Genomic DNA, 57,671 nt, shown 5'->3' with positions numbered 1-57,671 from the left:
CGTCCTGCCGTCCTCTACAACAGGGAGGGCAGCCATGAATTTAACGACGTCCGACAGTAAGGGATGATCTGCATCCGACAGATCCTCGATCATCATGCGGGCAGTGTCCCGGGCGATGTCCGTATCGATGTAGCCAAAGAGCATCAGGCCGATTGCCCGGATCAAGTGATCATCAAACACCATCAACTGCATGAGGCTGGTCTCCGTGTTGGCACTGTCCAAAAGCACCTTGCGGTTCGTCCGTCGTACGGCGGCCGGGCTGTCTTGACCATCGGCCACAGTCGAACGGCCCAGGAGAATGGCAACAATGTCAGGATGCAGCACATTGCGCCAGCGCATGGCAGGATTGGAAGGAAGCGACCGGCGCATGATGGGATCCAGATCCCGCTCGCAAAGCGATGCGAGGTCCTCGGCAAGGAGTTTGGCATGGGACTCCGGACTGAAATTGCGTAGGATTAGCAGGGCTTCGATCCGAATGGCCTGCTCATGGGCCTCCATGCTTTCCTGCAGTAGCTCCTGCAAAGCGAGACCAAGTGAATCGGAAATCCTTGCTGCTTCTATGCACAGCCGAACTGATTTCTGGCACACGAGCCTTTCCAGCACTTCCTCCATCTTGATGCTGACTATCCCATGAGGTGATAAAAACTCGGCGACGACGAGTTCATGAGCCGCGTCACTGATCTGCAAGCTCTGCCTCAGGACGTTGACCGTCGACTGAAAATTGGACTCCACCAAAATATCTTGGATGGACATGCCGCTCTGTATTCGATCAGCTACTAGGTTATTGATAATGCCACGATAATGGTTGAGCGATTCCGCCTTCTCCTCTTCGCTGATGTCGGCCGTATCGACCTCAGCGATGTGCGCCAGGCCCAACTCCTCGAGCAGTGCCATGTGCTCCTCTTCCGTGACGTTCATCTGTGACCGGAAGTCCTGCAGAACTTTAAAGGAGGCTTGGCTGGCCGTGCTTCCACGACTGACAGCTTCGTCGAGAATTTTCCGGTAGGCGTCGAGTTTTTGCTGCTTTGAGAATCCAGGCAGAACCTTGGTCAGCAGATACATCTCATCCGGCTTCAGGCTTTCGAGCTTACGGCCATCGAGAAATTGACTGACATTCACCTTGAGCTTCTCCAGTTCAGCCAGGAGGTTTGACGCCATGCTTTCATGCTGGTAGCGCGTCGGGCTCTGCTGCAGGGCTTTACGCAACCACAGCGTTGTCAACGAGACGATCAAGATATCTATGAGCCGCTCGCCAAGAGCCGGCATGAGCATGATGTTCGGACGTCCACCGAAAAGATAGAACGCGTTGATGGAAGCCCATGCGCTGACACTTAAGCAGTGATGGACGACGACTTGCTCGGACATACCATCCTGATGAGCGCGGAGGCGACGGTATACCGCCTCCAGCGAGCGGCCGACGGCCAGCCCAAACGCGCAAAACAGCGCGAGGACGAGAGGGGCGGCGATGATCTTCGGAATGACGAACAGGCCTCCCAAAAGATGAACACCTTGGTCCAACAGTTTCTGCGTGATGCCGTCCTCGTGGGTCCAGATGCCCGAGAAATAATAGTTCCAGTTGCCCGCGTAGATATAATAATACCCGTAAAATCCGAGGATCAGACCGAGAAACATGTAGTAGACATTACGTCGTTGGGGTTCGAGGATTGCGTTCCAATAAGATCTTTGAAGATCGATGTCGCCGCAGTTGGCCGTGCAAGCGACGCAGGCGCTGACATCACCTTTGGGCGATGGCTTGCGGCACATCGACTGAGGAACTGCGGGACGCGAAAAATGCGGTGTGCTTTCCAGAAGGCCGCCCGGTTCGGTATAAATCTTCTGAACCACGTTTGCGGGGCAAAAATAGTTGCACCAGGTCTTGCCGCCCCACAGCAAGCCCGTCATCATCGCCATGCAAATGACGCTCAGAAGTGCGATCCCAAGCGCATGCCGGTCGGTATTAATGATCAACAGCCGAACGGTAACGCCAGTGAACAGCATGCTGAACTGTACATACCAATTGTGCCGGGCCAACCAGCCTGTGGGGCTGATGAGGGCTACTTTGCGAGTGATCAGGCCAGTGCGCCGTTCCAACTTGCTGCGATAACGCCTCAAACCCATGTATCCTGGTATCTGCGACGCAAGTGACAAAGGGCAGATCCGCCGCCACGCCTCGTGACCGAATACCATGAGGAAAAGTGGCACGAGTGGCACCACCATTGTCCAGAAGATACGCGCGCCCAGCGAATACGGCGTTGCGGTCAAGGCCTGTTCCTGCACCATAACAACGCTATCCATGATCCGGAACGGACTCAACAGATTGTCTGGACGTGTCAGCGAGGCCGAATACGGGTCCCAAAAAAGCGATGCTATCAACGTCAGCCAAGCGATGAGGAGAAGCGCCCTCACACTCAGCATCTTGCGTTCCGAGACCCTTGAAAGCATGGGAACTCCTAGTGGGGCCGCTATCGTCGGCGGCCCAGGATTTAGCAGTCGGCTCTAGATAGCGGTATCCGTCTGCCGGTGATTGCACGCTGGACGCTCCGACCGGTGGCGCTAGAATACGAACGGAAACGAGGGTGCAAACCGTCGTTTCCGTTATAACGGCATAGCAATAATGCATGATGACCACAGCCCGATCTCGTGCCACATTGGCCGTAAGCACAGTAGCATGGGCATAGGGAACGAAACCACGATGACAGTGGATATATACAGCGCGTGTCCATGCCAGGCGTTGATAGGTCTGACCGACAGTCGGATGGCGACATGTGTTCACAACATCGGCCATACCATGCGGCGAGGCGGAAGAGTTCTATTCGTTTTCCTTTTGATGACGCTGTTATCGCCGATGGCGCTTGCCGCGGATTTCGGCCTTGGAAACGCCATCGAGCCGGTTCCGCTGAATACGAACCTGGATCCGCAGAAAGTCGCCTTGGGGCGAAGCATGTTCAACGACAGCCGACTATCCGGCGGAAACGGAGTGTCTTGCGCTAGTTGTCACTTTCTCAACAGCGGGCTAACGGACCGTCTACCCGTTTCGCGCGGTCTTCCCGGATACCCCGGCGTCGTTAACACGCCTTCCTTGTTCAACGTGGGGCTCAACTCCAGATTCACATGGAGCGGGCGCCTCTGGACACTCGAGGATCATACCCGTGGCGTGATTGAGAGCAGAACGACGATGGGAGCCAAATGGGAGGACGTGATCGCAATTCTGAGCAGAGACACGGGGCTAATGGATGAGTTCGCGGCCGTATTCAAAGATGGGCTCAATCCTCAAAACGTGATTGACGTGATTGTAGCCTATGAACAATCGCTCAATACGCCCAATGCCCCGTTTGATCGCTATCTGCGGGGTGATCAAGCCGCTATCGGCGAAGATGCGAAACAAGGATTTGAGTTATTCAAGAACTATGGCTGCGTTTCCTGCCACCAGGGCGTCAATGTGGGTGGAAACATGCTGCAAGTCTTTGGAATATTTGGAAAAACAAAAGCCGCGGCCAAGGGCAGCGAAACGCCGGGCTCAGCCACGAAAACTGGAATTTCTGACGACCGGCCCGTATTCCGTGTCCCGTCGTTGCGCAATGTCGCGCATACCGCCCCCTATTTTCACGACGGATCCGCAACGACCTTGCGAAAGGCTATCGACATCATGGCCAGCAATCAGCTCGGTCGACACATCACGGATTTGGACGCGGCACGACTTGAGGCTTTCCTGAGATCGCTGACAGGTGAATATCAGGGGGTCTCTCTCGACGACCTGTGAGGGCGGATCATGCCGCGCAATTCTCGTTCCAGCGAAGATGAAAAGAGAACGATCTTGGACAAGGACACGATCAAGGACTTTACCGCATCGAAGGGGTTCAGGATTGCCTGCGTCAGCTTGATTGCGCTCCTGTCCGCCGGCCTGGGGGGCGTAGTATGGGTGATGCGCTCGCCCGACAACTCGCTGCCGGCACTACAGCAGCAGTTTGACGCTATACGCAGCCTTGAGGCGCAATGGGACACGGAGGTGCTGTCGCTGCAGCTTGGTATCGTAGCCAATTACGATGCCGTCGCCAACGGGACGCGCAACATTCAGCTCAGTCTATCGAGGCTGCGAACGACTATCGCAGCCAATCCGGCTTTTGCGCCGCTGCAGACAGATCTCCAAGTCTATCTTGAGGCAGTGGACCGCAAGAGCTGGCTGACGGAACAGGTAAAAGCCAGCTATGCGATGTTGCGCAACGCGGTGAGTGTTTTGCCAGATGCAATCGCGGAGACCTTTGAACAGCCGGCAGTCATGCAGCCGATGGCGACCACAACCAAAAGGATGTCCGACCTGATCACCGAAGTGGTGGCGGGAATGATGAGCTTTATGACGTCGCCAACACCTTTATTGCGCAACTCCGTGCAGGAGCGGATCGCTACCGTCAGGGACCAGGCGCAATTCCTCCAGCCAGAGTTGGTGGGGTCGATCGAACGGTTCCTCGCTCAGCTTGAGGTCACCATCAGGGAGCGGCAGAAAGGAAATGAGTTGATGCTGGCATTGACTTCGGTACCGACCGACGCAGCGGCCACACAAGTTCAAGCCGCGCTACGCGCAATGGAAAACACGTATGCTCAGAGATACTCGCTGTTTTGGTATCTATCCGTAATAATCTGCGCAATGATATTAATAGTATTTATAATATTCATGTTTGCACTTAAGTTAAGCTTCGCCAAACTCGATGAGGACAACCGCATGCTACAGCAAGCCAATGAAGACGTGGAGGAACGGCTCATGCAGTCTGCCAAACTGTCGAGTTTGGGACAGATGGTTGCTGGTATAACTCACGAAATCAACACGCCGCTGGCCTACGTCAAAGCGGTATTCGAGCTGATCAAGGAACGGTTGCTGGAAGAGGATAAAGCTCGCTCCAATGTAAGCCGAGGCGATTCGGACGACGGTCTGCCGCGTGGCGAGGAATTGGAAATGCTTTTGGATGACGGATTGCACGGTCTGAATGAGATCGCGACGCTTGTACGAACGATGAAGAACTTCAGTCGAATGGATAAAGGGATTATAGAAAGCTTCTCTGTGGAAGAAGGAATCGAAAGCGCGCTTCTGATCGCCAAGCCGCAGCTCAAATATGTCGCCGAGGTCAGACGCGAGTTCGATGGTGTCCCGGCCATTATGGGTTCCTCTTCTCAACTCCGCCAAGTCTTCCTCAATCTCATAGTCAATGCCGCTGAGGCGATGGCCGAAACCGGGCAACGCGGACTACTCACTGTGCGCACACGCATAACGTCATCCGATACAGTTGAAATTGACGTTTGCGACACGGGTCCGGGAATATCAGAAGAGCAGCTTAACAAGATTTTCGATCCATTCTACACGACCAAGGCGGTTGGCAAGGGAACCGGTATGGGCCTGTCCATCTGTTACCGGATCATCGAGAATCACGGCGGAACAATCGCTGTCAATTCAAGACCTGGCAAAGGGGCCATATTCACGATCACCCTTCCGAGGCAAGACGAAAAACACAGCGTGCCTATCTCCTGGGCGGACGCCGAGGACAGTCAGCAACCCACCCCGGCCATTTAAAATTCGGGTCGACATAAAGGGATTTTAGGATGAACGAAAAAGCTGTCCTTCTTTTTGTGGATGACGAAGAGCGGATCGTACGTTTGCTCAAAATGATGTTCCGAAGCGAATACGAGGTCTACACGGCGCTCAACGCGCGTGAAGCGCTTGCCATTCTCGAGACCGTCACAGTCGACGTCATCGCAAGTGACCAACGTATGCCGGAAAGCACCGGCATTCAGCTTCTGTCGCAGGTTCGCGCCCGTTGGCCGGAGACGGTTCGTATCCTCTTGACGGGATATAGCGACCTTGTCGCCATCATCGGTGCCGTGAATGAGGGCGAAGTCTATCGCTTTCTCAATAAGCCGTGGTCACAGTCAGAGCTGCGTTCGGTCATTGCCGAGGCGGTGGAAACGGCGCGCAGTTCGCGCGCCGTTCGACAAAATGTCGCCCCCATATGGGAGGAAAGCAAAGCTGAACCGCAGTTCAGCATAGCGTCCCAGCTGCTAACCATTGAAGGCTGTGACAGCGATCGTCAGGAAGTGGTGGAGATGTTCACCTATGACTACAGGGTTCATGCCGCGTCCACTGTGAAGGAAGCAATCGATATCATCATTCAGGAGCAGATCGGCGTCATCGTCACCAATGCGGAGGTGGGCGGCGTCGACATGACGGAGATGCTGGGGGAAGTGGCGCGGATTGATCCGGCAATCACCGTTGTCGTGATGACGAAAACGCCGCAGAGCGAAACCATCATAAAATTGATCAACAGCGGCAAAATCTACCGGTTTGCCATTCAGCCGCTTAGCCCGAACTTGTTTCGTCTCGCAGTAAACGCCGCCATGAGAGAGCATCATCGCAGACTGGCCGATCCGCGCGTCGTAAAGATTCGCATGCAGAGGGACATGGGTCGAGAGTCTGGAAATGATGCCATCTACGACAGTTTCGTAAGGAGCTTGAGCCGTTTCACAGAGGTAAGCTGAGCCTGAGCGATTTCACCCTCAGAAGATATAATTCCCTGTGTCCATCCGGCGTAGCCTGCAATTACCACATCTGGGTGTCGCTGCCATTTCGGTTCCGAGGAGAATGTCTGTTAGCCGGCTGAGGCCTGTATCCATACGCCGGGAACCGCGGAACTGGGTCGCGTGCGCGGGTCATTGCTGATGTATGCTGCGGAGAAGATTCAGGCGGTGATCTGAGGAGACGCTTTTTCGGCCTGGTGCAGCCTTTTCCACTCCCATGGGAGCAGTTCGTGCAAGCGGGAGACGGGCAGATCGGCGATGCGGGCGAAGACATCGGCAAGCCATGCCTTTGGGTCGACATCGTTGAGGCGACATGTGGTGATGACAGTCAGCATGACGGCGGCACGGTCCGCCCCACGCTGTGAACCAGCGAAAGTCCAGTTTCGTCTTCCTAACGCGATACCTCTCAGCGCCCGTTCTGCGGCGTTGTTCGTGAGACAAACCCTCCCGTCCTCGAGGAAAAGGGCAAAGCCCGCCCAGCGCTTGAGCATGTAGTCGATCGGCTCGATGACCTCCGACGATCTGCTGAGCGTGGCGCGTTCCTTCGTCAACCACTCGTGCATGTCATCGAACAGCGGCTTGCTCTTTTCCTGTCGCACAGCCCGTCGTTCTTCAGCGCTCAATCCGTTGATCTGGCGCTCGATTTCGAACAACTCGTCATAGCGCTTGACGGCTTCCAATGCGATCGGCGAGATCGGCTTGCCTTTCCGCTTGTGATCGCGAGCATTTTTCTGGATATCGGCCAGCGCAAAGAATTTCCGCCGCGAATGGGCATGGCAAAAGGCAAAGGTGATCGGGACCTCTTTTGTTGCGGCAACAGCGATCGGCTCGAAGCCATTGTAGCAATCGCTCTGCAGAATGCCGCCGTATCCGGCCAGGTGTTTCTGCGGATGTTCGCCGCGCCGGTCACTTGACGCATAATAGATCGCCGCCGGCGCCGCCGTTCCCCCGAACGGCTGGTCGTCCCGGATGTAAGTCCATATTCGCCCGGTTACGCATTTGCCTTTGGCCTGAATCGGGATGGTCGTGTCGTCACCATGCAATCGCTCGGCCCCGAAGACATGCTTCTCGATCAGGTCGTAGACCGGCATGAGGGCCGCCGTTCCAAACCCGACCTGATCGGCCAGCGTCGAGGTCGACAGGTCTATGCCCTCACATTTGAACCTTGTGCTCTGGCGGTTCAGCGGACTGTGCATCCCAAATTTGTCGAAGACGATCGTCGCCAGCAGATGCGGACCGATGAAGCCGCGCGGCGTGGCATGGAACGGTGCTGGCGCTTGGCTGATCGCCTCGCAATCACGGCAGGTAAATTTCTCCCGAACCGTCTCGATCACCTTGAAGCGGCGCGGTATCTCCTCCAGTGTCTCGTTGACATCCTCGCCCAGCTTCGACAGGCGCGACCCGCCGCAGCAAGCGCAAACGGTCGGGGGATCGATCACCACGCGTTCGCGCTCGGCATCCTCCGGCCAGGGTTTGCGCACCGGCCGTTTGCGTGTGAACGAACGCACGCTCGAAGTTCTGGCAGCAGCAGCCTGCGCCGCCACTTCATCCTCCGTCGCGGCCATCACGAGTTCTTCGAGCTGTAATTCCATCTGGTCGATCAGACGCGCCGTGCGCTCGGATCTCTGACCGCGCAGTTCGCGCCGGAGCTTTTCGATCGCCAGTTCCAGACTGACGATCAGCGCCTCGCTGTCCGACAGCATGGCCTGCGCATTGGCAGCTTGCGCCACCGCGATGTCCCGCTCGGCCATGACGGTGTCGCGCTCGGCGGCAACGACATCGCGTTCAGCCTGAAGGATCGCACGCTCAGAAAGCAGCGCCAGATAGGCGCTTGCAAGGTCCGCAGGGAGATCGGAAGGCTTCGATACCATGAAGCCATACCATCATATTCTCTCAATATTTTCAATGCGGTAATACTATCCGACCTTCGTCGGACGAAAGGTTTCCTGCGGATGGCGCCAATCAATTCCGGACAACAAATAAGAAAGCTGCGCAGGCGATATCGCGATCGCACCGCCCTCCGCAGACGGCCAGACGAACCGGCCGCGGTCCAACTTTTTTGTAAAAAGGCAGCTCCCCTGACCGTCACTCCAGATCACTTTTATCAGCGATCCGCTGCGACCACGGAACACAAAAAGATTGCCGTCCAGAGGGTTCAGTTTCAGCACCTCCTGCACCCGCAATGCAAGCGATGGAAACCCACACCGCATGTCGGTATGGCCCGTTGCAATCCACACCCGCACATGTTGACCGGAAGGAAGCGTGATCACCGCAACGTCTCCAGACCCCGCATGATCCGCAGCAGCGCCTCAACGTCGACGCTGCCGTCCACGATCACACGACGGCCGTTCGCCGCAACAATCTCCATGCGGCCGGAAGGAGACGCCACCGGATGCTCCATCGCAGCAGGGGGAGTGACCTGCTTCACCGGTACAAAAGCTTCCGGCATGACGAACGCCGGCACAAAACCATCGCTTTGTTTCTGGCCGTGCAAACCCTGGCGAACCGATTTGCGCCAACGGTTCAACAGGGAGCGGCTAATGCCGTACTGACGGGCCGTGGCCGACGCCCGGCCTCTCCCCGAAAAGCTTTCTGCGACAATCCGCAGCTTCTCATCCTCACTAAAGCGACGCCGCCGACCGGTGTTGATCACCTCGATACGGCTCACCCGAGACCCGCTGTCCCCTTCAAAAATCTCCATCTGTCCAACTGTCCTTATGCCTGGGAATAAGGACAGGGTCTGAACAGTTTTACTCAATATTCACAGGCGGTCCCGCGCGGACGGATACTGAGGCCTGGGGCTTAACTTCGCTTTGAAGGCTCATGTAAGATACGCGCTTGTTGCGGGCAGCGAAACGACCAATAACAAGGTCCGCCACGGGCGGATGAATGCCCTTCGCGGGCCGGAGAGCGAAGAGAGGGCGTGCGCCGGGACACGAATCCATTGCGACGACACGATGAGGACGTTGTTTAATGGGAAGGCTGACAGCCGATCGCGAAGAGAAGCGTGGCTCGCTCTCCACTGGTCTCCCGAAGGGTGCTCGGATAGGCCGAGCCGATCCTCACGACAGGACATACAGACTTCAGATAGAACGATACCGACTGCAACGCCGGGCAGCAACCTGAAAGACCGGGACGGGTGCTGTATGGCTATTGCGCATCACTCCACTTCCTGTGAAGGCAGGTAGATTTCAAGAACGCCTCGTCGACCATTGCGACGGCCGACCTGGATCACGAGATCGATGGTGCGCTTTGCATATGTGATGATGTCACTATGCGAAAGCCTGACGCCTGACCGCATCACCATCAAAGCCAGCCGGTCGAAGGCAAGAGCCGGGCTGTCCGCATGGATGGTGGTGATTGCGCCTGGATGACCGGTGTTGATTGCCTCCAAGAAATCATAGGCCTCGACGCCGCGGATCTCGCCAAGGATGATCCGATCGGGGCGCATGCGCAGGCAACTCTCCAGAAGCCTTGCCGGCATGCGAGGTGACCCTTCTTTGCGGTCGGAGACCAGGCCCACCTGATTACGGTGTGGGGGAAACAGCTCCTGCGCGTCCTCAATCGTGATCAACCGCTCGTTTACATTCATCATCTCGATCAGCGATCGAGCGAGGGTCGTCTTGCCTGAGGAGGTTCCACCTGAGACCAGTACGTTGAACTTCTCATCGACTGCGCGGCGGAAAATGCCTTGCAGATCACCTTTTTCCGCCATCTCGGCTATTGCACGATGTCGAATACGTCGTTCTTCGTCGACATGGATCTGGATACCTTCGACGAAGCCGATATCCTGGCTGGCGAGCGCGCGGGTGAGATACTTGCGAATCGACAGCGATACTCCGTGTTCGATGGCCGGTTCCACCACGACCTGGACACGCTGTGGATGGCCCCATACGTTGACCCGGCCCGATACGATCGGCGTGAGCACCCCCAGCGTGTTGCGGGTCTCGCCGGCAAGCTGGGCGCCAAGACGCTTGATGGCCTGCGGCGGCAGGACCATGTCGATCTCATGCATATGCGTCGCCCCTGTGAACTCGGCGAAGATCGAGCCGTTCGGATTAATGGCGAGTTCATTGACACGGTCGTCGACAAGATAGCTTCGGAGCGGCTCCAGATATTGTTCGACGTAGGAAATGTCCTTGTGGGAAGGATCATGATGATGATGATTATGGCTGTTATTGTGGTGCTGGTTATGATGATGATGATCGTGATGGGAGTGGTTGCTCATCTGAACACCAGGTCGCGGTTGACGAAGATGCGGATCTCTTCCCCCTGCGGAATACGGATGATTGGTCCCAGCGAAAGATATTTCCCAAGCGCCGAATTGACCTGATCACCGACATTGCCGCCGATATCGCTGGCGGCCTGACCTCCCGTATTGACATTCACCGTTGCGCCCTGAGAGCCGGAACCGCTGTTGCCGTCACGGCCTTGCGAAGCGATCAGCGTCGGTACTGCGGTGATAGCGCTGATCAGGGCTGCTGCACCGAACTTCGTGCCATAACGGTTGTCGACATTGCCCTCCGTTCCGGACCTACCAAGTTTGTCGGTTCCGATCGAACCCAGGGCGATCGATTTACCCTCGGGCGTGATGGCCCGGTTCCAGGCGATCAGCACCCGCTTCTGGGCAAAATCGACATCGTTGTTGAATTCGCCGATCAGGATCGTGCCCTGAGGCATCATCACCCGTGAGCCGTCGAAGGAATAGACCGGTTCCATCACTTGCGCTCTAAGGCTGCCGGGCAGGCTTGTGTCGATCGCGGTCTCCAGCACTGCCGAGATAATGCTCCCCTGCACGACCATCCGTGACGGATCCGGCAGCCGCTGGGAGACGGATGTCTGTACGACACTGGAGGCATTCGACTTCAGGAAGCGGCGGTTCTTGTCGGTTTCTTCGGCGAATTGGTCCGCTTTGGCGGCCTCCTCCTGGGTCAGCGAATTATCGATCAGGACGGAATCCGATTCCCGCTGCGTCTTGTCCTGCTGTTCGAGGTTTCGCTGCGCTTCGGCCTGGCGCCTCGCGGTTTCTTCGGCGCGCCGCGCGGCCTCTCTCGCCCGCTCCGCTTCCGCCTGGAGGCGGGCATTGTCCTCGGCGATAGCCTTCCGCTCGGACTCGAACTTCTGGGCGATCGTGCGGTTGTATGTTTCCAGCAGTTTTTGTATCTCGGCGCCGGACATGCCGGTCTTGCCGTTCTTTAGGCTGGCTACCTGATCCTGCAGCGCCTTGATCTGTTCGTTCAAGGCATTGTCGGTCTTGGCAGGGTTGGCCGGAACCACGAAGTCAAGTTGAGGTTTCTGCCCCGTTTCATTATCGACTCTCAGGCTGACCTGCGAGGTCTTCTGGGCGTTGCCGTCGGTAGACCCGAATATCTTCCATGCGGGACCGATAAGAAAGAAAATGCCGCCAGCGCAGGTGGCCAGAAGCCCCCCCACCAGCATCCGCTGGCCGAGGCTTATTCCCGACTGTCCTTTTTGACGCGCCCGCCGGGCTTGTACCAGCTGATCGCGCTCGGGAGAATTTTGATAACTCGGGTTTGTTGCTTCATGGTGCTCAAGCCCACGGGCATTATCGTCCTGCATTCTTGCCTCCCAATCGGCTCAAGAAGCCGCGCGGCTCCGCCACTGCGGTCTTGTTTCCTATGCAAACGGTTTCATCCCCGATCCGCAGCACCCAATAGTCGCTTTTGCCATCGACGATAATGGTATTGCCGGTCGTCCTGGAGTTGACGAGCGCCTCCTTCTTGTCGCGCCCGACCTTGAAAATAGCCGGACGCGGGGCATTGGAAGGCAGGAAGAACGTCGTCTGTCGGCCGTTGTCCTGAACCCAGGTGGGCCGGAAGCGGGCACGGCCCGATACCATATAGTCGGAATTGATCCGCCTGTTGCCCTCCGCGGGCTCCGGCGTCGTGATCTTGGCCTCCTTTTCTTCGGGATAGGTGAAGACGGTGCGCAATATCGCGGACTTCTCGCTGCCCGGCGGCAGCTCGCCCAGCGAGCGCAGATCGAAGGTGTAGACCCGTGAGTCGGTGTAAATGGTCATGTTGGTGGCGGCGGAGGGAATGATCGCCTTGACGCTGACGACGTTGCCGCTTTTCAGCTTGACGACCTCCCAGGAAGCGCTGTCGCCGATCAGGATCGACTGGACTTCCTCGCCTTCGGAAAACTGCAGGGAGGTGACCGATTTCAGATAAAGGTCCAGCCTGTAGACGTCGTTTTCGTTGTAGAGGAAGGTTTTGATGCGCGGATCCGCCGTGTTCTCTGCCGGCGCCTGAACTTGCGGCGAGGGGACGGCGGAAAAGGCGGGCGATGCGCAGCAGCAGGCAAGCAGGAATACGATTTTTCGATTTAATCTCATGATATTGTTCCCATTTTTGAAAACTATCCGGCTGTCTCCGCATCGATACGGTAGGAAAGGACCGTGAAGCCGAGGGGATTGGCCCAGACCGCGGCCAGCGTTGCGTTTTCCTTCGGCCGGAAGCTGTAGGCGACCGTCACGATGAAGCCGCGCTCGGCTGCAGGCTGTCCCTTTTCCTCGCGGATTTTCGTGATCCTCAGCCGGGCCACATCGGAAGCGTTGCCGACCGAGGGATTGAAGGAAATCGACTTCACGACCACACGTATGCGGACATCCGCGCCATACACCAACGGCGGATATTGGGTCGAACCCGAGCTCCAGAGCTGCGTGAGCGTAGTGGCGGCACTGTCCACGGAACGGGCGAGGACATCCGGGATACGCACCGGATTATCCGCCGGATCATAGGTTTCCCGGTCGACGACGTAGGAGACGAGCTCGGCCTGCCGCACCGCATCCTGCTGATCGAGCGTTGCCGGGCGAACCTGGACGATCTTTTCCGCCTGGCCCGTCGTCTTGTCCACCATGATGACATAGGGCTTCGTTTCATCGAGCGGCAGGATGGTGATCAGGCATGCCAGCGCAAGCATGGCGGCGATTATGGACCCCACCGCAACCCTTGCCCAGTTGTTGCGCTGCTGGCGCAAGGTGAAGAAAAGCTCATCTTCGAAAGCGTGATGAACCGAAGTATCAACCGCGCTCCCCGCGCTTCGCCCAACGAATATGTACTGTTTCAAAAAATGCATGTTCATGAGAAATATCCGTCACCTCTAAGGTGTGCTGCCTCTCGGATTATTTGTGCTGGAGATGCTATTCCGGTTACCCGGAGCGGTAGAACTTGGCCTGTGGGGGCCACCGATGCCGCCTGCGCCACTTGCGGCCGGGCCGCCCGAGTTGTTCGCGCCGGCACCGCTACCGCCTGGATTGTTGGAGTTCGGATTGTTGGAGCTCGCGCTATTGCCAGCCCCGCTTGGAGTATTTGCGGCCCTGTTGCTCGGGCTATTTGCTCCGGCAGCACCGCTGTTGATGCCTGGAGCATTTGGGCCGATGGGTGCACCGGTGGCCGTATAGCCGCCCAGCGTTTTTTTCCGCACCTCGGCTTGTCTTTCGGCCTCACCCCTCATCCGGCCCATCATACGATCATCGCGCCTGCTCTGACGTATTCCGGCACTTTGTCGCATGCTGCTGACCGCAGCCAACGCCATGCTGCCGACACCGCCGCCTGCCTTGCGGGCCGCATTTGCCGCTCCCATTGCGTCGCGACCGCGCTGGGCGGTGCGACCCATACGTTTTGCGCCATTCCACAGCCGCTGGCTGCTCGCCAGGCTCGCGCCGACGCTGGCCACGGAGGACGACGCCAGGTTACTAGCCATGCTGGGGACCTGAGACAGGAAGATAAGCGAACCGAATGTCACCAATACCAGCGCCAGGTAGTCATCGCCTGGGCCACCTGATACTCCTTTTTGCGCGTCTTTCAGTTCCGCGCCAGAGCTAATAAGATCTCCCATCACAACATGGGCGGTCGTTGCCTTTCCTGAGCTTGACTTGGCTTTGCTTGCCTCCTCAATTCTATCGATTGTCACACCGGCAGCGAATACCATCAGGGCCATCAACGAAGCAGTCAGTATTGGGATAATGAAGAAACCCACCAGGAACTTGACCCAGCTTTCAAAGTAACTTCTGGTTTGCTCCATCATCAACAATAAGAAAGCGAGAGGCATCAAACTCATAGCGACCGCAACACCTATCTTCGCGAAAATCAGCAAAACAATTGCTATTGCAGTAAATACGTATCCTATTAGGATAATTACTATACCTGTGAGACCAGAGACTATTATAGAGCCCGCGTCAAAAATAGATCTGCTGCGAGCATACTTAAAGTATAAGTTTGCTACATAAGTCATAGCTCGGTTAAACTGATCTACAGCTGCATTACTGTCTGATTGAGCGGTCAAATCAAATATATCTGGACGGACGTTAAGCCCCTCCGTCCCTTTAAGAGCCGCCTTTATAAGAGCATTTGAATAATCGGATTGTAGATCGGTTAAAGCGTAATATGCAAGCGCAAAGTTTTCATAAAACTTCAAAAACGCAAAAATAAATAAGAAACGAATCCACCAATGGAAATATTGTCCGTAGTTTACTGCTTTGAACTGTGCGACATGATTGATAGCCATTAACATTAATGCCGCTAGAGCAACATACTGGATAGTAATAAGCAAAGGTGTAGTGACAGTCTGGTGCACTACGAGAAAATAATCCCAAACGATCCCATCGATATTTCTAGCCACATCTACGACAATAGACATATAAAATATCCCCGAATTAACTGTTCAACGGCTCAGCGCGACGCACCTCCAAGTCGAAGCAGAGCTATTCCAGTTGCCGAAGCGACAGCTGCTTGAGTTCGTATATTCTCGTTGACCTGCTGCGTAAGCTCGATCATGACACGCGTGTTGAGATCCACGCTCGTCTTGAGATCCGCACTTGTTTCAAGTGTCTTCAGGTAATCGTTGATGCGCGCCATGCTGGCATTGGCCCGCTGATAACTTTCCTCGGCGATCGATGCCGATATAACGCCTTGTGCGGATGTTTTGGCCGACGCGACCGAGATTTCATCCGCTTCGGAAGAAAGCAGTTCATCCAGGCCGTAGGTCTTGCTGTAGTCCTCGACAAATTTCCTCACACCATCGGGCCCGTCGAATTCACCTTTGATGAACCCGTAGGCCATCGCCTTCAGGCCGGGCCCACCCTCACGAGCCGTGACCTCCGCCGGACCGTTGAACATCGGTACCTTCCTGGTGCCCACCAACGCGGTGAACAGCTGGCTGACACCTCCGCCAATCGTGCGCGACAACTCGGTGATCTTCATCAGCTGTTCGATTGAGACCTGATCATAAGCCTGCTGAGCACTCACTGGCTTGGACGGAACAGTACCGATGATTGGCTCCTCGAGTGGCGTGATCGGGCTCTGCGCCTGCGCGACTGTCACCAGCCCGCCTACCGGCTCGAAAAGCGCTATACCGCATATCAGTGTCAGCGTCAGAATGCGTCTCATGTGCTTACTCCCTTCAGGACATCGACGACGCCGTTGGGTTCCTCCCAAAGGCACGCACAATTGTTCTTTCGCTCCGCGGGCACGGACTGGCAGGCCGTGAGGCCCGCCATTGCCAGCGCGAGCACGATCCATCTCGCTCTCATTGCAGCATCTCCATCTGAAAATCGGGGCGATCGCGCCAACCGGCGGGCGCTTTTTCGCCACGTCCGCCACCCAGAATGCCAAGCCCGGTACCGAGAGCGCCGAGATCCATATCTAGCACCACGCTGTCATCGCCCGACTTCAGAAGCGCGAGATGGTTGTCGACATTGCTGATCTGCAGGAATTCGGTTTCCATCGGGGTCAGGTTCAGCGGACTGAGCTCGGCCTGTGTGTTATAGGCGCTTGGATAAACGAGGCGGGTTACGGCACTCTCCAGGATCGCGTCCCCGGCACGGCTGTTCTTGATATGCGAGACGCGCTGAGTGAGCAGGATCACCGCGACGTTCTTCTTGCGCATGGTTAGCATCCAGTCTTTGAGCCGCGCCTCGAAATAGGGATCGTCGAGCAGCTTCCAGGCTTCGTCCATGACCAACAGTGTCGGATGCTCGTCCTCGACGAGCCGTTCCACGCGGCGGAACACATAGCTCAGCCAGGCTGTGCGGACGATGTCGTTGTCGAAGATCTCCGTCAGATCGAAAGCCGTCAGGCGGCTGTCGAAGGCGAGAGGATCCTGTTTCTTGCCGCCGAACAGCCAGCCGAATTGGCCCATCTCGTCCCAACGGCCGAGACGCGCGTAGAGATCGCCGCCATCGTCCGTCGATCGGAGCTGACTGCGAAAATGTTCGAAATTCTGCAACCGGCTGTCAGCGGTCATGTTGGCCTGAACGGCGTCGATCACCGATTGAAGCTGCAGCGGCGACAGTTTCGGCCCGTCATGGTTCGCCAGCGCGGCGATCCAATCGGTAAGCCATGCCGCACCGCGTGCGTCCGCCTCGGCGCGCATCGGGTTGAACTCGGTATCTATCCCCATTCGCACCGAAGAATAACGGCCGCCCATGGCACGCACGGCCATTTCGAAGCCGTTGTCCTTGTCGAACAGGATGATACGGGCATCGAGCCGCTGCGCCTGGGCGATCAGGAAAGCGGTGCCGAGCGTCTTGCCAGATCCGGTCTGACCGAGAACAAGGGTATGGCCGACGGTTCGCTGCCCCGACTGTCCCGGTAGATGGAAATTGAAGCGGAAGGTTTCTCCGCGGGCCGTTGGAATGATTGTAACGGCTTCGCCCCAGGGGCATCTTTCGACAGGATGGCCCTTGGGCGCTCCATGCAGTGCACAGAGCTGAGCGAAATTCTGCGACGAAATCATTGCCGGACGGGTGCGGTAGGCAAAATTGCCCGGATGCTGAGCGAAAAAAACGGCGCGTGCGGCGAAATTCTCGCGCACGATGGCAGCACCGGCGTCCTGCATGGCGCGCGTCAGGAAGGTCATGGCCTCATCGAGCTCGTTCGGGCTGTCGCAAAAGACCGCGACGCTGCAATGATGATCGCCGAAGCTCATGCGGCCTGAGGCCACATCATCCTCCGCTTCCTCGAGCTGCGCCATCAGCGATACCGCCGCATCCTCCGCCGCCTGCATCTGTTTGCGGACACGCGCGATCTTGTTTTGCGCGGAAATCGGATCGATCGGCGTAAAACTCTGGGCGACGACCGTATCGTACGGCAGGTTGAGCCGATCGAGGATGCCGGGATAGGTTTCCGACGGATAATCCTTGACGGAAACGATCGTGCCGTAGCGTTGTTGCCCGGGTGCCGCGCCCTCGCACTCGAACACCCGACCATGGAACTTGACATGCGCGCTCGCCAGAAGATCGGCGACCGGTGTGAATTTCCGTCCAGGAACCAGATCGGCATTGGTGCCCGTGATGCAGCTGCGCAGCAACCCCAGCCATCGGCCACCCGATATGGCGAGGCGACGCGGCTTGGCTTCGTTGAGACTGACCATCAGGGTTTTCATCATCTGGTCGAGCCGCGTGGCGCGCAGTGCGATCTCCTCGCGGCTGTGAACATCCTTGCCAGCGATAAGGTGAAAAAACCTGGCGAACCTGCGCGGTGGTCTTACCACCAGGGTGACCATGGTAACGCGGTCCCTCAGTCCTATCGTCTGGAGATAGTTTTGCCACCGCCGGTCGATTTCGGCAATGAAAGTGCTACTTGTGATTGAGGGTAGCGCGGGATATGCATGCAGGGAAATGCGATGCACGTAATAGGCGACGTCGGAGCGCTGCTGCGCTATGAAACGTGACATCGCATTGCTCAGTTCCAGCGTCTGCCGATTGTCAATCGTGTCGGCATTGATTCCCTCGACGATGAATGACGCCATCAGATCGCCGTCGCGCAGCAGGAGCGTCGTATCGTCGACGACGCTGAGATAGGGCAAGCCGCTGACGAGCAACTGACTGGTGTCCAAGTGCCTGTCTCTGACGCTTCGCGTCGCACGGGTCATCGGGGCTTCAAGCACGATACACCACGCCTTCACCGCGAAGCAGCGATGCGCTCATGCGCGTTCTCTGCATTGTGGTCATGAAAACACGAATGATCTTGGGATCATAAGCAGCCAGGCCTCTGAGGGCTCCATAGCCGACGCAGCTCGCGATGATCAGATAAGTGAATGATTTCGTGAAAATAAATCCGAGTATGACGAAGACGACAAGACACACAAGATACATGACAGGCAGGCCAGCGAAGGTCACCTCGCGGGTCAGTCCGAGAAAGACCGGTGTGTATTTCATTGAACGTCCTTTCAAAAAATCTTGCTTGAGATTTTCGACAGCAGAGCGTCAGGCCAGGCCCGCTTGATCAATTGGTGCCGACGAGAGTACCTCCGATGGTCGGGTTACCTGCAACGCCGATGCCGTTAAGAAACGCCGCGCCGCCAAAGACGATGGCAATTCCGAGAACGACGGATACGGCAAAGGTCCAGTCCATACGCCCGGTCATGAAGGAAAAGCCGATGGCGATCACGGCTATCGCTGAGATCGAGGCGCCGATGGGACCGGTAATCGCGCCGACCAGTTTGTCCATGAAAGCATTCACGCCACTGAAATTCTGGGCAAGGCTCGGTTCGGCCCACATAAGGACCAAGACTGCGACTGCAAAGAGCAGCTTGGGAATGTTAATGTCGTGAAAGTAGTCTCGAAACAAGTTCATTTTAACCTCTGTCGTGTTAGATACGATGCGTATGGATACTCAAGTATTCATCACGTCCGGGTGGACCGGATATCGGTCTCCAGGGAACTGGCTTTCTGCGAAACGCGGCGCCCGACCGAAGGCATTCAAGATGTCTGCGACATACTGTTGTGTTTCTTCATAAGGTGGGATGCCGCCATATTTTTCGACGGCGCCCGGCCCAGCATTGTAGGCGGCGAGTGCAAGTTCCGGTGAACCGAACTTCTCAAGCATCGACGCCAGGTAACGCGCTGCGCCATCCAGGTTCTCCCTGGGGGAAAATACGTTCTCGACGCCGAGCTCTCGTGCGGTGCCGGGCATCAGCTGGCCAAGGCCGCTGGCGCCCGCCGGTGAAACCGCCTTCGGGTCGAAATCGCTCTCACGATGGATCATCGTGGTGAAAAGTGACGCGAACTGACGTGGACTGAGCCTGGCGCGAATGGCACCCGGCGATCGTCCGTGGCGGAGGCCTACTTCAACGGCAATGCTGCGGATCGCCTGCTGCTTTTCGGTCAAGTTGGCGGACATCTGCCTTGGTGGAGGCAAGCGTGAGCTTTGCGATCGAGCCTGCGAGATAGTGGGTGTCTTAGCAGCAGGCGGCTCTATCACAGCTCGCGGAGGTGGAATCGTATCGAAAAGAACCGACGCGGTCCAGGCTGGCCGCAAGCGGGACTTTTTCCGCGAAATCTCGACCAAGTAATCCGAATGAGGTTCAGGCTTGGCGATCACGGGACCAAATCGAGACTGAAAATCTACGGCAGCCGATGGCGGCGTGTCCTTAACCACGCCGCCATCCATTACAACTACGTTACCATTGTCAAATTCTTCAAATACATCTGCTTGGGCAATATCTACATTTCCAAGCAGAAGAGCTGCATAGGCGAAGGCCGAAGCCGCTCTCAAATATATTGAATAATTCTTTTTCTGTATTTCAGTTGAAGAAGACATGAAACATTCCTGCCAACGTCCCTGAGCGTTTTTTATTCACGCCTCAGCTAAAATATATTCTCTATTAATGATTTTTAGTTTGCGCATCGATAAAAATAAGTCAACGTTTACAGGCGTTGCAATTGTAATCGAGGATATATACTATCGTATAGGGATTGGTCCTATCGCGACGTGTCTGTCAGCATGAAGGAATCCACTACCATTGAACGATGGTTATCCGTCGTTAGAGCCTGTCCGGAAAAGTTAAGTGAAATCAGCCCATTGTGGCTCTTTTTGTTTGCTTGGAACGAACGGATCATTATTATTTATGTCCAAGTCCTGATACGACGATTGGCAAGGTACGGACGTTGAACCCTTTTCCAGTCAGGCGCTTACAGATGAAATAGAATTGTAGTATACTTAAGATATCGTGGTTAAGCGTCTTCTTCCTGACGTTTGGCGGCAGCTGTCGGGGTAAAATTTGCCGACGAGGTCCTACGGATGCAGGGTCTCTTTCGATATCATCAGCATATTGCGTAAACCCGCTGAACTCTACGCTGCACATCCAATTGTCAGCGTGGCGCCGAATAATGCATCAACATACCAGACGGAAAAATAGACACGCTTTAAAAATTGCCTACATATGAAATCGTCTCGATATACGTGGTGGACCTCCCGGTTCTATTCTATCCGTCTCTGAGCACAGTCCGTGGTGATCGATGCAAACGTTACGGGCGCTTGGGGGCTTCACGGGAGAAAAAGGCCGCAAGGGCTGCCGTGGCAAATTTCAGACCAAAAGCGCGCGTGCTTTCAAGCTCAAACGGATCGAAATGGGCACGGGCGATTTTCAGTAGCTTCGTCGGTATCATTCGCGACGTTTGGATAAGAATCGCAGGCCCTTCAGAGCTGTCTATCTCGTAAGAGCTTGGGGTTTCTTGAAATGTACCATCCGTCAGCATCTCCTCATAGTCGTCGAGCGCGCGGCGCAGGATCATCTGCAATGCTTTCTGCGGAGGATACTGCTTGCAAAGAATGTCGAAGACCGGCGATACTTTCGGCGCCGGTACGAATGCAGAGACGAAGACCTGGACCTTCTGGGACGGCGTGCGTGCTATGTGTACGGCAGGCATATGGACAGATTTAACTATGGGAGCCTGCTTCTTCGGGCGCGGAATCGGCGCGACAGAGAGAGGGACAGGTGGTGCGATGGTGTCGTCCGCTGGCTGCGATATCTGTTGCGAAGCAGCTGACCGCACGACCGACAAGCGCCTTGCCTCCGTTACCGACAAAGTGGGTTTACGGATCCCCATCTCAGTCCTCTAATATTTGGTGTACAAACTTAGAAAGGTTCTTGAGATCTTCCATCGCGGCATCGAGATTCCGGAGCATCAGCCGCATAGCGGGGTCATTGCTGGCATTGCGGATGCTCAGATGCAGCATGCCGCGCACCTTCATCGCGGCGAACGCATCCCGCTCGAACATCGGTTGTTCGGTAAGTGGCAAGGCGGTCAGCATGTCGGAGACAGAGCGTTGCGATGCGGTCAATTTACCGAAAGGAACTCTTTGACGCAGGATGGCGGTCGGAATTGCCAGGCTCTCGCTGAGCAGGAGTTCGATGATGTAGCGATAGGTTGCCAGTGCCTCGTCGACGTCCAGTGGAGTAAGCATGGTCGGGACGAGAAGGAAGTTCGAGCTGGCTATGATTGTATTGTTAAGCTCGCTCGATCCGCCATGGGTATCGGCCAAGGCATAATCAAAACCGCGCCCTTCCGCCACCTCATAGGCCCTCTCGAGAAGCGGCAGATCGTCTGCTGTAAACACTTCGCAATGCGGATCCCAGGTGTTGCGCTTGACCGCATTTTCCTTCCAGCGCGTGAGTGGTCGGTTTTCGTCGGCTTCGAAAAGTGCAACTGTCTTGCCTTCAGTTGCCAGTGCGGAACAAAGCCCCATCAATGCCGTCGTCTTACCCGCGCCACCCTTGAAGGAGCAGCATGTAACGAGTTTCATGAACAACCCTTTCCTCGCCACAGGACGAGTAAATTTAAATTGTAAATTTGTAATATTGTTCATTTGTACATTCGTGACCTGCTTATTTCAACAGCTATAATAATTTGTCAGCCGAAAACGACGTTTCACCTGTAACAAAATACAGCGATGCCCATCCAAACTACCGTTGACGTAAACTATATGGCTAGGACACAGTCGCGGTATTAAATTGCTCGTATTCATTCAATTTATTGAACGGCGGCATTTTTACATCCAACAGATTTCAGGTTATTGCCATGCCCTACAAACGACATGCCCTTCTGCCGGAAGAAATGGCCACGTCCCTGTCATGTACCCGAGAGCAGCGGACTGATCCGCACGGTTACAAGATTGTCAGCGTGCGGTTGCGTGAGGCGGAATTCGAAGCTTTCAGCGCTCAGGCGATGGCCTTGGGGTTCACCAACAACATGGCGCTTCGGATAGCCGCGCGTAAGATCGGCGGCTTCCTCGAGCTCGATGCCCGGACCCAGCAGGCTTTGGAAGAAATCATACAGCAGATCGGCACCATCTCCCGTGCCATCAATCAGCTCAACGTTGCGTATGCACAGAGCGGCAAGGTCGACATGCAAGAATTTCAGGCGCAACGAGCCGCATTCGGTTATGAGTTCGCCAAGCTCGACGCCACCTTGATGTCGATGCTGAACGTGTCCCAACGACGCCTCGATGGCCGGTTGAAGCTCAAGGATGCTTCGCGGTGATGGCCTCAACTCCATTGTTTTGGCTCAAAGAGGTTTAGCGATGGCATCACAGGCAATAGTTCATGTCGTGCGTGGCGGCGGAGCACGAACCGTCAGCCGCATCTGCTCGCAATTTAAGTATCTGGCGCGGAAGGGACAGGTCAAGCTTCGATTTGGAGAGCGATATGGCGGGGGCGTTGTGCCCTTCGAGGAGCTGAGGATATGGGCGGAACGCTGGGCCGCGATGGCCGGCGTTCGCGACCCCAACCAGGACATGACGACGCATATCGTTGCAAGCTTCCCCCCCGGAACTGATCATGGCGCTGCGGAACGCGCCGGCATAGCATGGGCAGCGGAAATGTTCGATGATGGCGCCGCTGGCGGCGAAAGGTCGTATATTCTTGGCTTTCACGTTGATAAGGGGCACCCGCATGTGCACGTCATCCTCAATCGGCGAGCGTTAAGCCCCGGCCATGAATGGTTGAAGCTTTCCAACCGCAACGAGCGCATCAACTACGACTTCATGCGCCAACGCTTCGCGGACCATGCACAATCCCAAGGCATTGACCTTTTGGCGGATGCAAGGGTGCCTATCCCTTGGGGTTCCCAACCTTTCACACGTGAGGAATATGAGGTATTTGCAGACGCGGCCGACGTCGGAGTCGGCCTCCACGAAGAGTGGGAAGACAGCACAGAGGTGGTCTCTCGCGAAAATGCTGCACGGCACCAACAGACCGGCGGAGGCCCTGGCTCTTCGGGCGGTGATGGTCCGGGCGCGGGAACGGATCCCGACGAGGGGCAGTCTCGCCGCAAGCGGCCGCGCGAGGAGGCGCCAGACGATGCCGCCTTGCCATCCCCCAAGCGAGTCCGGACAGGTACTCCTGCGAGCGGCTCGCATCACAGCGGCTCCGGCGATGGTTCCGGATCGCAGGATAATTCAATCGGTAATGAATCCTCACCGCAACGCTCCGGGGGCCGCACGCCTAGTCGAGCGGAACGGACCCCGTCGGAAGACCTTTACTCTGTAACACCAAGAGAAACGTCGGAGATCAGGTCAGAGGGACAACCGATCCCGGGCCACGCTGCAACGGGCGGGCCGGCAGGCGGCGGAGGATCGCAGTCGCCGGAAAATACGGTTGGCGATGGATCGGAAGGTCATTCGCCGAGGCCTGAGGCCCAGCTCCGCAAAGAAACCGCCACGCCAGTGGGCCCCGCGGCAGAAGATAACAGAGATAGCCAGGTGGCAGATGATCGGGCGGCTCGCCAAACAGAACGTAGCACTCGCGTTGAAACCGAGGAGGAAAGGGAAACACGCCTCGCGGCGGCGCGTGCTCGTCGCCGTGGCGACGACTTAGTGCGTGTCGTTCTCACCCGTGCACAGGCCGCTGAGGAAGGCCCGATTGCCGGCCGTACCCGAGGTGTGAAGCGCAAACGAGAAAATGACCGCTACGAGAAAACCCTGAGCAAAAGAGACCGTGATGGGAGAAGCTAGATACGCCCCAAACCGCGGGCTCGGCAGCCAACAGGAAGGACATCAGCCATATGCATAGAAAACGAAACACGGTGATCTATGGCTTTTTTTTATCGCTGATCGTCGGTTTGTTCTTTGCGACGCTTTATGCTGGCTTCCAGCACGGCATCAGCGTCCAGGCGATCGATAATTTCGATATCCTGTCGTTCTGGTACGAAACCCCGTTATACAAAGGCTATGTCACGCCAGTCTTCGTGCGGGGATTGATCACTATAGGGATGACCGCCGTGATCATCACTCTGGTTTTTACGATTGTTGTCTTACAACAGCGGGACGATCACGGCACGGCTCGCTGGGCCAGTTTCGGCGAGTTGGCAGCGACAGGTTATATCAGGCGCTATAACACGATCAAAGGACCGATCTTCGGCAAGACCAGCGGCCCAAGAGGGTTTGGAAAATATCTCACCAATGGCGATCAGCCCCACAGCCTAGTCGTAGCTCCCACCCGCGCAGGTAAGGGTGTCGGCATCGTCATTCCCACGCTGCTGACTTTCGACGGTTCCGTCCTGGCGCTGGATGTGAAGGGAGAACTGTTCGAGATGACGTCGCGCTCGCGTTTGGCGCGTGGCGATCAAGTGTTCAAGTTCGCGCCGTTCGATCCTTTGGGACGCACCCACAGTTACAATCCGGTGCTCGATATAATCACCATGCCGCTCGAGCGCCGTTTCAGCGAGACACGGCGCCTTGCCCACAACCTGATTGCACCGAAAGGAAAGGGGTCGGAAGGCTTTATCGACGGTGCCCGTGACCTGCTCGTTGCGGGCATTCTCGCCTGCATCGAGCGCGGCACACCGTCGATCGGCGCCGTTTACGACCTGTTTTCTCAGCCGGGCGAGAAATACAAGCTGTTCGCTCAGCTCGCCGAGGAGACACAGAACCTCGAAGCTCAACGTATCTTCGACAATATGGCGGGCAACGATACCAAGATCCTGACGTCCTACACCTCGGTTCTGGGAGATGGAGGCCTGAACCTTTGGGCCGATCCTAGGATCAAGGCGGCGACGGTTACGTCGGACTTCTCGATCTATGACCTGCGTCGTGATCCTACGTCTATCTTTATTTGTGTAAGCCCGAATGATCTGGAAGTTATCGCACCACTGGTGCGTCTATTCTTTCAACAAGTCGTCTCCATTCTGCAGCGCAGCATGCCGGGAAAGGACGAGATGTTTGAAGTGCTCTTCCTGCTCGACGAGTTCAAGCATCTCGGAAAGCTGGAAGCGATTGAGACCGCTGTAACGACGATTGCTGGCTACAAAGGCCGCTTCATGTTCGTCATTCAAAGTCTCGCGGCCCTGACCGGCGCCTATGAGGAGGCGGGCAAGGAAAATTTCCTCAGTAATACCGGAATTCAAATATTCATGGCGACCGCGGACGACGAGACGCCAAACTATATCTCAAAGGCCATCGGCGACTACAGCTATAAGGAGCGTTCGAAGTCTTACAGTATTAGCAATATGTTCGACACCAATATTCAAATATCCAATCAGGGTGCGCCGTTGATGCGGCCGGAGCAGGTGCGCATTATGGATGATCATACCCAGATCGTTCTGATCAAGGGCCAGTCACCGCTGAAGATGCGTAAGATCAAGTATTATTCAGATCGTATTCTGAAGCGCTTGTTTGATGCGCAGACTGGACCTTTGCCAGAACCTGAGCCTCTCAACGGCCATCTGATCGAGCCGGGGCCGGCGGTCCAGCAGCCTGCACCACAGTTTGGAGCACCCTTCGCTGCCGTTGCTGGAGATCAGTATTCAAGCGGCGACCAGTTTCAGCCGATGAACCCGCCAGTTTTGGCGGATCACAATGCCGATTACGAAGGGGAAACCCATCCGCCGGATACACCGGCCGGCGCTTCGGACAGCTCGGGTGGCAACAGTGCCGAATGGGAGCATTATGAAGAAGCGCAGAGGCCTGTAAATCCCGCTTACGAGGATTCCTATTCGGCCCCAAGCGGCCCGACCGAGGCGGAATTGAAGGCGCTTGCGGCGCAGCGCGTACTGCTCGAGCGCATTATTGCGTTGCAACGCAACTCTGATTCGAACAAGTCGATGGGCTTGGAATAGTCATCTTTCCAGATATAAATTACAAATGGAGCTCAATTGAAGTATACTTTAAATGCAATTCGTGGAAAAAATTGCATATATTTTGGATTTAAGGTAATGGGAGCAAACCATGATTAGCAATCGGGAAGGGAGTGCCGCAAATGCCGGCGGCAATATAAATAAGCAGAATGAACACAGCGTCGCGCTAAGAGAACCGTTATCGCCGGTGGAAGAGAACCCGCAGCCAATCCGCGAGCGGCCAAGCCGCAATGTGCGGTATGATGAACGCCCCGCCCGCTCGAGCCGCTGATGTTGAAATGAGCGGGCTGGGTCGAAGCACCGTGCCACGGACAATAAGATACCCGACAATCTCGACGACCACAAAAAGGATCTGCAACGACAACTGAAGCATGGGGCGGGATAATCAGCCTCTTTCAAAGAGTGACTTTGCGCATCAAGCGCCTTCGGGAAGCCAGACCCTTCACCCTCGTCTGCAAATCGGTGGGGGTACCTTTGGCGCTGAGCGAGTTTCGTCAGGCGCTTGCGATAGCAGGTGTCCGAAACGACGGGGCAGGAATGGCAGACAGGGAGGCGGCAATCTATTTGCAGAGAGCCATATCGTAGAGCAGGTAGCGGTAAAATGGGCAATGACGAACAACCAAACCCAATGGATAAGTTTATATTTTCCGTACAGATTGCTCGGCTGTTTTTTTGCAATCGCACGGTAAATCTGGCTGCCGATGTCCAGAGAAAAGCACAAGAAGATCTATCCGAATTGATGGTTCAAGCAAATATCGGCCTCCTGGCCCCGCTGAATTCGCACTATCACGGAACACAGCTCCAAGCCGATGTTAAATCACATTTCGACAAGATCAACGGGCAGCTTGACACGCATGTCGGTATCGGGGAATCGGCGGCCAATCGCGAGGCCATACTGTATCGCTTGACTGACATCTTGGTAGAAGAATCCAGAACGGGAGCACACCTTTCCGGAAAAGAATGTGCGGAGATCCTGAACAGACCTCTCCCCCGGTCACGCTTGCCGCAAGAAATCCGACAGGCTCGAACAGCAAAGCTGACTCTCGGGCAGTCCATTAGCGCAGGTGACGCGCTGCAGATGAGAGAGGCTTTTCTCCTTTACAATATAGAGACCTGGAATCGGGCGTTAGACTCTTTGTCTGTCTTTAGTTCGCGGTATCGATTTCGCGACGATATAGACCAACACGGAGTTGGCGTGCAAGGAGAGTTGTATTTCAGCGAGCAGATGATAAACAAGCAGTTGTGGAATAGTCTGTCAAAGACTTACCCGGTACTTTTTTCTGTATCGAAAATTCTTGAAAAGGATCACATAGGTCGCAGTTCGCGTAGACTGAAAGCGGGTTTGGCGCCCTCCCGTTTCGAGGCTCGGATACCTTGGGCGAGTCCTCCAGAAATTCCCTCGAGTCCGGCAATCTCGCTCAGATCAAGCCCACCCGTCATAAACGATATGCGGTCGCGCAAGGCTACTCCCGAAAGCGAGGTGGACGAGAATGCGGTTCCACCTTCTCGGCTCCGGAGGCTTGACAACTCGAACAGATCCGGGAACGAAGGGATCACAATCCGTCAAGATGGATCAGCGGAGATGCCGTCGCCGGCCCTGCCCGAACTAAATTCACCAACCGCGTTCAGGCGTAGCCGCGCTGAATACGAAGGTAATACAGCAGAGGATCACGCACCAACGGTTCGTCGACGGAGGCTCAAAAGTCCGGGGAGATCCGAAAAGGGCGAATTTGCAATCCATGAGGATCCAGCGGCCGAGGCGCCATCATCGGGCTCGCTGAATACCGGTTCTGCTCGCAGGAGTGCTGATGGAAGCTCGCGCCGAACGCCGCGTGGTCCGCAATCGGATCCAATGCCGCCTTTCGGAAAAGAGAGGCGCCGTAGAAATCTCAGCATACATAGTTTTCCGGTCCATGTGGACCCACCCGAAGCTTACGTTGAAGCTTTGATGGCGACATGTGGTCCAGCTGAAACCCCGTCAGCGACGTCGAATAAGGAAAACACTCCACCTGGTCCCAATCCCAATCGTCAATTTGTTCGTACGCCACGAGAAGGACCGACCCGGTGAACGTCATTGACCGGCAACGCGCTATGAGCCGTGGTCGATGGTTGTAGTGCTACCGTCGCACAGCTATCTTGGTATCGGGGGCCGGCACCAGCGCCCCACGAATGGCGACGGCTAGGTTGTGCGCGCTGATGGGCTCTCGAAGAACATGCTGTGACCTCACCGGCGGTGAAGCGCCGATTGCGCTGCAGATAACGATCCGAGGCAGATCGTTTAAAACAGCCGGCAGAACAGGCTTCGCATTCTGATCGAATGTGACAAGCAACATCGCATCAGGCCATGTCTGTGCGCGAGAGCACCAGTCGGAAAGCTGTCCGGTAGATAAAAAGCCGGCCGGCTCGTAGCCCAGCGCAGCAATCCTTTCCTCCCACATATGGCGAGATGTTTCGTCGCTGTCGACGATTGCGACGAGTTCGCCGCTTCCGGTGGGAATAGTCTCCGGTTCTCGGATGATCGGCAGCGGAGCCATTTCTGCCTCAAGATGAGGAAAGAACATGTCAAAACGCGTTCCCCGGCCCAGGATGCTGCTGACATGCATCGATCCTTTCAACGATTTGACAGTCCCGTGCACGACCGACAGACCAAGCCCCGTGCCGCCTTTATCCCCTTTCGTGGAGAAGAACGGTTCGAAGATCCGCTGCAGGTGGCCAGGTGCAATTCCAGGTCCGGTATCCGTGACACTGATCCACACATAGTGCCCAACCTTCAGATGCCCATGCGACAAAGCGCGTTCCGCAGCGAGAGCGATCGTGGTGATCTTAAGTTTGATATGGCCGTTGCCATTAATTGCCTCGGCGGCGTTCTTGCACAGGTTTACCAGTATTTGCTGGATCTCGATCGGGTGACCCAGGATGACCAGGGGGATGTCTGGAATATCCAGATGCAGTCTGACAGAGGGGCTAACGCAGATTTCGATGTCCGGCAGAATCTCGATGACTGCCGCCGTCACGTTAAAGGGAAGCGCGGGGTTACGCCGCATGCGGCCAAAGGCAAGCATTTGATCGACCACCAGCTTGGCGCGATGGCCGGCAGTCAGGATATGTTCCACATGAGCGCGCGTTGGAAGACCAGGCGTAAGCGCCGCCACGGCCATTTCCGCATATCCCATAATCGCCATAAGGATATTGTTGAATTCGTGGGCGACTCCCCCTGCAAGTGTGCCCACCGCCTCCAGACGCTGCGTCTCCTCGAGGCGTCGGTCCAACTCATCCAGTTCGGTCAACCGGTGATGTTTCTCTATCGCCAGCGCCAGAAGTTCGGTCGTCATGCGCAATATCTGGGAATCGGTGCGCATGTTCCAGTTGGCCAGCCGGCACTCGGCAACCAACATCACCACCAGTCCGTCATGGGGTTTGGCGGCCGATGCAAGCGCCAACGGCTTTCGCTTCCAAACGAGATCGCAAAATTCAGCAAACGGCGAAGCCGGCGCCCGGTGGAGCCATAGGACCGGATCCGAAAACGGTTGCGGCTTTTCGCGCAGGTCGGCAATGAAATCCTGGACCAGTGGCTCAGGCGCGCTGCATCGTCCATTCGCAGTGAAGGCGCCAGTCACATTCCACTTCTCCGGATCCAGGGTGATCAAGGAGACGGTTCCAAAGCCGAAAACCTCGGCCATTCTTTTGAGCGCTTCGTCCATGACGATCCGGAATCGCTCGGGCTCCAGCGACAGGCGGGTTATCGCATCATTGACCGACTGCTCTACATGGAGCCGCCAGCGCAGGCTGTCGGCATAGAACTTCAGACGAAATGCCAGATAGGTTGCATAGGCACAAAGGCTGAGAGAAATGCCCGATAAAATAAGCCGGGCCTTGGACATCCGCGTGCTCATCCGGCCGAACTGTTGCAGATATTCGCGCTGGAACTCCAGACTTCCATCGATGCTATCGGACGCCTGTACCCAGCTTACGATCTCATCGACGGAAGGGAGGGCGTTCAGGATGAGATACCCGTGATCCAGAAGCGGCTTTTTCAGATCGTCAATGCCAGGCAACGGGGTATCACGCAGGCGGATCAGACCTTGCCGAATCTCTTTGGCGAGGTCTGGGTCCGGCGTATTCTGGAATTGCCACATCTGTTGGCCGAGTTGCTGAACATCCATCAGGGCGACGGCGTCGGGCCCGCGCGGTCGCGCCTGCATTTCCCGCCATGTCTGGATAAAGATCTTTAGCGAATTCTGGATCAGCGCATTGCCGGATTTGAAGCGTTCGATCATAGCTTCGTTCCGATTGATCGCATTTTCCATAACCTTTATCCTGCCGCTCCGTTCGGTGGAATCGATGAACGAGAGTGAGGCAGTCAGCGCGTCGATCGTCTGTACGTCGGCACGCATGTTATCGATAGCTAATCCGAGAAAATCGTAATTCTTAAGGATGCCCGAGCGCGCCTGAAGTACGTCGCGCTGCAGAGCGGCGTAGCTGAGATCGATGGCTCTCATCGCATTTAAAATGGCTTCGTGGCCATTCCCGTCAGTCCCCCTGCTCATAGCCAGGACCATGGACACCAGACCGGCGACCAAAAGGATGGCAATTCTCATTGGACACCGTCACCGGGGGTTGAGCAGGTTTCCATCGTCGTAGATGCCAGTCAGGCTCGTCAGAAAAGCGACGATGGCTGCGATATCTTCTTCCGGCAGCTCTCTGCCAAGCTGCAGTCTACCCATCATGGAAACCGCTTGCGGCAGTTGATCGACCGAGCCATCATGGAAATATGGGCCGGTGATGGCGACATTTCTCAGGCTCGGGACGCGGAACGGCAAGGCGTCACCGTTGGGTAGAAATATGCCGAGTTTCTGGGTCATGTTGCCGCCAATATTCGAGCCTTGGTGACAAGAGACGCAGCCGTAATCCTTGAAAAGCTGATATCCCTCTATCTGTTGCACCGACAGCGCTCCGGCATCCCCGCGCATATAACGATCAAAGGGAGCATTAGGCGTGCGTAACGACATTTCGAAACTAATCAAAGCATCAAGGACGGCTTCCCGAGTTGGAGGTGAGCCATAAGCCGCCTCGAACTGGGCTCCATAAGAAGAGCCGGCAAGTTTCGGAAGCAGCCTGTCCCAGGTGACCGCCATCAAATTATAATCAAGCAGGACTTTCTCGTTCTGCACAGCGAGGGATTTGATATTCCCGCGCCAGCCAAGAGTATGGTTATTCGAGACGTTGAAGATCGTCGGCACATTAAAAAGCATTTTGCCATCGGCAAGCCCGATTGCCCGCGGCATTCGATTGGTACCGCCGGCGGCAAGATCGTGGCAACTGGCACACGAGACGGCGTCATTGCCCGACAGTATGGTGTCGGAGAACAAGGCGCGGCCAAGCTCCACCTTTCGCACGTCCCGCGGCTCGGCATCCGGTAAGGGAGCCACGGGTTCATTGCGGTTGAAACCAAATGATCGATCAATAGGAAGAACGGCCAGGAAAATCGTGATCGCATATCCTAAACGGCGGAGCGGCGGCTTCATTGTAGCCTTACCCTTGATCCTTCAACTTGAACATCGATGTCGAAAATATAACCTGCGCCACGTTCTGTTCTGATATAGCGCGGATTGGATGCGTCCTGCTCCAGCTTGCGTCTCAAGCGCAGGATCAAAACATCAACACTGCGATCGTAGATCTCCTGGTCATAAATCCGCGTGGCCAGGAGAAGCTGCTCTCGCGACAGGATTTGACGGGGCGATTTGAGGAAAGCGGTCAACAGATTGAACTCGCCCGCCGTCAACTTGGTCTCAGCACCGGCGGCATCCCGCAACCTGCGATGTCTCGTGCTGAGCCGCCAGCCGTCGAACAAATAGACCTTATTATGGTTTTCCGCCTTGCGTTCCGGCCGCTCGCGAAGGGCGACTTTGATACGTGCCAACAGCTCCGTCAGTCCGAAAGGTTTCGTGACATAGTCCGTCGCGCCAAGCTCGAACCCCATCACCTTGTCGGCCTCATCGAGCCGGTCGCCGCTGATGATGATGATGGGGATATCGGATTTCGTACTCAGATTCCGCACGATCTGCAGACCGTCTTCTTCGCCGAGATTCAGATCGACGATCACGAGGTCCGTTTCCTCGGCCGTCATGTGACGACTGACCTGACGGCTGTTTTCCACAGCGCTGGCATGGAAGGCGTGCTGGGACAGATACTCGACCAGCAAATTTCTCATCGAACTATCATCATCGACAACGAGGATATTCTTCATGGTCGTTCCTTCACCGTATGCAGTCCATGCTGCGAAGAAGATTGGCATCAACGTAAGGGCTGCTTCTCATTCCAACAACGTTCATCAGACGCATGACGCAATGCCAGAAAGTATGGGTAGACAACGTGACTCGCTTAACGGCGTAGATGACGATGGGGTGATGTCAGGTTAAGTCCCGCAGCAAGGATCAGGCGTGCCCTGGAGTGATCAGGTGCCAATTCCGGCGATGGCCTTCCAATGGGCCATCGCTGCAAGGCGATGCATATGGATGGCGAAGGCGGAATGCTGAGATCGCGCTGGACAAAGAGATTCCGACCGCGGAAAAGATGCCGACGAAACGTTGCAGTGTGCCTGGCGAGCGAAATCGCTGCATCACCCGCTCTCGTTTCCGTAGAGGCAGATGCGAGTTTTCGGCCCGGTTGTTCAGTCCCTTGTGTGACCGGTGCTCGATCATTGGCATCAACTGCCGCCGGGCGGCACCATAAGAGCGAAGCTTGTCGGTGACGATGCGTTTCGGTCGGCATCCCTGCTTTTTCATCAATCGGATCAGCAGGCGCTTGGCGGCCTTGGCGTTGCGCCGGGTCTGAATGATCTCGTCGAGTACATAGCCTCTTGATCTACCGCGCGTCAGAGCCAGTGTTTCCGGCCACCGATCATCACGACCACCTGGTCCAAATGTCAAATATCATCCGGACTTGGCGGCTTCCGACGCAGGCGTGCGGCATAGTCCGGCCCGAATTTCTTTGCCCAGCATCGGACCGTCTCATAGGAAACGACGATGCCGCGCTCCAACAGCATTTCCTCCACGAGGCGAAGGCTCAACGGGAACTGGAAATACAACCAGGCTGCAGGGGCGATCACACCGGAGGAAAACGATGGCGCTTGTAGTTGACTGGGCTCTTGCTCATCAGCGCATCAGCGCGAAATAGCGGCAAACCTTTCAGCCCCAGTTAACCTGACATCACCGGCGATGGCAACATTGATTCTTAGTCGCGTGTATTTGGCTTCCGCGCCAGCAGGCCGCGTCGCATGTCCGCTACCTTCACCGCAGCAGCTTCGTCAGCCCATCCCGCATTTGCCTTCTTCAGATCCCGGAACCCTGAAGTGAGTTGCTTCGCAAAGTCTTCCGATCCCTTGGGATATAAGCGCTCGCCTGCGCGCGGATAAAGATCGTCGGTAAAGTCGCGATATGGTGTATCCGTAGTGTCTTGAGATAATTTGGATTGAACATTATACGGCAAATTAAGCAGTTCTTTTTGGGTTCTGCTTAATTTGCGATAACCTCTTGCATATAGACCCAATTCCGAAAAGTTTCCTGTCGACTTGCCGTACGCGTTGCGGTTCAGCAACAGTGCCTGTTCCTCATAGAGAAGCTGGCCAAACTTTACACCGGCCGAGTCGAGTTTCATTTTGAGCTTTTCACCGCTGACGAACGTGTCGGCATCTGCTTGTGCGATAATCTCTGGCAACTTGAAACGGCCCCTTCCAAACGGAGCACGCGACCAATAACCGCTTGGCGTTCTCATGATGACGTTGCGGTCGCCGATGAAATAGTCGATATCTTCAGGAGCAATTGCAGTCTGGATCCGTGTCTCAACGATTTCTGTAAAACGGCGTTTACTTACAAGCGTATGCGCATCGACCTGAATAAGGCAGTCTGGAAAACCCCAGAACTGCCGCGGCGGAACATTTTTCCAAGCCCTCGCGGGGTCGTCCATTCCCGGATGGAAATCAGGCCCCAGTCGATCCTCGACAATGGCAAAGGTTTCCGGATCCAGGTGTTGCAGGCGTTCCCACCATCCCGCTGGATTCAGGTGTGGGAGGCGTTCCCGCGAGCCCGTCCGACTCGTGTGGAGCGCCTTGGGAATCTGTACTTCAATCTCTTCATGCGAGTTGTCACTCTCAGATGCTGCTGCCCTGTCCGGTGCAGACAATCCTGGGCTGACGCTGAGCCGACGCAAACGCTTCCGAGAATGCCCGTCATTTACCTTCGGCGCGTCAACCGATCGTCTTTTCAGCCTTGTTTGGTCAGCGACCCGAACAACCTGCTTCCAGAATTTATCATCGGGCACAATCAAAGAGCCTTCACTGTCGGTCGAGGATGTATCAGAACTCCCTGGCTGTCCGGGCAGGCTATGAACCATCCCAATCTCCGTCTCAAATGATGTGTAAGGATTGACCGCAATATCCAGCCAACCTCGATATTATCGGGACTCAAAAACCGAATTTGAATAATACCCTTACAGATGCAACCGTTTAGAAGATTATGAGGTGTTGTGCAGGGCAGGTTTCCATGTAATTACGTATGGAGCATGTACCGGTGCATGGCATAAATTCGAAATGTCCATTATATTAACTAAGATACGCCTGAAATATTGCCCAATTTATCGCAGACACCGGTTCTCTTTCATTATTACGATGATGCATCAATTATTACCTGGAGAAACTTTATGAAGAAAATGTATTTCCTTGCTTGGATCGCATTTAATTTAATGAGCGTGAGCTCAAACGCGACGGATCTCGTTGAAATGAGTGCTCCAGTTCCGGAACCTCCAGTTTGGAACGAGCCGCTGCCGGGCCGATTCGAAGGACATTACATTGGACTCCATGTGGGTTACGGATGGGCGAAAGGAATTTTTGACACTTGCATATGCGGCAGCGATGACGAGGAGTTTGTTGGCAAGCGAATCGGCGGATTTGCCGGCCGCAACTGGGTAGTGTCCAGTGGTTATGTCGCGGGCGTCGAGGCGGATCTCAGTTATGATTGGAACAAGGCGCCTCTCTATGGCGCTCATGTTGGGACAGGTTTTTCTGGCTCCGCCCGTATGCGCGCTGGATACGAGATTGGGAACGTCCTCTTATATGCCGCCGGTGGCCTCACGGTGGCGGATGCCTATGTCAAAAATCCCAACGACAGTGAGGTGGCGCATGGCTGGACGGTGGGTCTTGGCACCGATTGGGCCGTCACCGACGCCACATTTGTTCGCTTGGAATACCGCTATAATAAGTTCTCAACAGTTTACCTGGAAGGTGTCAAATCTGCTTTTGACCAGGATGTTGTCAGTATCGGGATCGCCAACCGTTTCTAAACATGTCCGGCGATAGCCGGATATCAGCCGAGGTTGGTGGGTGCATCGTGAAATACATTTCGATTGCAAATGTAATTGTATTGCGCTTTCATTGATAGTTTCTTGAACTTATATTCGCAAATGAATTGAGAATCCTCAATATTCGCTTTTCAGGCGGAAATCAAATGCTTGATGATCAAGTTAAAAAATATAATGCTGAAGAGCAATATGCAATCAAACAAGCCGCAATTTCCAGGAGATGGCTAACGCTGCAATTTAGGGCATTACGTAGTCAGCTGGCTGCGGCCACCTTCCCCGATGATCAGGCCGTGCGCGAGGAGGCGGAAGGTCATCGACAAGAATTCCTTTCTCTTGCCGACAGTTACATAGCTTCAGAGGTTCCGAAACGGCCCCTTAACGGAATCCCGCTGCTGAATCCTGAAACAAAAGGGCTGTGCGAAGATCTGTACCGCATTTTGGATCGGCGTATACCCTCCGGGCATGAAGGTGCGGACAAACGTCTTGCCGTACTGAAGGTCGCGCGCCTACACGCGAATGACCCTGTACGCACCCACGACACGTCAATCGTGGATTCGTTCAATGAAGCCATAGAAATTCGCAATATGCGAGCGAACGCGGCCCGGTTGTTCACTGTGGAGGACGCAAAAGGTATCATGGACAAAAGTGGCATGCTCCTTCAATCTTTCGCAGATTCGGTTTCTGCACCTCGTCGGAACATAGAGAGGGGAAATATTACGCCGCCGTCTCATCAGCCCGGAACAGACGATTGGATGAGCTTGGAAGACAGGCTTAAGAGGGCCCAGAACTTTGCTTTGGATAACCAATCCCTGGGCCAACCTCATCCAGGTAACGTGAGACTATACGAAAAGCGGATGTACGAGACGGGGTATAAATCCTCCCTCCCCAGCCCAAGCCCTTTACCGCGAGCGTCTTCCCCGTCTACCGCAAAGTCAATTTCCCAAGCCTCGGACTCGGAATCTGCCTCAATTGTCCCGGAAACTCCAAAAGGAGGCTCCCCTGCCCCGACTAGCAAAAAACATTACCTGCAGGATGATGAAGTTGAGCAAGGACCCAGCAAGCGACGTCAGTCCGACCGCCTTCGTGAGCGGTCTCACCGATCTACATATGGGGACTAAAGCGTGTCGCGATCTTTTAGATTCGCTCCTTACGCTTTAGTTCTTGTTTTCGCATGTCGTTATCGCAAAACCGCAATACAGTTTTGCGCGACATGCTGTAATCGCAGGTGGCGAGCATTCGCTTCTGCCGCACGAGCTGTTTGAGGCATACCAGTTGCCGGTTCCAGAGGTGGCTCACGGCCGCATGCGGGAGGCAAATAATATAATTACATCTGAAATTATTAAAAGTAAATATATCTCTAAGGTGTTATAGTATTGTATGGATGATATCGCTACTGTACTATTGGTAAATATCAAGGCAGTTAAATACTGATCTACCTCATAAATCATTCGGCATGCGTGATCGCGCTCGCGGTGGCGGCCAAGGGCTTGGCCGCCACCGCTTCGGATCAAACGGAAGTGAATCATGATCGACACGCCTTATTACCTGATCGACAAGGCACGATTGCTCCGCAACATGGAAGCGATTGCTTACGTTCGGGAGAGATCGGGGGCCAAGGCGCTGCTGGCGCTGAAATGCTTTGCTGCATGGTCGGTGTTCGACCTCATGCGCGAGTATATGGACGGTACAACGTCTTCGTCGCTGTATGAAACCCGCCTGGGCCATGATCAGTTCGGCAAGGAAACCCACGCCTATTCGGTTGCCTATTGCGACAACGAGATCGAGGAAGTGATCGCCTATGCGGACAAGGTCATCTTCAACTCCATCAGCCAGTTGAGCCGCTATGCCAAAAAGGCTTCCGGCATCGGATGCGGCCTGCGCATCAACCCGCTGATCAGTTCCTCGGGCTTCGATCTGGCTGATCCAGCGCGTCCGTTCTCAAGGCTGGGAGAGTGGGATGTGAACAGGATCGAAGCTGTCATGGATCAAATCAGCGGATTTATGGTTCATAACAATTGCGCAAATGGTGACTTCGATCTGTTCGATCGCACGCTTGGCGAAATCGAAGCCAGGTTCGGAGCCTTTCTGAAACGGGTCAGATGGGTGAGCCTGGGTGGTGGCATCTTCTTTACCGGTGACGGTTATCCCGTCGAGGCTTTTGCCGATCGCTTGAAAGTATTCTCGGAAAAATATGGCGTACAGGTCTACCTGGAGCCCGGCGAAGCCTCGGTCACAAAATCGGCCACGCTGGAGACAACTGTGTTGGATATCCTCCACAACGGCAAGAACCTTGTGGTCGTCGATTCGTCGATCGAAGCGCATATGCTCGATCTGCTAGTTTACCACGAAAGAGCTCAGCTGGCGCCCGATACCGGCGATCACAGCTACATGGTCTGCGGTAAGTCCTGCCTGGCCGGTGATATCTTTGGCGAGTACCGCTTTCCGCATCCCTTGAAAATCGGCGATCGCATCTCTTTCCAGGATGCAGCTCACTATACCATCGTCAAAAAGAACTGGTTCAACGGCCTCAAGATGCCGGCGATCGCAATTCGGGAGCTCGACGGCAGCATCCGGAAGGTTCGTGAATTCACCTATGCAGATTACAAACAGAGTCTTTCCTGAAAGGCTCTACCAGCAGGAAAAGGAAATCCGTAAATGAGAAAGAACGTCCTTATCATCGGCGCGGGCGGTGTCGCTCAAGTCGTTGCCCACAAGTGTGCTCAGAACAATGAGGTACTTGGTGATATACACATCGCTTCGCGCACCCTTTCCAAATGTGAGGCCATCATTGCCTCCATCATGGAGAAAAAGGCCCTAAAACGACCCTTTGTGATCAAGGGCCATAGCCTCGATGCGCTCGATATAGAGTCTACCAAGACTCTGATCCGAACGACCGAGTCTCAAATCGTCATCAACGTTGGCACCGCATTTCTCAACATGTCGGTTCTCACGGCCTGTATCGAAACCGGCGCAGCCTATATCGACACTGCCATTCACGAAGAGCCAGGCAAGATCTGCGAGACGCCGCCCTGGTATGGAAATTATGAATGGAAGCGCGCGGCGGAATGTAAGGCGCGGGGAATTACCGCGATCCTTGGCGCGGGCTTCGATCCGGGCGTTGTCAATGCCTATGCCCGCCTTGCCAAGGACGATTATTTGGACAAGGTCACGGATGTCGATATCGTCGATATCAATGCGGGTACCCACGGCAGGTATTTCGCAACCAACTTCGATCCGGAAATCAACTTCCGGGAATTCACCGGTGTCGTTTATTCGTGGCAGAACCGCGAATGGCACGTCAACAAGATGTTCGAGATCGGCAAGGAATACGATCTGCCGGTTGTCGGCAAACGCAAAGCCTATCTCAGCGGCCATGACGAGATCCATTCTTTGTCAAAGAACATGGATGGCGCCGACGTGCGCTTCTGGATGGGCTTCAGCGACCACTACATGAATGTGTTCACGGTCCTCAAGAAGATCGGTCTGCTTTCCGAGCAGCCCGTCGTCACGGCCGAGGGCAAGGAGATCGTGCCGCTGAAAGTGGTCAAGGCGTGCCTGCCCAATCCAACCTCGCTGGCTCCGGAATATGAAGGCAAAATCTGCATCGGGGATTTCGTCAAGGGTATCCGCGACGGCAAGGAAAGAACTGTCTTCATCTACAACATTTCAGATCACAAGCAGGCCTACGAGGAAGTCGGCAGCCAGGGCATTTCCTATACGGCCGGGGTGCCTCCCGTTGCAGCGGCAATGCTGATCGCCAACGGCACGTGGGACGTGAAGCGAATGGCAAATGTCGAAGAATTGCCGCCGAAGCCCTTCCTCGGTGTTCTCAACAGAATTGGGTTGCAGACCTATATTCGCGACGAGCAGGGCGACCGGCCAATAGAGATGTATGAACTCGAGGCCGCGGAGTAACGTTTGCTTTTCGGCGCTTATCTGAATTCTATATTGGATATGTTCTTGGAAAACCAATGTCAAAAATTGAATTCATCCCGAGCCCGGCTCCGGCTTATACAAAGTCCGTTGCTGTGATCGGATGCGGGCCAACCGCGCTTTACTTCCTCAAGCATGTTCTGGATAACCGTTCGGACAGGCTTAACATCACCTTCTTCAGTGCATCGGATAGGCTGGGTTCAGGCGTATCCTATCATCATGACCGGGTTGGAGACCAGACTCTGGCGAATATTGCCTGCGAAGAAATCCCCAACATCGTAATGGCGCCCAACGAATGGTTCATAAGCCGACCGAAATACTGGCTTGAACAAAATCGCATGGATTCTCGCCGGATCGGACCAGGTTACATACCGACACGACATGTCTTGGGGGAATATTTCGAAGCCCAGTTCAAGATGCTGCTCGTCAATGCAGCGAAGTTGGGCATCGCGGTCCGCTGCCTACGTCAATCAACCGTGACGGACGTCGTTCCTGCCGCAAACGGAGTAAAAGTCGTCTTTCTCAAAGACGGCGAAGCCAAGACTATGGAGTTTGAATCGGCCGTGATAGCGACCGGGCATCTCTGGCGAGGTGAGGATGCCTCCAAGCCTCGTTTCATGGCATCTCCCTGGCCCATTTCCAAAGTGGTGAGAACGGAAGGACGCAATATCGGCCTGATCGGCACTTCCCTGTCCGCTATGGATGCCTGTTTGGCCCTAGCAAGAAAGAACGGTGTATTTGCCCGGGATTTCGATGGGCGGCTGAAATTTCTCCCCAATTTCGACCTGCACGATTTCCGGATCGTCATGCACTCGTGCAAGGGGCTGTTGCCGCCCATCCGCGTTCATTCCGAATATCCGCGTTTCGAAATGTATTCGTATATCAGTCGGGCCGATATTCACGGGCATATCGAGCAAAACAATGGTCACCTTTCACTCGATTTCCTGTTCGAACGCGTGTTGAAGACGGTTTTGAAAGAAAAATCCCCGGAAGTATTCGATGTCATAGAAAAAATGGATTTCGAGAAATTTATCGGATTTCTCCAGAAGCGCCACAAGGCGAGAGATCCCTTCGAGCTCCTTAGGGAAGAATACGCAATCTCCGCTGCGTCCATTCGAGATCGTGGCCCGATCTACTGGAAGGAAGTGCTCGACGACATCGCCTATACGCTCAACTTCCACATCCGGTATCTCAAACCCGGCGACATCATACGCGTTCACAATCAGCTCATGCCGTTGCTCACTTATCTCATTGGCGTCTTGCCCCAACAATCGTGCGAACAGATTCTAGCGCTGCATGAAGCCGATTGCCTGAGCGTCGTCAACATCGGTCACAACCTGACAATTTCCGGGGGCATGGACGATGAACCGGCCAGCCTTGTATTTCACCATCCGCAGACAGGACAGAAAACGACGCTCTCCTACGACTTTATCGTGGATTGCCGCGGACAGAAATCGATTGATCTTGCCGATTTTCCATTCCAGACTCTGGTTGACACCGGTGTCGTCACTGCGGCCAAAATCAAGCTGGAACCCAAAGCGCCAGATGGCGGAGACGAACATGTGATCGGAGGTGTTAGCGTCGACGAGTGCTTTCATCCGATTTCCAGCACAGGAATGTCAATCCTATCAATATTCATCCTGGCTGCGCCGATTATCTCCGGAATCTACCCCTATCAATCAGGTCTTCCGTTTTGCAGTGAAGTGGCAAAAGTCGCTGCAGACACGCTCCACAAACAGGTGGCATCCGAATGGAAAGGAAGGGCCGCGGCGCTGCCCGCAGCGAGGCAGTCGCTGAGTGTCGGAGGCATGGGTGGCAGGAGGCAGAGTCCGTGAAAGTTGTTCGTTTTGTCGTTGGCCAGGACGAACGCGCCAACTGGATCGTTCATGACCAGCTGGGCGTTGTGGGTGGAATTTTTGTCTCAAAGGCCGCAGCTCTTCAGTTCGCACGACGCGAGGCTTGCCAGGACATGGCCCTTGTTTCAGTTGCAGATGACGGCATGATCGTTGATTTCGCACAGATTGGGGATGTGGCCTGCCGGCGCGCCGCCTGATCTTTATAGTAGAACAGCGCGAACATGACCACGATAAAATGTCTTAAGCCAGTATAGGCTGAGGTTGTTAGTCTCGAATGGACGGCCGATTTCGTCACCAGATAGCGACTTTACCGACTGGAAAGAAACGACACAATTATACGAGCCCTTGTCCATCACCGCGCCGCCTGGTATCCCGCTGCCGGTCATCTCGGCGAGTTCTGTTTAAATTTTCCCTTTGGGCCACGGTATCAAGATCGCCGCTAGCGATTGCTGTCAAAATCTTACCCCGCATCTCGGGACCATATGGGCCAAAAGCTTCGTACTCGGCCGCGGCGCCAGGATTGCGGTTTTTCCCTGCGACTGCTTCCATCACTCTGGCTCTAAGCCTCATCCGATCGGTATCCTCCTTACCTGCTGCGGGCGGCGACAATCTCTGTTTCTTTTGCCGAGCCGTGTCGCGTCGGGGGGGCTCCTCCTCGGCTTGTCGTTTTCTACTCTTTGTGTTCAACCTACGAATTGGGGTCCGCGACGAAGCCGGCGGTAGTTGGGCTAAGGGCGCCATCGTCAACGACGTCGGATCAACCGTATTAGTCTCGGGAATAACGGGGGACGAAGGCGCGAGAAAAGTGGGAGGAGTGTAAGGCGTTGAAGGTGTATCGACCTCTACAACAGGTGGCGACGATTTATCCTGAAGCTCTGCCAAGCTCGAGCTGGTTGAGCTTCCGGAGCGTTTGCGCAGTCCGGCAGGAAAAAGGTCCGAGGTTCTGTCGAGAGCGCCCGGATCTCGTTCCCGTTTCAGCATTTCATCAAGACGATCGAAATAGTCGAAGAAGTCTTCTCTGAACTGCAGCCGATGCGGGAGTTCCCCTAGTGTTTCCACGGAAGCGGGTTCCCAATCGGTACCGGAGCTTGCGTCTTTCGTTGGCATCCTGGATCTCCCATGGCTATAGAGCGGGAATTTGACGCAGTCTTCACCATCTCGAACCAAATCCCCAATGCTTAAAGGCTTCAACCGTAATATTGCAGAGCTTTCCACTTTCTGGACCCAGGTGACTGGTTACTTCGGCACCATCGCTGACGACATGAGCAAGGAGCGCCGCCGACGGCTGCGCAAGCTCAGACGACATCCACAGCTGCGAGACCTGATTATCGATCGATTGAGGGCCAAATGGTCACCGGAACAGATTGCCGGCCGGCTGTTGACTGACGGGATCAGCCCAGTCAGCATCTGCCCGGAAACGATCCATCGCTTCATCTATTGCAAGGAGGATTATCTGCTTGGCCTTTACGAGCACCTACCTGAGCGACGCCTGCCGCGTGGATCCCATTCTCCGGGTGAGGCGAAGTTGGCGGATGTCTGGAATTGCGCTGCATCGTCAGCACGAACCGTCTGGATAGCAATCACCTGCGGATTTTTTACGAGGCGGTTCGGCAACAACACCGGCGTTGGCAAGCGAGCGATCGCTTCGCTGCCTCGAGGACGACATTAGAGAGAAATGGGCTGCCAGAACTGGATCTTCCTTGAGATGCACGTCCCAAGCCGAGTGCTCTATTTGCCCGGAGATGAAGCAAAGCATCAGCATCTGTTGTGACATGGAAAGCGGGGCGATTACTTCAGAGAGGGTCCTTTCCCGAAGAGCAGGGCCGGCAGAGGCGTTGAATTCCGCTAAACCTGAATGACATTCGGGCTCAGAACAAGAAAACCCACCTACGTAATTTTCGTAATACATAACTGAATTCCTTAAAAAGAGACATTGTGCGCTCAAAAATGACGCTGCACGATGACAAACATATGCCCTATGCTGGAGAAAGGCTTCCGGAGAACCGTTTCAGCTGAAATGGAATAAGTTTTTGTAATGCGCCGGACATTGGCAACAGAGATCTGAGGTTGACGCAGCGATTTCAGCCGCTGCCGCAACCAGGATCGAGAGGCTCATGACGTGCGTCTACTGATGGTGCGAAGTGACCAGCCACATGGCCCGGCTCACCTCAAGAGAAACAAATAATCGTGCCCAGATCCGCGCGGACCGCGGCCGTATTGTCATAATCATTATGGGAAGCTTTGCAAGGTCGTCGCCGTGGGATCGATTGCATCTTGTACGACTGCCCTCTCATAGAGCGCTGGGCGCGTTCACGCCCCATGGAATCTAAAACCGAGGGGCCGTCATCACCCACCCCACTCCGCCCTTGCAGCCGGAATCAGCTGGTCAGATCGGGCTGGTCGACGTGCCGTATGGCAGCGCAAAGTGACGTTTTAACTTTGCTTAAAACTGGACATTCCAACTCCCGGAAGATTTATTTAGCATATTGAAATAGATAACAAAGTTATCAGGAGTAGAAGCTCTTCTCACTATCGAAAGACTTCAGGCATCCCCCTGCTCGTGCGACATACACCTTACGTCTCCCATTTCCATCATCGCACAGCGTTTGGCCTCGACCCGCACGTTCCCGCTCTCTCTGGCATGCCGCCGGACCGTCACACAGGCGTCGCATAAAAATGCAATTGACTTTAATTAATTTCCATGATGGAAATTAATTAGCGAGATTTCTCGGAGGAGCGCTTCGTGATGCGAACACTATATTTTGCTGCCGGATTGACATTGGGAACGGCTTTTACGGCACAAGCCGCCGACGTGACGTTGCGTTACATGAGTTGGGATGCCGCTCAGATTGAGCGCGAAAAACCTGCTATCGCGGCTTTTGAGGCCGCGCATCCGGGGGTCAAGGTACAAACCCAAGGACTTCCTGTGAAGGACTTTTGGCCCAGGCTTTCTGCGCTGGCCGCCTCTGGGGATCTCCCGGATGTCTTTACAATGTCATCGGGCTACATCCAGCAATGGACTGATGCTGGAAACCTTACAGACCTGACGCCCTACACGAAGGACCTCGATCTGAGCGCATACACAAAAAGCGCTGTAGAAACCGGCCAAATAAACGGAGGCCTTTACTCTCTGCCGTTGAGTTGGTCCGGCCCAGTTCTCTTCTACAACAAGAATATGTTCGATGCTGCAGGTCTGACTTATCCGACTGGTGCTTGGACCTGGAGTGATTTCTTGGCGGCCGCGAAAAAGCTGACGGTCGATAAGAACGGAGATGGAAAGCCGGACGACTGGGGCTACTCTGTTTTTGGCCGTTACGCTCAGGTCGATGGCTGGGTCTATCGTAATGGGGGCCGGTACCTCAACAAAGACGCTACCAAACTTGAGCCAAACGTAGAGGCTATTAATACCCTGAAATTCCTGACCAATCTGGTGCTGAAAGAAAAGGTCGCCCCGTATCCAAAAGATCTGCAGGGAATACGATACCAGGACGTCTTTCCGATGGGAATGTCTGCGATGTGGGTGGACGGCTCCTGGAACATTAACAACGTCCGGACCGTGGCAGGAAATAAGTTCAAGTGGGGTATCGCGGAGATTCCGAAAGGGCCGGACGCAACAGCTGAAACAGTCCGTGCATACGCATGGCCGGACATGTTTTCCGTCAGTGCGAATTCGAAAAACAAGGAGCTTGCTTTTGCCTTCATCCGGCACATGACCGGCGAGACGAGAAACGCGACAGATTTCTTGGGCGGTACAGTGCCAGCGTTTAAGGCGATTGCTGCACGTGAGGCGTGGCTCGAACGGGACAAGCAGCCCGACAACAAAGAGGTCATCCTGAAAATTGGCGAGCAGAACCTCTACACGGGATTTTCGCGCAACTGGGATGCATGGCGGGGCTATGGCGCGTCCGGCTCCGGAGGAATGAATGGAGAACTCGACGAAGTTTTCAACGGGCGGAAGTCGCTCGATGAGGCAGTGAAGAGCTTCACGACCTACGCCAATGACGCGCTCAGCCGCTGACCTCAAAATTTGGGAGGTAGGAACCTGCCGCCCATTCGGGGAAACGAGATGTCTTCACAAACCGCGCAGCGCTTCACATGGCTCGCCTTTCTATTTCTGCTTCCGACCCTGCTTGGTCTTTTGATTTTCCGTCTTGTTCCGATCGTCGGTGCGTTCGTGACGTCCTTCACGAGATGGCAAATATTCGACAAGCCGAGATGGATTGGTCTCGACAACTATATCAACATCTTGACCTCGCCGGTTGCAGCGAAGGTATTCATAAATACCGCGTGGTTTACCATGATCTACGTTCCAGGTGTCATCGTCCTGGCGCTCTTTCTGGCTGTCTTGTTGAACAATAGCCTAAAAATATCGGCGTTCTTCCGTGGGGCATTCTTTCTCCCCTACATAACGTCTACAGTGGCAGTCACACTCGTGTGGCGTTGGATATTTTCGACAAAGTTCGGGATTCTCAACAACCTGCTTATCGGCCTCGGATATTCCGACCCGCCGGCTTGGCTTGCCGACCCCATATGGTCATTGCCTGCTGTAGCAATCGTTTCGGTGTGGAAGGATAGCGGCTTTTTCATGCTGTTATTGCTCGCCGGTCTCCAAACAATTGATCCTGGGGTTTATGAGGCAGCTCGAATGGATGGAGCAAAACGTCTTCGACAATTCTTCGATATCACGATGCCTCTTCTGTCCCGCAGCTTGTTCTTTGTGCTTATTCTGGCTCTCGTTCGCTCAACGCAGACATTTGAAATCACTTACGCGCTAACAGGCGGTGGGCCGAACGGCGCGTCAACCACCCTTGCTTACTTCGTATACGAGAACGCGTTTGTTCATTTCCAAATGGGTTATGCCTCGGCCCTTGCATACTTGCTATGCTTCGCGGTCGGACTCGTAACTCTCGCTAACTTCTACGTCCGCAAGAGATGGACCCATGAATAAGAATATCACCCTGATAGCGCTATACAGTGTCCTATCGCTCTATGCCCTCCTGACCCTTTCGCCATTCATATGGATGTTGATCACGTCGTTCAAAGAACCGGCGGACCTATTTCGGCTCCCGCCTAGTTTTGCCCCTACTCAGTTATTCACGGATGCGCCGTTTGCCAACTACACCTCAGCTTTGACAGAGCGTGATTTCTCGACATTTTTCATAAATTCGCTACTCGTTGCAGCGTGTTCAGCATCCGGGCAAGCACTGACTTGTGCGCTTGCAGGCTATGCGTTCGCAAAATTACCGTTCCGTGGGGGAAATATTCTATTTGCGTTGGTGCTTGCGACCGCGTTCGTTCCAACAGAAGTAACGATCATCCCGGAGTATTTGCTCATGAGGGGCTTGGGATGGATTGATACATTCCTACCACTCATCGTTCCGTCGTTTCTCGTCGGATCATTTGGCACGTTCATGCTCAGAGAGTATTTTTCAGCTCTTCCGAACGACTACGCCGAAGCCGCGCGGATGGATGGCGCATCCAACTTTCGCATCTTTCGAGACATCTATTTACCACTGTCGGTTCCAGCGCTGATTTCTGTCTTCATCGTCGCCTTCATCCATAGTTGGGACGAATTGCTGCGACCAATCCTCTACCTGAACTCGCCGGAACTATACACTGTTCCAAGGGGCCTGATGAGCCTGGTCAACGAATACGATTCAGAATGGACGCTCTTCATGGCTGGCTCTGTCGTTTCAATCCTGCCTCTCGCCGCAATTTACATCCTTGGCCAACGTTATGTCATCCAGGGCTTTGTCGGCGGCGGCGTAAAATAAGAATACCGGAAAATGTCTAAGATGCCCTCAATCATCAAGGAAACGGTTGCACTCGCCTCGGGATTCGAGGCGAACATCGCCATCGTCCACATCGATCACTTTAGCGTGGATCCGTTCAACTGGGTTCCGCCCTCTGAAATGGTCTTGCGCACAGAGGCGGCTCTAGCGACCGGCAGGCTGGGCGCTGAAACCTACCCGGTTCTCCATCCGAGTGTGAGAGTAGCTCGACCAGTCACATATGCGGGTTTTGAAAATCAAATCGAAATTTGGTCCGAACGAGTATCTACAATTGCCAGGCACTATCAAGACGCCGGCATAAGCCTTGCGAAGTTATGGCACGATCGACGTGGCACTACCCCGTCGGCCTATCCTGTGCCACTGGCTCATACGGATCTTATGCGACTGAGAAGTGCGACTTTGGCAAAAACTCAGATTTTCGCCAACGGGAACTATTTCCTTTTCGAGCCGAGAGAACTCGACACTCCTTTCGAAGCGTACGGCGATCCCGTAGGGATGGTTGCATCAGTGGGAACCATTCTCAACCCCCCTCAACTTCCACGGGCTTGCCTGGTCAGCGATGGATCCACATCCACAATTCGCCACCTAAGCTTCGCCGACATCAATATCATGTTGCCCGGAGCACTAACGATCGACGCTCATCAACGTGGGACGCTCGATGCAGAACAAACCGCCTCGACGCCTATCGCCATAGCCAGGTATTACGGCTCCACAGGTGGGCGTACCGATCGAGGCAAGAATGTCGTTGAAGTCGCAATTGTTGGTCGTCACGCGGTGGCGATGAGCAAAGGTGGTGACATGCCAATCCCCCGCTCGGGATGTGTGATCAGGTTTCCGAACGAGCCAGAGAAAAGCATTATCGCAGCCCTCCGGTCAGGAGAGCCGGTTTCATATTCACTGACCACAGGGAGGCTCGTAGACGGCGTACAAGCCGGGCCACAGCTAGTTACGAACGGGGTTATCGAAAATGGCGATGCCATCTTTCACCAGGAAGGTTTCTTCGTCGAAGACGAACAGGGAGACCTGATCCAACCCTCACCATTCAACTGGAAAGCCGATTGGCATCATACACGCGCCGCCAGGTTGGGAGCAGGGTTTGACGCGGCCGGAAGATTGTTCTTCCTGGGTGTTGAAGGGCAGTCGTCTTACACCAAGAGTGGCGGACCTCTCCGTGGCGCCACCCTGCACGACCTCGCGGAGCTGCTCGTGCGGTACGGGGCAGTGGACGCCATGCACCTGGATGGTGGGGGCTCGACACAGCTTTTCCGTCCTTTCGGTGGTTCAATCCTTCGTCCTGGCAATTTCTGCCGAGGTTTCGAAGACGTCGAGGCAGACTACGATCGTCCTTTGCCACTTGGACTACGTCTTGAACTCGCAAACATGGATGTACGTGGGTGATCTTCCATCAGAATCTTAACGGTCTCCAGCGCAAGACCCTTGAAAACATCATCTCCGGACGATCCCCAAGCCGTTTCGAGCTTGCCAGTCAGTTTGGCGTTTCTCCGCAGACGATGACACGCGCGGTCAAGGCGCTCATCGATGAAGGTGTGGTAGATGAGCAAGTCGAGACGACCGGCCAGCGGGGTCAGCCATCTCGTCGGCTCGTCTTTAAACACGGCAGTCTTCTCGCAGTTGGCCTTGTATTAGCAAACGACCGGCTGATCGTGATAGTGGAGGATCTCTCGGGAAATCGCCTTTCCAAAGACGAAGTAGACGGAGATTTTCGCGAACCCGGTCCTGCGCTCATACAAGCCGCAGCAATGGTCGAAGACGCGATCAAAAGAAATGGTGGCCGAGAGAAAATCGTCGGGATCGGAATTGCTGCGCAGGGCTTCTTCATAGAAAAAAGCCGCAGACTCGCCTCCATCGGGAGCCTTGCCGCATGGGCAGAAATAGACATAAAGACCTTTTTTGAAGAACGCTTTTCCGTTCCAGCCACGGTGCAGAACGATGCTAAAACTATCGCCGTAGGTACCATTCGCGAAGGCTTCCCCCGGCACTATAGCCATTACTTCTGCTTTTACCTCGGTAGCGGTATCGGTGGCGCGCTCGTAAGTGAAGGGCGCCTCTATGAAGGCGCCTCCGCAAACGCCGGTGAACTTGGAAGCTTTGTCACACGAAACGACACTCGCCCGACTGTTCCGAACTTTCTCAAAATAGCAGGTCTCCGATCAATCGGCGATTGGCCAGATAGTGCCAAGGTGGATGGTGACATCTTAGGCTGGTGCCGTTCCGCAGGCGAAGCATTGTCGCAGGCCGCGCAAATTGCCGTGCGAAGCTATGATGTGGAGTTCATTCTCGTCTGCTCAAACTTGCCGCAAGGTGTGCTGCGTGCGATCTGCAGCGCGGTTCGGGCCGAACCCATCGGCGCAAATCTCTTAGATCAAGAAAACGCCCGACGTCTTCTCAGATGGCCAATAGTGATCCCTATCAGCGAAGCTTCGCTCAATAGCGGAGCGTGTGCGTTGGCCACGTATAACTTCCTTCACTCTGCCGCTCCCGCAGAGCAGCAGGATTAGAACCTTAATAGATCAAAGGCAGCTCTATGATGGCATCGATTTCCCTTCGCAACGTTCTGAAAAGTTACGGAGAAAACGCCGTCGTACATGGCGTAAACCTTGAAATAAATTCAGGCGAATTTGTCGTAATTCTTGGGCCGTCGGGCTGTGGAAAATCGACGTTGCTTCGAATGATTGCTGGTCTGGAAGAGATTTCAGGCGGGGAAGTCAGGATTGAAGACCGCGCGGTGAATGAGCTTGAGCCGCGTGACCGCGGCTGCGCCATGGTTTTCCAGAATTACGCCTTATATCCTCATATGACGGTGGAAGCGAATATCGGCTATGCGCTCCGGGTGGCTGGTATTGCCGCACAGGAGCGACGTCGGCGAGTTGAAGAAACAGCGAGTATTGTTGGCCTTAGCTCCTTTCTCGACCGCAAACCCAGCGCCTTGTCGGGCGGGCAGCGTCAGCGCGTAGCCATGGCACGCGCCATGATTCGAGAACCCAAGGTTTTTCTTTTTGACGAACCGCTTTCGAACCTGGACGCTAAGCTCAGAGGCTCGATGAGGGCAGAAATTCGTAGGCTTCATAGGCAACTGAAGGCTACCTCGATATTCGTCACGCACGATCAACACGAAGCAATGACACTCGCGGACCGTATTATTGTGATGAACAACGGACGGGTTGAGCAAGTCGGCACTCCCGACGACATCTATCATCGTCCCGAGACAGCTTTCGTAGCCGGATTCGTCGGTACGCCAGCTATGAATTTGATGCCTGCAGTCGTCGAGGCAGATGGTTCGATTTCAACCAAACGTGGGACACGGCTACTCCAACGAGTGGGAGATGTTCAGCTTGAAAGCGGGCGAGAGGTCACATTTGGTATCCGCGCAGAAGCCGTTAGTCTTGTAGAGCCTGATGTTGCAGGAGCTATTGTCGGCACGATAGATTTTGTTGAAGAGCTGGGCGCAACGCGCATCATCCATGCCGAAGTTGACGGCATTCCTTTTTGCGCAACGACTCCCCGAAATATTCGCCTTGAACGAGGTACTCACGTAGGCTTCGCTTTCAAAAAGCACGCAGCTCACCTCTATTCAAGTGGTGATGGTCGCAAAGTTTTTGAAGGAGAACCAGCGTGAACCTGGAGCCCGATCTCGAATGCTTAATGAAGCTCAAACTTCCCCTAGGTCGCGTCCGCTGTGTCATCGACACCGATACTTTCAACGAAATTGACGATCAGTTTGCGATCGTTCAAGCACTTTTGTCGAAAGATCAACTGGATCTCCAAGCCATATACGCCGCCCCGTTCACGAACGCCAAGGTGGCAACACCTGGCGAAGGCATGGAGCTCAGCTACGATGAGATACTCCGCTTACTAATCCGCCTTGAAGTCGCAGCCGAGAGGTTGGTTTTCAAAGGCGTCTGCGAATATGTCGGTCCAGAAAAAGTCGCGCGCGACGCTGCAGCTGTAACCGATCTTATTGCCCGTGCCCGTGCCAGTTCGGTCGACGATCCATTATACGTCATTGCGATCGCCGCCATCAGCAATGTAGCCTCCGCCATCCTCTCGGCTCCAGACATTTGCGATAAAATCGTTGTCCTTTGGCTGGGTGGTCATGCCCTCGATTGGCCTAATGCGAAGGAGTTCAACCTTCGCCAGGATATCGGTGGAGCTCAAGTGTTATTTGATTGTGGGGTACCGCTTGTCCTGTTTCCATGTCGGGGAGTGGTCTCACATCTGACAACGACTGTTCCTGAAATTGAAGCGCATGTCGAACCGCATGGAGCAATCGGCGCGTTTCTCGCTGAACGTTTCAAATGCTATTCGGATGATCATGTCGGCTGGTCAAAAGAGATATGGGACATGGCGCCGGTTGCCTGGCTTATCGATCAATCATGGTTTGATAGTGTTTTGGTTCCGACACCGATCCTTACCGATCAGGCGACGTGGAGCGTCGACCGCTCACGACACGTTATGCGGTACGTCTTTCATTTGTATCGAGACCCCATTCTCAAAGATTTCTTCAGGAAGCTTCGCTCTCATCATCTCTCGGATGCGTCTGGAAAATTGCTCGCCGGTTGTTCGGACGTGTGAGGAAGATCGAATATTCGGCTGACAAGCTGTCCTAGCATTTGGAGCAACAGGCTTTTGCCTCTTTCCGGCCTCTTTCGGAGCCCAGCGTCTTTGCATATATGCCCACCTATCCGCAATAACCGGATCTTTCCGTCGTGCCATGGCTAATCTCCTTCAAACCCATTATGCACGCCCGTACACGAAACTCCTCACAGCCCCGAGTTTAGTGCCCGGAAGTGAGCCGTGATGCACTTTTCAGCGCAACGCGGGTTCGGCTCGCCTGCTCCGCTCAGCGCTCGACAGACAAGGCACGGTCGGCAAGCTGCAGCTTCAGCTGACTATTATGCGCAAGCCGCGCTGCCTCATCACGGCTTTTCATCTCATTGACCACCTTTGCAAAAGCTTCAGGGTGATCCGCTTCAGCGGGCTCGAACGGGACCTCCCGTGTGGCAAGTTGTACCGCAGGCCCACCGAACGCGCCCTTTAAAGTGGCTAGTTGTTCCGCGCTTGCCGCGCGCAGCAGCTCGTCTCCATGCGCCGTCACGCGTAACGCGAGCTTGCCCATGGCATTGTGGAAATTCGTTTCGTCTTGAAACTCCGAATCATCACGCCCGCAGAATGCGAGTGTCAGCGTTGCGATTTGCCCAATATTGGCTTGGGGTAGCAGGTCGTTACCACGCACTGCCACTTGCATCGCCACCGCCTCCGTCGCATCATCATCAATATCGTTTTTGGTAAACGCGTCGGCTAGTCTGGCGAGATGGTCGATATTAGCAGAGCTCAGCCGCTCCGGACCATCATTAATGGCCGCCCAGGCCACTCCGGTCAAAGCTTCTTTAAACGCTGGACCTCTTCGCGCACCAAAGGCGGCGGCCAAATCCGCGAGATGATCGGGAGTCGCATGTTTCAGCGCGCCCTCCACCTCCATTGCATGTACTTCATCCACTTCCGGCAACGGGCCGTTTTTGCTAAAGGCGTCTTCAACCGGAATACCGCTAACGACATCGTGGCAGACAGCAACATAATAAGATTTGGCGTTAGAATTTCTTCGCAGCATTACTTTTCTCCAGATCCTTGTCCCCGGGGGGCTAAACTATTGACGTACTTGCTGATCCTTAAAAGGTTGCAAGATCATTACGGGCATGGTGACGACTTAGCTGATTGACGATTTCCCGCGCCACCATCAGCTGTAACTCGTTTGGCAAAAGATCGAAGATGCGCTGCTGTTTAGCCGGAGCGCCTTCTCCCGAAAGTCTCTCTGTTCTGGACATGGGATGTCTCCCGAAAATACGGGCGGTTTCGGCTAGGTGAAATAATACCCTCTCAATTACAGTCCCATCGTAAAAAGCGTCAAATCCTGAACCAAAAGCAATATCATCCGGACTTGGCGGCTTCCGACGCAGGCGCGCGGCATAGTCCGGCCCGAATTCTTTGCCCAGCATCGGATCGTCTCATAGGAAACGACGATGCCGCGCTCCAACAGCATTTCCTCCACGAGGCGAAGGCTCAACGGGAACCGGAAATACAACCAGGCTGCATGGGCGATTACACCAGGAGGAAAACGATGGCGCTTGTAGTTGACTGGGCTCTTGCTCATCAGCGCGAAATAGCGGCAAACCTTTCAGCCCCAGTTAACCTGACATCACCCTCTAGCCAGTTGATCAACCGACACAGTCGGGCCCACTGCGGTCGTCTCGGCCTACAAACGCTCTGCTGTTTTGGTGATCCATGGTAATTGGCTTGGCTGTCACTTCGTTACGCAATAGCGGCCGTTCTGCATAAGATTTCCCATTATGAATAATCGGGCCGCGACTGTGTATTTCACTACGCGATGCAAGTCGATAAACACTGGGCGGCGGGCTGGACCGACTATGCGGCTTGCTAGCGATGCTCGAATCATCCGAGACCAGACTAGGCGGCGAACTGGCGAGCGAGGCACGGCTCAGAGAGGGGCGCTCTCCTCCACCGTAGAACGGATTGCTACGCAACGGGTTGGGATGCTCCATGCTGTCAAGCGGCTTGCTATCAGTGTTCGAACTGTCCGAGACCACGGTAGATGCCAAACTGCTGAGCGAGGCGGCACGGCCCAAAGAGGGGCGTTGTTCTCCACCGGAAACCGAATCCGTATGCAACAGGTCGGGAACATCGTCCTTTATCTCCTGCGCGAAAGAACGCCCCAGTCGAATACTGCCCAAACGGTTCAGAGCCGGGGGCTGTTCTCTGCTGGTGACCGTATTGCTGTGCAACGGGTCGGGGCGCAACAGTCCTCGAGGAGAACTCTGTATCTCCTGCGCGAAGGAAGACCTACTTCCCAAAATAAGCTCGTTCAAATGACGTTGGGATCCCAAAGCAGCCAACTTTGCCGACGAGAAGCCCCCGTCTCGCACACCCCTGCGGCGATCGAAATCTAGAGCGGACGGTTTGTTCTTTTGGGTCGCGAGGCTGCGGACATGATTGGCGATATCTTGCGCTTCCTTCTCCGCTCGCGCCACAGCCTTGCCTGGTTGCGTAATGCGTTCCAGCGCTTTGGAAAAGCTTGCGCCAAGTCGTCTCAATCCAGACACAAGCTTCGAGCCTGCATTATCGCCTGGGCCGGAGCTTTCGATATCAGCGTTTGCCAAAGCCAACTCCTGTGGAAATAAATTTTGAAGAAATTGCAGGGAGGGTAGCGGAGGAACACCCTCCCTGCAGGACGTGATTGAAATTGACTATTTAAGTATTCATACTTTTATTAAGGCGCATATAGCAATAATAATAACAAAACTAGATCATCTAGTTGAGCGTTAGTTATTGCTTTTAGCAGTGTCAATTTAGGGATTCTGATATTTATTTCAACTAAAGAGCCGTTTCAAATGTAATTTCGTGACCTGGTCCGAAACGTCAATTTGATTCGGCAGAAAAATCTCCTTTCCTCCGTTTTACTTTTTAAGCGATTGAGGCTTGGAAGGCCGAAATTGATATCAGGGAAGCCTGAGAGCCCTCTCTGATTGGGGTCTTTGAAATCAAGCTCTCCTGATCTAAATCTCGGATCACCGAGCCTGAGGTTCTGGGTCTCTTATGAGATCACCTTTGCCCATCGTCCTACGGAACGATCCCGATTGCCCTTTCAGGCGGAATTTGACGCTTGAGCCTTCCCTTTCTGGTTGTTCGTCATCAAGTTGCCGCGAGGTCGATGTTGATGGCGGTCTGTTTTCCGAACTGGAATTCGGCGCCATCGCACCCCATGCGATGCAGGATCACGGCAAGTTTGCGGGCGACCACGACACGCGCGCCATGCTGCGGATTCCGACGTGAAGCCGGCCGGCATTCCGATCAAAGACCGGCCGATTTTCGGCACTGAAGAATACCCCCTGGGTCAGCAACTTTGGCATCAAATGGACCACGCGCACCGTGGAGATTTTGATGCCGGCAAAGAGAAGGCTGACCATGAAACAGTTACGACAAATGCTGCGGCTTGCCGGAAGCGGGACCAGCTCCCGTGAGATCGCGGTCGTGTTGGGAATAGCGCGCAGCACGGTGCAAGATAATTTGCGGCGAGCGGCCGAGATCGGATTGGGTTGGCCCTTGCCAGGCGACCTCACCGACGATGCTCTGGAGAACAAGCTTTTCGCCCGCAACGGCGTCAAGCAAGGCACCCGACGACGGACTGAGCCGGTCTGGGCCGAACTCGCTGTTGAGCTCAAGAGGCCTGGCGTCACACTGCTGATTCTCTGGGAGGAGTATCGGGCCGCAAATCCTGATGGTTATGGGTACAGCCGCTTTTGCGAGCTGTTCCGTGGCTTCGAACAACGTCTGTCTCCGACGATGCGCCAGGAGCGTGCTGCCGGCGACAAGGTCTTCGTGGATTATTCGGGGAAAAGGATCCCGATCGTCGACCGCACGACCGGTGAGATTCGCGAGGCGGAGATCTTCGTCGCGGTGCTCGGCGCCTCCAGCTTCACCTATGCAGAAGCAACCTGGACACAGACCCTGCCTGACTGGATCGGCTCGCATGTTCGCCTCTTTCGCTTCATCGGCGGTGTCCCGCGGCTGATCGTTCCCGACAATCTCAAGTCTGGGGTCAACCGTGCCAGTTTCTACGATCCCGAGATCAACCGAAGCTACGGTATGATGGCCTCGCACTACGGTGTTGGTGTTCTTCCGGCCCGGCCGAAACGGCCGAAGGACAAGTCGAAGGTCGAGAACGGTGTTCGTTTCGCTCAGTCCTGCATCCTTGGACGCCTGCGCAATCAGACCTTCTTCTCGCTGGCCGAGGCCAATGCGGCCATTGCTCAGGCTCTCGACCGCATCAACGATCACGTCATGCGCCGCCTTGGTGTCAGCCGTCGGCAATTGTTTGAGAATGTCGAGCGCACCGCGCTCGCACGCCTTCCCGGCGACGATTACGAGTTTGCGGAATGGCGATTGGTCCGTGTCTCGACCGACTATCACGTCGAATTACAAGACCTTCCTCTATTCCGTTCCACATGGCCTCATCCGCCAGCAGGTCGACCTCAGAGCGACGGCGCGCACCGTGGAGATCTTTCACCGCGGCAAGCGCGTCGCGGCTCATCAACGCCGATATGGTGGTCCTCGGCACGGCACTGATCCAGAGCACATGCCCAGTTCCCACCGGCGATATGCCGAGTGGACGCCCGATCGCTTTCGTCGCTGGGGCGCATCCATCGGGCCCAATACCGAAGGCTTGATCATCTCTGTTCTCGCGAGCCGTCCGCACCCGGAACAGGGCTTTCGAACATGCCTGGGCATCCTGCGCCTGTTTCGCGACATCGCTCGCGATCGCGCCGAGGCCGTATCAGCCAGAGCTGTCGAGATTGGAGGCTTGAACTGCAAAAGCATTGCCTCGCTTTTGGCCAACCACAAGGCCGCAAAACATTCCACCGAACCCTCCGCAATCATCGACCATGCCAATCTGCGTGGTCCCGGCTACTTTCATTAAGGACAAGACCAATGCTGACACACCCGACTATCGATCAACTACGAGCGCTTGGCCTTTACGGCATGGCCACGGCCTTCCAGGAGCTCAATGCTCAGTCAGAGGCCCGTGGCCTCGAACATGGCGAGTGGCTCGCAATCCTGCTTCAACGGGAAGCCACTATGCGCCAACAAAAGCGCTTCGAAGCGCGCGCCAGGGCAGCAAAGCTGCGCCATGACGCGCAGATCGAGAACACTGACTTCCGTGCAGCCCGCGGTCTTGATCGTAATCTGTTCATGACACTGGCCGGTTGCGATTGGATCAAAAAACACCACAGCCTTCTCATAACCGGCCCGGCCGGCGTCGGCAAAAGCTGGTTGGCGTGCGCGATCGGTCACAAAGCATGCCGCGAGGATTTCTCTGTCGCGTACCATCGCGTCCCTAGGTTGTTTGCTAACCTCGCACTGGCAAGAGGTGACGGCAGATATGGCCGGATCCTCAAATCGCTGGCCAAGATCGACCTGCTGATCCTTGATGACTGGGGCCTAGAAAAGCTCAACGACGACCAGCGCCGCGACCTCCTCGAGATTATCGAAGATCGCTACGAACGCCGATCTACCATCGTCACAAGTCAGGTACCCTTGGACCGGTGGTACGAGATCATCGCAAAACCAAGCATCGTAGACTGCCCCTATTGTCGACGGGGTGGTGCATCAGGTGACTATCATTGACCCGCGCCACGGCCTTGCGGGCCAGCGTCTTGAGCTGGTGTCAGTCCAGTCCGGCCGCGGTGCGGCATTCGTTGTCGT

General features: G+C 55.0%; 43 protein-coding genes and 5 pseudogenes (1 of these 48 running past the window's edge). 23 read left to right on the top strand and 25 right to left on the bottom strand.

Features of this window, described 5'->3' with window-relative positions; all coding sequences use genetic code 11:
- Positions 1-2,442, bottom strand: the 5' portion of a protein-coding gene (locus tag DMO26_RS29600; protein ID WP_117195910.1) for a hypothetical protein. The gene continues 501 nt to the left of window position 1, outside the view; only the first 2,442 of its 2,943 coding nucleotides appear in the window; it begins with the start codon at positions 2,440-2,442; the stop codon falls past the left edge of the window.
- A gap of 250 nt (positions 2,443-2,692) precedes the next feature.
- On the opposite strand from DMO26_RS29600, the gene DMO26_RS29595 reads away from it, so the two are divergent.
- From DMO26_RS29595 to DMO26_RS29585, 3 genes are read left to right on the top strand one after another with little or no spacing between them, the layout of a single operon-like run.
- On the top strand, positions 2,693-3,760 hold the full coding sequence (locus tag DMO26_RS29595; protein WP_162895108.1) for a cytochrome-c peroxidase: 1,068 nt from the start codon (positions 2,693-2,695) through the stop codon (positions 3,758-3,760).
- A 54-nt stretch (positions 3,761-3,814) separates the two neighbouring features.
- Positions 3,815-5,560, top strand: a complete 1,746-nt coding sequence (locus DMO26_RS29590; RefSeq protein ID WP_162895107.1) for an ATP-binding protein — start codon at positions 3,815-3,817, stop codon at positions 5,558-5,560.
- A 29-nt stretch (positions 5,561-5,589) separates the two neighbouring features.
- On the top strand, positions 5,590-6,522 hold the full coding sequence (locus DMO26_RS29585; protein WP_117195907.1) for a response regulator: 933 nt from the start codon (positions 5,590-5,592) through the stop codon (positions 6,520-6,522).
- Positions 6,523-6,722: 200 nt separating this feature from the next.
- Here DMO26_RS29585 and tnpC read toward each other — a convergent pair whose 3' ends face one another.
- The 15 genes from tnpC to DMO26_RS29505 form a co-directional block, all read right to left on the bottom strand.
- Complete coding sequence (gene tnpC / locus DMO26_RS29580; protein ID WP_117195906.1) at positions 6,723-8,432, bottom strand: IS66 family transposase; 1,710 nt, start codon at positions 8,430-8,432, stop codon at positions 6,723-6,725.
- A gap of 45 nt (positions 8,433-8,477) precedes the next feature.
- On the bottom strand, positions 8,478-8,831 hold the full coding sequence (gene tnpB, locus DMO26_RS29575; RefSeq protein WP_117195905.1) for an IS66 family insertion sequence element accessory protein TnpB: 354 nt from the start codon (positions 8,829-8,831) through the stop codon (positions 8,478-8,480).
- A complete protein-coding gene (gene tnpA, locus DMO26_RS29570) occupies positions 8,828-9,262 on the bottom strand; it encodes an IS66-like element accessory protein TnpA (protein WP_117195904.1) in 435 nt (144 codons plus the stop codon). Before tnpA ends, tnpB begins: the two co-directional genes overlap by 4 nt.
- Positions 9,263-9,721: 459 nt before the next feature.
- Positions 9,722-10,675 carry a P-type DNA transfer ATPase VirB11 gene (gene virB11 / locus DMO26_RS29565; RefSeq protein WP_226951465.1) on the bottom strand — a complete coding sequence of 318 codons (954 nt, stop codon included), beginning with the start codon at positions 10,673-10,675 and terminating at the stop codon, positions 9,722-9,724.
- Between the two features lie 110 nt (positions 10,676-10,785).
- Positions 10,786-12,141, bottom strand: coding sequence for a TrbI/VirB10 family protein (locus DMO26_RS29560; protein WP_226951464.1), 1,356 nt, complete (start codon positions 12,139-12,141; stop codon positions 10,786-10,788).
- On the bottom strand, positions 12,128-12,916 hold the full coding sequence (locus DMO26_RS29555; RefSeq protein WP_117195902.1) for a TrbG/VirB9 family P-type conjugative transfer protein: 789 nt from the start codon (positions 12,914-12,916) through the stop codon (positions 12,128-12,130). The genes DMO26_RS29560 and DMO26_RS29555 overlap by 14 nt, the downstream gene beginning before the upstream one ends.
- 23 nt (positions 12,917-12,939) lie before the next feature.
- Positions 12,940-13,665, bottom strand: coding sequence for a virB8 family protein (locus DMO26_RS29550; RefSeq protein ID WP_117195901.1), 726 nt, complete (start codon positions 13,663-13,665; stop codon positions 12,940-12,942).
- Positions 13,666-13,683: 18 nt separating this feature from the next.
- Complete coding sequence (locus DMO26_RS29545; RefSeq protein ID WP_117195900.1) at positions 13,684-15,222, bottom strand: type IV secretion system protein; 1,539 nt, start codon at positions 15,220-15,222, stop codon at positions 13,684-13,686.
- A 32-nt stretch (positions 15,223-15,254) separates the two neighbouring features.
- Positions 15,255-15,971 (bottom strand): type IV secretion system protein, encoded by a 717-nt coding sequence (locus DMO26_RS29540; RefSeq protein ID WP_162895106.1) that lies wholly within the window; start codon positions 15,969-15,971, stop codon positions 15,255-15,257.
- Between the two features lie 139 nt (positions 15,972-16,110).
- A complete protein-coding gene (locus DMO26_RS29535) occupies positions 16,111-18,420 on the bottom strand; it encodes a VirB4 family type IV secretion/conjugal transfer ATPase (protein WP_226951463.1) in 2,310 nt (769 codons plus the stop codon).
- A gap of 43 nt (positions 18,421-18,463) precedes the next feature.
- Positions 18,464-18,742 (bottom strand): VirB3 family type IV secretion system protein, encoded by a 279-nt coding sequence (locus tag DMO26_RS29530; RefSeq protein ID WP_117195897.1) that lies wholly within the window; start codon positions 18,740-18,742, stop codon positions 18,464-18,466.
- Between the two features lie 67 nt (positions 18,743-18,809).
- A complete protein-coding gene (locus tag DMO26_RS29525) occupies positions 18,810-19,160 on the bottom strand; it encodes a TrbC/VirB2 family protein (RefSeq protein WP_117195896.1) in 351 nt (116 codons plus the stop codon).
- A gap of 39 nt (positions 19,161-19,199) precedes the next feature.
- A complete protein-coding gene (locus DMO26_RS34590) occupies positions 19,200-20,126 on the bottom strand; it encodes a lytic transglycosylase domain-containing protein (protein ID WP_226951462.1) in 927 nt (308 codons plus the stop codon).
- A gap of 707 nt (positions 20,127-20,833) precedes the next feature.
- The gene (locus DMO26_RS29510; protein ID WP_117195893.1) at positions 20,834-21,415 is read right to left on the bottom strand and encodes a VirC2 family conjugal transfer protein; all 582 of its coding nucleotides are present in this window, start codon (positions 21,413-21,415) and stop codon (positions 20,834-20,836) included.
- A gap of 1 nt (position 21,416) precedes the next feature.
- Complete coding sequence (locus DMO26_RS29505) at positions 21,417-22,112, bottom strand: conjugal transfer ATPase VirC1 (protein WP_117195892.1); 696 nt, start codon at positions 22,110-22,112, stop codon at positions 21,417-21,419.
- A gap of 275 nt (positions 22,113-22,387) precedes the next feature.
- On the opposite strand from DMO26_RS29505, the gene virD1 reads away from it, so the two are divergent.
- The 4 genes from virD1 (at position 22,388) to DMO26_RS33930 (ending at position 28,508) form a co-directional block, all read left to right on the top strand.
- On the top strand, positions 22,388-22,849 hold the full coding sequence (gene virD1 / locus DMO26_RS29500; protein ID WP_117195891.1) for a T-DNA border endonuclease subunit VirD1: 462 nt from the start codon (positions 22,388-22,390) through the stop codon (positions 22,847-22,849).
- A complete protein-coding gene (locus tag DMO26_RS29495; RefSeq protein ID WP_117195890.1) occupies positions 22,836-24,320 on the top strand; it encodes a relaxase/mobilization nuclease domain-containing protein in 1,485 nt (494 codons plus the stop codon). Before virD1 ends, DMO26_RS29495 begins: the two co-directional genes overlap by 14 nt.
- 50 nt (positions 24,321-24,370) lie before the next feature.
- Positions 24,371-26,422, top strand: a complete 2,052-nt coding sequence (gene virD4 / locus DMO26_RS29490) for a type IV secretion system ATPase VirD4 (protein ID WP_117195889.1) — start codon at positions 24,371-24,373, stop codon at positions 26,420-26,422.
- 619 nt (positions 26,423-27,041) lie between these two features.
- Positions 27,042-28,508, top strand: a complete 1,467-nt coding sequence (locus DMO26_RS33930) for a hypothetical protein (protein WP_162895105.1) — start codon at positions 27,042-27,044, stop codon at positions 28,506-28,508.
- 49 nt (positions 28,509-28,557) lie between these two features.
- On the opposite strand, the gene DMO26_RS29480 is transcribed toward DMO26_RS33930, so the two are convergent.
- The 5 genes and pseudogenes from DMO26_RS29480 to DMO26_RS33925 all read right to left on the bottom strand — a co-directional run bounded on the left by DMO26_RS29480 (position 28,558) and on the right by DMO26_RS33925 (position 34,831).
- Positions 28,558-31,038: a DAHL domain-containing protein gene (locus DMO26_RS29480; protein ID WP_117195887.1), complete on the bottom strand. Its 2,481-nt coding sequence runs from the start codon at positions 31,036-31,038 to the stop codon at positions 28,558-28,560.
- 9 nt (positions 31,039-31,047) lie between these two features.
- Positions 31,048-31,965: a cytochrome-c peroxidase gene (locus tag DMO26_RS29475; RefSeq protein ID WP_117195886.1), complete on the bottom strand. Its 918-nt coding sequence runs from the start codon at positions 31,963-31,965 to the stop codon at positions 31,048-31,050.
- On the bottom strand, positions 31,962-32,687 hold the full coding sequence (locus DMO26_RS29470) for a response regulator (protein ID WP_117195920.1): 726 nt from the start codon (positions 32,685-32,687) through the stop codon (positions 31,962-31,964). The genes DMO26_RS29475 and DMO26_RS29470 overlap by 4 nt, the downstream gene beginning before the upstream one ends.
- Before the next feature lie 207 nt (positions 32,688-32,894).
- A pseudogene (locus tag DMO26_RS29465) lies at positions 32,895-33,596 on the bottom strand (IS6 family transposase); the annotation flags it as partial.
- Between the two features lie 77 nt (positions 33,597-33,673).
- Positions 33,674-34,831: a hypothetical protein gene (locus tag DMO26_RS33925; protein ID WP_162895104.1), complete on the bottom strand. Its 1,158-nt coding sequence runs from the start codon at positions 34,829-34,831 to the stop codon at positions 33,674-33,676.
- 306 nt (positions 34,832-35,137) lie between these two features.
- Between DMO26_RS33925 and DMO26_RS29455 the strand changes: the two genes are divergently transcribed.
- From DMO26_RS29455 to DMO26_RS29390, 14 genes and pseudogenes are all read left to right on the top strand, one after another.
- Complete coding sequence (locus DMO26_RS29455; protein ID WP_117195884.1) at positions 35,138-35,776, top strand: outer membrane protein; 639 nt, start codon at positions 35,138-35,140, stop codon at positions 35,774-35,776.
- A 164-nt stretch (positions 35,777-35,940) separates the two neighbouring features.
- Positions 35,941-36,912 (top strand): hypothetical protein, encoded by a 972-nt coding sequence (locus DMO26_RS29450; protein ID WP_117195883.1) that lies wholly within the window; start codon positions 35,941-35,943, stop codon positions 36,910-36,912.
- A 406-nt stretch (positions 36,913-37,318) separates the two neighbouring features.
- Positions 37,319-38,416 (top strand): carboxynorspermidine decarboxylase, encoded by a 1,098-nt coding sequence (gene nspC / locus DMO26_RS29445; RefSeq protein WP_117195882.1) that lies wholly within the window; start codon positions 37,319-37,321, stop codon positions 38,414-38,416.
- Positions 38,417-38,449: 33 nt separating this feature from the next.
- Entirely contained in the window at positions 38,450-39,709 is a 1,260-nt protein-coding gene (locus DMO26_RS29440) for a saccharopine dehydrogenase family protein (RefSeq protein ID WP_117195881.1), read from the top strand.
- Between the two features lie 56 nt (positions 39,710-39,765).
- Entirely contained in the window at positions 39,766-41,562 is a 1,797-nt protein-coding gene (locus DMO26_RS29435) for an FAD/NAD(P)-binding protein (protein ID WP_117195880.1), read from the top strand.
- The gene (locus DMO26_RS29430) at positions 41,559-41,780 is read left to right on the top strand and encodes a hypothetical protein (protein ID WP_117195879.1); all 222 of its coding nucleotides are present in this window, start codon (positions 41,559-41,561) and stop codon (positions 41,778-41,780) included. The genes DMO26_RS29435 and DMO26_RS29430 overlap by 4 nt, the downstream gene beginning before the upstream one ends.
- 1,037 nt (positions 41,781-42,817) lie before the next feature.
- Positions 42,818-43,081 (top strand): annotated as a pseudogene (locus tag DMO26_RS29425) (IS30 family transposase); the annotation flags it as partial.
- A gap of 1,248 nt (positions 43,082-44,329) precedes the next feature.
- Positions 44,330-45,601, top strand: a complete 1,272-nt coding sequence (locus tag DMO26_RS29420; RefSeq protein ID WP_117195878.1) for an ABC transporter substrate-binding protein — start codon at positions 44,330-44,332, stop codon at positions 45,599-45,601.
- Positions 45,602-45,649: 48 nt separating this feature from the next.
- Positions 45,650-46,531, top strand: a complete 882-nt coding sequence (locus DMO26_RS29415) for a carbohydrate ABC transporter permease (protein ID WP_117195877.1) — start codon at positions 45,650-45,652, stop codon at positions 46,529-46,531.
- Positions 46,524-47,357: a carbohydrate ABC transporter permease gene (locus tag DMO26_RS29410; RefSeq protein ID WP_117195876.1), complete on the top strand. Its 834-nt coding sequence runs from the start codon at positions 46,524-46,526 to the stop codon at positions 47,355-47,357. The genes DMO26_RS29415 and DMO26_RS29410 overlap by 8 nt, the downstream gene beginning before the upstream one ends.
- Before the next feature lie 21 nt (positions 47,358-47,378).
- Positions 47,379-48,773, top strand: coding sequence for a phosphodiester glycosidase family protein (locus DMO26_RS29405; protein WP_162895103.1), 1,395 nt, complete (start codon positions 47,379-47,381; stop codon positions 48,771-48,773).
- Positions 48,770-49,894, top strand: a complete 1,125-nt coding sequence (locus DMO26_RS29400) for an ROK family transcriptional regulator (protein WP_117195874.1) — start codon at positions 48,770-48,772, stop codon at positions 49,892-49,894. The genes DMO26_RS29405 and DMO26_RS29400 overlap by 4 nt, the downstream gene beginning before the upstream one ends.
- 29 nt (positions 49,895-49,923) lie before the next feature.
- Entirely contained in the window at positions 49,924-51,012 is a 1,089-nt protein-coding gene (locus DMO26_RS29395; protein ID WP_117195919.1) for an ABC transporter ATP-binding protein, read from the top strand.
- On the top strand, positions 51,009-51,968 hold the full coding sequence (locus DMO26_RS29390) for a nucleoside hydrolase (RefSeq protein ID WP_226951461.1): 960 nt from the start codon (positions 51,009-51,011) through the stop codon (positions 51,966-51,968). Before DMO26_RS29395 ends, DMO26_RS29390 begins: the two co-directional genes overlap by 4 nt.
- A 268-nt stretch (positions 51,969-52,236) precedes the next feature.
- On the opposite strand, the gene DMO26_RS29385 is transcribed toward DMO26_RS29390, so the two are convergent.
- The 4 genes and pseudogenes from DMO26_RS29385 to DMO26_RS29375 all read right to left on the bottom strand — a co-directional run.
- Positions 52,237-53,004 (bottom strand): hypothetical protein, encoded by a 768-nt coding sequence (locus DMO26_RS29385; protein ID WP_117195873.1) that lies wholly within the window; start codon positions 53,002-53,004, stop codon positions 52,237-52,239.
- A 313-nt stretch (positions 53,005-53,317) separates the two neighbouring features.
- Positions 53,318-53,544 (bottom strand): annotated as a pseudogene (locus DMO26_RS29380) (IS6 family transposase); the annotation flags it as partial.
- 64 nt (positions 53,545-53,608) lie between these two features.
- Complete coding sequence (locus DMO26_RS33920; RefSeq protein ID WP_162895102.1) at positions 53,609-54,568, bottom strand: hypothetical protein; 960 nt, start codon at positions 54,566-54,568, stop codon at positions 53,609-53,611.
- A 532-nt stretch (positions 54,569-55,100) separates the two neighbouring features.
- A pseudogene (locus tag DMO26_RS29375) lies at positions 55,101-55,217 on the bottom strand (IS110 family transposase); the annotation flags it as partial.
- Positions 55,218-55,373: 156 nt separating this feature from the next.
- On the opposite strand from DMO26_RS29375, the pseudogene istA reads away from it, so the two are divergent.
- Together istA and istB are read left to right on the top strand one after the other, a co-directional pair.
- Positions 55,374-56,886, top strand: a pseudogene (gene istA / locus DMO26_RS29365) (IS21 family transposase).
- Positions 56,887-56,897: 11 nt separating this feature from the next.
- Entirely contained in the window at positions 56,898-57,593 is a 696-nt protein-coding gene (gene istB / locus DMO26_RS29360) for an IS21-like element helper ATPase IstB (protein WP_205421279.1), read from the top strand.
- The last annotated feature ends 78 nt before the right edge of the window (positions 57,594-57,671 follow it).

This window comes from Rhizobium terrae, from assembly GCF_003425685.1.
Lineage (GTDB): Bacteria > Pseudomonadota > Alphaproteobacteria > Rhizobiales > Rhizobiaceae > Neorhizobium > Neorhizobium terrae.
Note: the sequence above shows the minus strand (reverse complement) of the source record. Positions and strands in the feature narration are given on the sequence as shown.

Excerpts from the sequence above, each read along its gene's own strand:
- DMO26_RS34590 (WP_226951462.1), bottom strand. The coding sequence starts at position 20,126 with ATGTCTTCTTCAACTGAAATACAGAAAAAGAATTATTCAATATATTTG.
- DMO26_RS29525 (WP_117195896.1), bottom strand. The coding sequence starts at position 19,160 with ATGAACTTGTTTCGAGACTACTTTCACGACATTAACATTCCCAAGCTG.
- DMO26_RS29505 (WP_117195892.1), bottom strand. The coding sequence starts at position 22,112 with ATGAAACTCGTTACATGCTGCTCCTTCAAGGGTGGCGCGGGTAAGACG.
- DMO26_RS29410 (WP_117195876.1), top strand. The coding sequence starts at position 46,524 with ATGAATAAGAATATCACCCTGATAGCGCTATACAGTGTCCTATCGCTC.
- DMO26_RS29415 (WP_117195877.1), top strand. The coding sequence starts at position 45,650 with ATGTCTTCACAAACCGCGCAGCGCTTCACATGGCTCGCCTTTCTATTT.
- virD1 (WP_117195891.1), top strand. The coding sequence starts at position 22,388 with ATGCCCTACAAACGACATGCCCTTCTGCCGGAAGAAATGGCCACGTCC.
- DMO26_RS29555 (WP_117195902.1), bottom strand. The coding sequence starts at position 12,916 with ATGAGATTAAATCGAAAAATCGTATTCCTGCTTGCCTGCTGCTGCGCA.
- DMO26_RS29595 (WP_162895108.1), top strand. The coding sequence starts at position 2,693 with ATGACAGTGGATATATACAGCGCGTGTCCATGCCAGGCGTTGATAGGT.
- tnpC (WP_117195906.1), bottom strand. The coding sequence starts at position 8,432 with ATGGTATCGAAGCCTTCCGATCTCCCTGCGGACCTTGCAAGCGCCTAT.
- DMO26_RS29495 (WP_117195890.1), top strand. The coding sequence starts at position 22,836 with ATGCTTCGCGGTGATGGCCTCAACTCCATTGTTTTGGCTCAAAGAGGT.
- DMO26_RS29480 (WP_117195887.1), bottom strand. The coding sequence starts at position 31,038 with ATGAGAATTGCCATCCTTTTGGTCGCCGGTCTGGTGTCCATGGTCCTG.
- nspC (WP_117195882.1), top strand. The coding sequence starts at position 37,319 with ATGATCGACACGCCTTATTACCTGATCGACAAGGCACGATTGCTCCGC.
- DMO26_RS29450 (WP_117195883.1), top strand. The coding sequence starts at position 35,941 with ATGCTTGATGATCAAGTTAAAAAATATAATGCTGAAGAGCAATATGCA.
- DMO26_RS29420 (WP_117195878.1), top strand. The coding sequence starts at position 44,330 with ATGCGAACACTATATTTTGCTGCCGGATTGACATTGGGAACGGCTTTT.
- DMO26_RS29395 (WP_117195919.1), top strand. The coding sequence starts at position 49,924 with ATGGCATCGATTTCCCTTCGCAACGTTCTGAAAAGTTACGGAGAAAAC.
- DMO26_RS29385 (WP_117195873.1), bottom strand. The coding sequence starts at position 53,004 with ATGCTGCGAAGAAATTCTAACGCCAAATCTTATTATGTTGCTGTCTGC.
- DMO26_RS29530 (WP_117195897.1), bottom strand. The coding sequence starts at position 18,742 with ATGAAATACACACCGGTCTTTCTCGGACTGACCCGCGAGGTGACCTTC.
- DMO26_RS29455 (WP_117195884.1), top strand. The coding sequence starts at position 35,138 with ATGAAGAAAATGTATTTCCTTGCTTGGATCGCATTTAATTTAATGAGC.
- DMO26_RS29550 (WP_117195901.1), bottom strand. The coding sequence starts at position 13,665 with ATGAACATGCATTTTTTGAAACAGTACATATTCGTTGGGCGAAGCGCG.
- DMO26_RS29585 (WP_117195907.1), top strand. The coding sequence starts at position 5,590 with ATGAACGAAAAAGCTGTCCTTCTTTTTGTGGATGACGAAGAGCGGATC.
- DMO26_RS29540 (WP_162895106.1), bottom strand. The coding sequence starts at position 15,971 with ATGAGACGCATTCTGACGCTGACACTGATATGCGGTATAGCGCTTTTC.
- DMO26_RS29545 (WP_117195900.1), bottom strand. The coding sequence starts at position 15,222 with ATGTCTATTGTCGTAGATGTGGCTAGAAATATCGATGGGATCGTTTGG.
- DMO26_RS29435 (WP_117195880.1), top strand. The coding sequence starts at position 39,766 with ATGTCAAAAATTGAATTCATCCCGAGCCCGGCTCCGGCTTATACAAAG.
- DMO26_RS29475 (WP_117195886.1), bottom strand. The coding sequence starts at position 31,965 with ATGAAGCCGCCGCTCCGCCGTTTAGGATATGCGATCACGATTTTCCTG.
- tnpA (WP_117195904.1), bottom strand. The coding sequence starts at position 9,262 with ATGGAGATTTTTGAAGGGGACAGCGGGTCTCGGGTGAGCCGTATCGAG.
- DMO26_RS33930 (WP_162895105.1), top strand. The coding sequence starts at position 27,042 with ATGGGCAATGACGAACAACCAAACCCAATGGATAAGTTTATATTTTCC.
- DMO26_RS29440 (WP_117195881.1), top strand. The coding sequence starts at position 38,450 with ATGAGAAAGAACGTCCTTATCATCGGCGCGGGCGGTGTCGCTCAAGTC.
- istB (WP_205421279.1), top strand. The coding sequence starts at position 56,898 with ATGCTGACACACCCGACTATCGATCAACTACGAGCGCTTGGCCTTTAC.
- virD4 (WP_117195889.1), top strand. The coding sequence starts at position 24,371 with ATGCATAGAAAACGAAACACGGTGATCTATGGCTTTTTTTTATCGCTG.
- DMO26_RS29510 (WP_117195893.1), bottom strand. The coding sequence starts at position 21,415 with ATGGGGATCCGTAAACCCACTTTGTCGGTAACGGAGGCAAGGCGCTTG.
- DMO26_RS29405 (WP_162895103.1), top strand. The coding sequence starts at position 47,379 with ATGCCCTCAATCATCAAGGAAACGGTTGCACTCGCCTCGGGATTCGAG.
- DMO26_RS29560 (WP_226951464.1), bottom strand. The coding sequence starts at position 12,141 with ATGCAGGACGATAATGCCCGTGGGCTTGAGCACCATGAAGCAACAAAC.
- DMO26_RS33925 (WP_162895104.1), bottom strand. The coding sequence starts at position 34,831 with ATGGTTCATAGCCTGCCCGGACAGCCAGGGAGTTCTGATACATCCTCG.
- DMO26_RS29470 (WP_117195920.1), bottom strand. The coding sequence starts at position 32,687 with ATGAAGAATATCCTCGTTGTCGATGATGATAGTTCGATGAGAAATTTG.